The sequence below is a fragment of the Vibrio sp. L3-7 genome, from assembly GCF_963898195.1.
GTDB lineage: Bacteria > Pseudomonadota > Gammaproteobacteria > Enterobacterales > Vibrionaceae > Vibrio > Vibrio echinoideorum.
Window position 1 is genome coordinate 230,686 of sequence record NZ_CAWQUW010000001.1, and the last position, 57,671, is coordinate 288,356.

The following is a 57,671-nucleotide window of genomic DNA, read 5'->3' on the forward strand; positions in this document are numbered from 1 at the left end:
CTGGTAAGAAGTTTGAATTTGACGTTGAGTGGGGCATCGACATGTCTTCTGAGCATGAGCGTTACCTAGCTGAAGAGCACTTCAAAGCGCCGGTTATCGTTAAGAACTACCCGAAAGACATCAAAGCTTTCTACATGCGCTTAAACGACGACGGCAAAACAGTTGCAGCAATGGACGTACTTGCACCAGGCATCGGTGAAATCATCGGTGGTGCACAACGTGAAGAGCGTCTAGACGTTCTTGACGAGCGTATGATTGGCATGGGTATCGACCCAGAACACATGAGCTGGTACCGCGACCTACGTAAATACGGCACCGTGCCACACGCAGGCTTCGGTCTTGGCTTCGAGCGTCTAGTATCTTACGTAACAGGTATGGGCAACGTTCGTGACGTGATTCCATTCCCACGTACGCCACGCTCTGCTAACTTCTAATCTCAGCTTTCTTCTTTCATAGAAGTCAGTATAGATAGATAATTAAATAGATAAAAACCTCCGTATATACGGAGGTTTTTTTATACACGCTTATTTATAAGGGCATATTCATAAGCGCCATTGATAAGCACCTACTGATAAAAGCTTAACAGCTCAATCTACTCGACAGTACGAACCAAAAAGTGATCTAAAAGTATCTTCTCGCCCGTCTGTTCTAGCGGCTTAAATTCAATCACCATCTGATCACCCTTTTGCTCAAAAGCATTCACTTTAAAGAACAAACTATCCTTATCCGCCTTAATGTTATGAGCAACCTGACGACCATTTACAAACACATCAAAAGCGGGCGCTTTTGGGTTTGCAGGAATGACAGTTTCAAAAGTGTACGTTTCACCTTCTTGCGCATAAGCTGTGTTGTAAATGCCGCCATCCTTCGTCCAATAGGTTCCATTAAAATCGATATTCTCAGCTTTCCAATGGCTGTAATAAGCGTGAAGGTTTTCAATATCGTTCTGGGTCGTTGGCGCCCATCTTACGTCATCAAGATTTACTGGCTTCGTGTAACTAAAACCATGCGCTCTCATATCGCTTTTTAGAGAGTCTAACCTCCCTAAAACATCATCGAATGTATCTTGCCAACCAAGCTCGCCATAATATTGAAGGCCTATCTCCCCAATAATGTAAAACTCGCCTTCTCTCTCAATCGTAATACCAGACCCCGAATCCCCATGGATAATCAGCCATTGAAGATTGCTTTGAGGCATTATCACCGGGTCATACTTATATTCAGCTAACCATTTCTTATCTGTGTCATTGTACTTAACAAATTTTTTGCCACCATTACGTCCGTTATAGTTACCAAAGCCAACACTGTTTACTTCATAGACTTCTGAATGGTTAAACATCCCTTTCTCTGGTAACTTCGCGGGCTTAATACCGGTGATTGGCGTGTCTAAGCGCACCAGAGCAAAATCATAAATACCATCGGTGAATTCATATTCGCCCCACTCTCCATCAGGGTCGGTGGTCGCACGTGATGTATGAATAACGTTGTACTTACCGTTCTCATCTTTTTCATAAGAAGAACAAGTTACCGCATTCTCATAACCTTCGCTTTTAGACCCGGATACATGGTTAGCAGTGATCACCCAATATGGGTCAATCAACGTTGCCGAGCCGGCATTCATGTGACATGCAAAATCGAATTGAGTTTGTAGAGCGAACGTTTTGTGTTGAGTGACCGAACGATCCATTTTTCCGAGACCCGCGTGCGCAGAAAAGGTCGCTACAATTGCTGATGCTAGAATGATTCTTTTCATGTTACTCAACCTCTCTCAACTGGATAGCCTCAATAGCGTGATAGCCTTGTCTCGATTCAAAATCAAACTGCCTATATTCGCGTGAATATGAGATTTCAACGATGTCATCTGGAGATTGGGTTTCAAAGGTGACGATGTTTTTTACACTGGTCATGTGAAAGGAAATATCATTTTTGATAGTGTTACATTGCTTTTTAATACACGCCGTCACATTGGCAGAAGACAGCCAGTTGTGTGTGTACAGTTCAACAGAAAAACGCCCTTGTTTCCTCGGTTTAACATGAAAATCAAAACCACCAGTACCTTGAATTAGACCAGCAAAAGATAGTTCCTGTTTATAATCGTTAGAGTCACCGCCTTGCCAGTAATAACGATTGCCAAAGGCGTTTTTACTATCTGAATTAATGATCTGCTTTAATTCACCACTGACGGTTACATCGCTTATCAGATCAGTATTTTCTTTCTCAACTCTTTGATGATCACCATACAAAAATGCCCAATCCAATCCATTTAGATCCACCTCTCTTGCGTAACGATACTTTCCCTCATCAAGCTCATAGCCGATAAATTCACTGGAAATAGACAATCTATTAGTGCCAACTTCCGAAAAATTGCTTAGTCGATTCAAATCAACATGGAGTTCGCTTGCTGAAGCATTGGTGGCTAACAAAGCCAACATGCACAGGTTTGTTTTTGTATATTTCAATCTCATCATCCCGCATTTCAATTAGTCATAACCAATTGTAATAAGTGGGGAATTTAAACCTGTAAGGTACTGTAAGCCTTTATTTGAATCACTTTATCGTATAGCGACCAATAATTGACATGAATGCATGGCGATAAAAGGTGGGCTCTGGTTATTTCCTAGCACAACCAATAAGCCAAGTTTTTGACTAAAGGTGATGCATATTCCAAATAATCACCATTTTGCGCTTACAAAGACTTACAAAGCCTGTGGCATTAAGGTATGAGATAGTCTTCAGAGCTAAGCTTTAATGCAGCTATTCAAAAATTCAGGCCATTTAAAACGAAAAAGCCCTGCCAAATTCTGGCAGGGCTTAAAATAGTTCGACTGAATAATCCGCTTAATCGACATCTTGATCGATTGCGTATTTGATGGCGAAACCACAGATTGCCATCATAACGAATGGGATCGCTGCCGTTGTATATTCAGCCCAAGCCATATCTGCGAATGCTTTTGCCAATAATACATGGCCGATAATAAGCAGAAGTGCGCACACAATAGCCACGATAATTAGCTTAACCTCGTTTCCCATAGTCACTCTCAACATAACGGTATCTCCAAAATTTGGTCTACCGTTATTGAAGCACAACTCTTTGATCAATAAGGCGTACAGTTACAGCGGAATCAGTCCGTACAGTTGAAATCATTCGCTGTTTTATGAGTGACTTAGCCTTTTGGACGGTTATATCGCTACATCTTTATCTAGCGCTATACCTATATACCGCTAGATCAACCGCAAGCTAGGCGATGAGTCATAAACAGCTTATTGATGAGTAAGCTTATGCGCCAGTTTTCCAAGCAGGATAAGCGCTTGTTCTTTCTCTTGCGTCAGTTCATAAGAGAAATTCAGTCTAATGGCGTTATCCACTCTGCCATGTTCACTAAACAGATCGCCTGAAGCGACGCTGATCCCCTGAGCAATCGCCAATTGATGGAATTTTTGGCTATCAAAACTCTCGGTAAAACGAATCCAAACAAAATAACCACCAATGGGCTGTTCAATTTGGATAGAGTGCGGGAAATACTGCTTGATCACGCTGATAAAATCTTCTTTTCTCATCAACAAGTTTTTACGCAATTTACGAAGATGATTGTCATAGCTTTCATGCGTTAGAAAGTGTGCGACACCAAGCTGAACAGGCGCACTGCTTGATAATGTAGAAAGGAGCTGAAGCTTTTGAATGGCATCGTTGAAACGAGTATTAACAACCCACCCCACACGATAACCTGGGCATAAACTTTTTGAATACGAACCACAAAGCAGAACAGAATCGGTCTTATCGAAGGCTTTTAGTGGCTTAGGCTTATAGCCTTCGAAGTAGAGGTCACCATACACGTCATCCTCAATAATGTAGGTTTCGTGTTGTTCTGCAATCTCTACCACACGACGCTTCGCATCTTCAGACAAACTTGTTCCCGTCGGGTTTTGAAAGGTTGTCATCAACCAACACGCTTTCACGTTTTGAGTTTTCAACGCGTGTTCAAACTGTTGGAGATTCAACCCATTAACAGGGCATACATCCACTTCAATAGGGTTAAGCCCTAACCTCTCAACGGCCTGCAATGCACCATAAAATGCGGGGGACTCAATAACAACATTGTCACCTGATTTGGTAACCGTTTGCAGACTCAAGTTGAGCGCTTCCATTGCGCCCGAAGTAATCACGATGTCTTGATGATTCACCGTAATACCTTGCTGTAAATAACGCTGCGCAATTTGCCTTCTCAGTGACTCACTGCCCGGAGGTAAATTATTAATGACACTCGCGCCAGTCATTTTTCTGCCAGCACTCGCGAGATTTCGGGTCAAGGTAGGTAAAGGGAACAGATCAGGGTCTGGGAATGCTGAGCCAAAAGGAATCACACCTTCTGCGGAACTCGACTTCAAAAAGTCAAACAAACGGTCGTTAATCGCTTTCTTCTCACGCGCTGACGGCAATTGGTGCTCCACACCATCTATTCTGGGCGCGACAAAATAGCCCGATTGAGGCTTAGCGATGATCCAGCCTTCACTTTCTAACAATTGATAGGCTTGTAGAACAGTACTATTACTGACGTTGTAATTTCGACAACTCATGCGCACAGAAGGGATCTTCTCCCCGGATCGCCAAGTGTTGTTGGCAATCTGAGTTCGAATGTCCTTTGCAAGCTCTTCATAACGCGCCATCTAATTGTACTACCTAGATAAATTTATAAGCCGGAGATTTTATCACTAACGTTAACAACTATTGCTGCTATCCATATGATTACCCCTGATTTCTATAATTGTGTGAATTGGTTCACAGATAACTTTGTAAGCTTTGCTAAGTTTGTACTCAAGGCGGGAGCCAAGTTCGCTCTGTGCCTCTATAATTTGATGTAACCCAAAAAACATGCGAGATAACAATGAAAAAAATAGAAGCAGACCAACTAAGTTATAAAGGAGAGTCAAACGGTGTTCATAGTTGGACAACACCAAGTGGGCAGCCATACTACTGGCACCCAGATTGGCTACATATCGCTGAAGATGCGACAGGTTCACATCCAAAGCAGAAAATCGACATCGACCAAGATAAAGCTCCAACTCAGAAACACGCGGTATCTGCAATTCTTAAGCACCTAAACCAGTGGGCAACCGACAAACTGGCGTCTCATCCTGATATTGAAACAAGCTCTATTGAAGCTGAAATCAATCTAAAAAAATAATACGCAATGAGGCGTATCGGCTTTGACTGTTTTCACGAACGAGCAAGCCAAGATCGATCACTGAATAGCCTCGAATCTCTATCGGGGCTATTCACATATACGCATAGTAATGCTGCAATAATCCCCACTTAGTTAACAAATCACTTACACACACCAATTTCTTGTATCATTCAGCGAAAGCTATCGATAGAATTTCTGGTCCTATTTACGCAAGTCATTCAAGTTATGTATATTTCAAAGCAAGCAATGCGTCTTGCAAAGTAAAATATGCGTACTTAAAACTCGTGAATCTAGTAAGAATTATACAGACCAGAAACGAAACTGAACAAAGGCTTATCGATGGATACATCAAACTATAATCAATCGCTAACAACCCAGCTATATGCCATCGCTGGTGTGCTTTTTGGCACCTATGGCAGTCGGGTATGCCCTATGCTCGACACCTTAACGACGTTAGAAATTTTCACTCAAGTGAGTGTCGTTTTTGCCTTAGTCTGGTTTGCGCGCCATTACCTATTAGCCCGCCATGCTTTAGTTAAACAAGGTCGGTTTGCGCAGCTCGACACCTTGTTGTTTTTTGCTGCTAGTGTCCCTTTTGCGCTTTATTACAACTTAAATTACGACTTCACCATCGATAGCAATTTAAAAGTGCTCTTTGGAATGACGTTATTTGGCTTCTTTACTGGAAGCATTCTTCAGTTGAAAGCTAAGCTTGCGCAAATGGACAAAATGGAACTGTCTGGGCAGTTTGACTTCCAACTGATTGGTGAACGAAGTTCATTAGTTAAACAAATGGTCGGTTTAGTCATCGTACTTCTGATCACGCTGACCACAATGCTGACTATGGTTGCCGTTAAAGATATCTTTTGGTTAGAACATAACCCAGCTCGCTTACTGGACGGCACAGGTAAAGTCAGCGTGATTAAAGAGTTCATCTACCTTGCGCTGGTGCTTGGTGGATACGCAATAACCATCATGACATTATGGAGCAAGTTGATTAAACGCATTCTCCTGAGCCAAGAACACGCGTTGAACAAAGTAACTAAAGGCGAGCAAGGCGTGCGTTTGCCTATTTTTGGTTATAACGAATTGGGTTCTATGGCGTCAATGACCAACACCATGTTAGACAGCCTTGAAACCGCACAAAACGAAGTAAAAACCACACGTGACGTAGCGATTGTTAGCTTGTCGGCCCTTGCTGAATCTCGAGATAATGAAACGGGTGCCCACATTCTGAGAACTCAAGAATATGTTAAGGTACTCGCACAAGAACTCAGCAAATCTGAAACGCACTCTGCTTTGTTAACACCAAATTATATCGAGTTGCTTTATAAGTCGGCTCCCCTGCATGACGTCGGCAAGGTGGGTATCCCTGACAATGTTTTATTAAAGCCGGGGAAATTAACCGACGAAGAATTTGAAATAATGAAGGGCCACCCGGCAATTGGCGCTGAAGCCTTGTCTATTGCAGAAAAGCAGTTGGGAAGCTGCTCTTTCTTACAAGTCGCGAAAGAAATATCACTGACTCACCATGAAAAATGGAATGGCAGCGGTTACCCCAATCAACTGTCTGGAGAAGCGATCCCTTTGTCTGGTCGATTAATGGCATTAGCGGATGTCTATGACGCGCTAATATCGAAACGAGTTTATAAGCCAGCCTTTACTCATGAGCAAGCCAAGCAGATCATCTTAGAGGGCAATGGGACGCATTTTGACCCGCAAGTTGTACTCGCGTTTCTTGCCGTTGAATCGCAATTTGTAGAGATTGCCGCGATCTACAAAGATGGCAAAAATGTTCAGAGCGAACTTGAGCGAGAAAGCTTCATTGCTCAACCTGCATAATCCTGTCAAAAAGCACTAACTTCTTACGCCCTATAGGTTAATCCGTAGGGTGTTTTGTTATCAAATACCCTCTCTAGTCAATTAATCTGATTGAAATGGATTTTTTTTGGTCTTTCTGTTCACTTCGTATTGTCTTAAAAATTTCATACAGGTATAACTACCAATAGATACTATCCCCTCTCAATTGACATGGATGAAGATTATGTTTGAAAAAGTGCTAGCTGCTCCCGCCGATCCTATCCTCGGCCTTACTGAAGAGTTTAAAAAAGACTCTCGCGCAGAAAAAATCAACCTTGGTGTTGGTATTTACAAAAATGAAGATGGTCAAACGCCTGTTCTTAAAACAGTAAAGAAAGCAGAAGCTTCACTTCTTGAAAACGAAAAAACCAAATCTTACCTAACAATTGAAGGTACAGCTGAATACGGCCTAGCGGTTCAGAAACTTCTTTTCGGTTCAGACGCAGAGATCGTAACGTCTCAACGCGCTAAAACAGCACAAGCTCCCGGTGGTACAGGTGCACTTCGCGTAGCAGGTGAATTCATCAAGCGCCAACTAGGCGACGCAAAAATCTGGATCAGTAACCCAACTTGGGCTAACCACAACGGCGTTTTCGCTGCTGCGGGTATCGAGACAGCTCAATACAGCTACTACAATGCTGAAACAAAAGACAAAGACTTCGCAGGCATGGTTTCTGACCTAGAGAAAGCTTCTGAAGGCGATATCGTTCTTCTTCACGGCTGCTGTCACAACCCAACAGGTATCGACCCAACAACTGACGAGTGGGAAGTGCTGGCTAAACTGGTTGCTGAGAAGAAACTGCTTCCTTTATTCGATTTTGCTTACCAAGGTTTTGCAAAAGGCGTTGAAGAAGATGCAGCTGGCCTGCGTATTTTTGCTCAGTACAACAAAGAAATTCTTGTAGCGAGCTCGTTCTCTAAAAACTTTGGTTTATACAACGAGCGTGTGGGTGCATTCACTCTAGTTGCAGAATCTGCAGACGTAGCTACCACAGCATTTTCTCAAGTTAAGAGCATCATCCGCTCTATCTACTCTAACCCACCAGCGCACGGTAGTGCTGTAGTAACTCACATCCTTGGTGATGCTGATCTACGTGCTGAATGGGAAGCGGAAGTGGCAGAAATGCGTGACCGTATCCAAGAGATGCGTGAGCTATTCGTAACAACACTGAAATCTGAAGGTGTTGATGCAGACTTCACATTCATCGAGCGCCAAAACGGCATGTTCTCGTTCTCTGGCCTAAGCAAAGAGCAAGTAACCCGCCTGAAAGACGAATTCGCTATCTACATTGTTGGTTCTGGCCGTATCAGTGTTGCTGGCATGACTAAGTCAAACATGGGCCCTCTATGTAAAGGTCTTGCTGCGGTTCTTTAATCGTAAAGCGAAACCTGTACGTGCAGACCGATAGATATGCAAAAGCCAGCGAATAAGCTGGCTTTTTTGTATTTAAAATTATGATCTCAGTTGCTTTGATAAGTTGACAAGATTATTGATAAGTTAACAAGTTAGTACTCTAAGAAAAACTCCACCCCTAGCTCGTTAGTACGCTCACTACGAATCTTACCTTCTCCATCTCGGTGTTGATAAGAACCACCAATCGCAAACTTGTTGGTCACTAGATAGCGTAAACCTAGGTGATAGATCTCTTCGTCAAACAGGTCACTTCGGTTAACTTGCACACTGCCATTAGCAATCCAACGTTTCGCAAAACCATAGTTGAGTTCAGCTTTTAGACCTTGGATAAACTCCGTATCTGAAGATTCAGTTTGATTCGTATCATTGTCTTCAACCTTACCTTTAGTAATACCAAGCAAGTAGGAAGCAACGAGATCGAGATCTTTTCGGATACTATAACGGTAACCAGCACCTGTCATTAAAGTATCAATACGAGTGGTAGTTTCATCTGGATGAATGAAGCGTGCGCTGTAGTCACCCAATAACAACCAATCATCAGTCATCGTATAACTAACACCCAACCCGTACGATGATGCATTATTATTACTACCCGCATCTTCATTCAAACTACCCGAATGAGCGGTCGCGTATATGTGGTCATAATCCAGAATGTTTACATCTCCAGACACTGCCCATGAGTTCGAAGAAAACACTGCAATTACTGATACTAAACTTAGCTTCCACATCGACATTCATATCATCCTTTAAAAACGCTCTCCAATTTATTAAAAGGTTAGTCTATCCATAAGACTTTAAAAAGGTTTTAGCTCACAGATTGATTTGTCACGGAAAATTATTATCAAATGTTGTACCATGAAATCATACAAACTAATGGATGATCATTATGGATGCTGAGTTATTAGAGATTCAGAACTTTCTGGCACAATACCCACCTTTCACGGAGCTCCCTGAAGAGATCTTGATGAAAGTGACCAGTAGCGTGGAAATTTCTTATTACCGCCAAGATACACCTATCATTCACTTTGGTGACCAAATCCATGACCTCTATATAGTTCGAAGCGGTGAAGTAGAAGTCTACCGTCGTAAAGGCGAACTCTATAACCGCCTTGATGAAGGGCATTTGTTCGGCCAAATGGGCCTGTTGACCAACAACAAAGTTCGTTTCCCGGTCAAAGCGACCGAAGACACCCTACTCTATTGCATCCCTGAACCGATTTTCCAAGAACTCTACGACAACTACGACTCTTTTGCCGATTTCGTTGAAGTGGAAGATAACGCCCGCCTTCGTCAAGCCAACTCAGATAGTAACGATGCCAACGACTTATCAACATCGAAGGTTAAAACGCTGCTCACTAGCGAAGCTCCGATGATCGAGAAAACGCGTACGATTCAACAAGCCGCCACCATGATGGCTGAGGATAATGTGTCTTCTTTGCTGATCATCGACCCAGATATCGTTGAAGATGACGAAGACGACTCAACACCTGTTATTGGCATTATTACTGACCGTGATTTATGTACCCGAGTGCTCGCTGAAGGGCTCGATCCATCAGATGAAGTTTCTAGCGTAATGACGCCCGAGGTTATCTCACTCGACCATAATGCTTATGTATACGAAGCCATGATGACCATGCTTCGCTATAACGTACATCACCTACCAGTATTAAAAGATAAGAAGCCAATTGGCATTATCGAAGCAACTGATATCGTGCGTTACGAATCTCAAAACTCCTTGTTACTGGTAAGCAGTATCTTCCAACAACAGAGTATTGAAGATCTCAAAGTACTTTCTGAGCAAGTAAAAGACAGCTTCGTTCGCCTAGTAAACGAAGATGCCAACGCGCACATGGTTGGTACGGCGATGTCGGTAATTGGCCGTAGCTTTAAACAGCGTATTATCGAGCTTGGTGAAGAAAAATTGGGTAAAGCACCCATTCCCTATTGTTTCCTTGCGCTCGGTTCAATGGGGCGCGATGAGCAATTGCTCGTAACAGACCAAGATAATGCCATCATTCTCGACGATACCTACGACGAGAAAAAGCACGGTAAGTACTTTGAAGAGTTATCAACCTTCATTTGTGATGGTTTAGACCAGTGTGGCTACGTTTACTGTACTGGCGACATCATGGCGACTAACCCCACTTGGCGTATGACTCGTCGACAATGGGAAGAGTGCTTTGCTGATTGGATTGATGATCCAAACCCGAAAGCGCTATTGAATGCTTCGATCTTCTTTGATTTGGATGGCGTGTATGGCCGATTAAAATGGGCAGAACAATTAAACAGCTTTATCATAAGACGTGCTCGTAAGAACAACCGCTTCTTAGCGTGTCTTGCTCGAAATGCACTCAACCGCACACCACCATTAGGCTTTTTCAAAGACTTCGTTATGGAAAAAGATGGTCGCCATAACAACTCAATCAACCTTAAGCGACGTGGTACTGCGCCGCTTGCAGATCTGATTCGTGTACACTCTTTAGCGGTGGCTTCTCGCTCGAAAAATTCATTCGAACGTTTGGATGACATTATCGACGCCGGTATTTTGCCTAAAGGTAGAGCACAAGATCTCAAAGATGCAATGGAGTTCATCTCTCTGGTTCGGATCAGACACCAAGCACACGATGTCGACAACAATATTGAACCTGATAACAACATCGAACCCGAAAACCTTTCCGATTTTGAACGTCGTAACTTAAAGGACGCATTCCAAATTCTAAGCAATGCACAAAATTTCCTTAAGTTCCGTTATCAAGCTAGCAACAAGTTTAAGTAGTGATCATGAATAGACTCTTTAGCTCCCCTGCGGTTGATTGGCCTTTTAAATTTGCTCAAAAGCTAGAACGTTCGAAGGATGAACGTTTGAAGCAGTTCTATGGCGAACCGCTGCCCGATCCCGAAACGCCATTATCTGAAGTGACCTTTTTAGCCGTGGACTTTGAAACTACAGGCTTAAATCCGGTAAAAGATGGCATTATTACTATTGGCTTAGTGCCTTTTACACTCAATCGTATTTATCTACGACAAGCAAGGCATTGGACGCTAAGGCCTAAGCAAAAGCTGGAAGAAGAATCGGTGGTCATCCACGGTATCACGCACAATGACATCATTGATGCACCAGACTTAAATGAAGTGCTCGAAGAGATCTTAGGTGCAATGGCTGGCCATATTCCGGTAGTTCACTACCGCCGTATTGAACGTGATTTCTTAGACAATGCGTTAAAAGTAAGGCTAGGCGAAGGCATTGAATTTCCAGTATTAGATACACTAGAAATCGAATCTCAGATTCAGCATAAATTGGCTGGTGGCTTGTGGAACAAACTAAAAGGTAAGAAACCCGCGTCAGTAAGACTTGGGCAAAGCCGTCGTCGATACCACTTACCGGACTACACGCCACACCATGCGCTAGTGGATGCCATTGCAACCGCAGAACTACTCCAAGCGCAGATCGCCCATCACTATAGCGCTGATATGCCCTTGAAGGATTTCTGGCTGTAGTAATAGTAATAGTAATAGTAATCGTAATCGTAATCGTAATCGCGATGGCCGTATGAAAGATCGCAAACATAAAGAAGCCCACACTCCTAAAAATTGTGGGCTTTCTCGAGTATTACTCTGCTGTCGGACCAACCAATCGCATTTCCCAATCTTCAACCACTCCAGTTTCTAAGCGACGTTCGACAAGGTTGCCCCAAGATTCGACTAACGGTAGCCCAACCAGTTCGCTTAGCTCTTGTTTGTCGAGACAACCAGTGAAAACCGCGCCCATGATTCGAGCTAGAGGCCAATCAGGATAAGGTCTTTCGCACAAAATAATCTCATCACCAGTACCAATATCACCGTCTTCCAATACTCGGAAGTACCAACCTGTACGAAGAGTATCTTGTAACCTTCTTGCCATGTCATATTGCTCGAATCGTACATTCAACTTCCAACAAGGCATACGCCCTTGCGAGACTTCCAATAATGTTGAGCCAATACGAATCTTATCTTTCAAACAAATTGACGCTTCCGTCACGCCAGTTGAACTGAGGTTCTCACCAAATGCGCCTGCGGTTTGAAAGATCGCCTTATCGCCCAATTCGTGCTGCCAAACTGGGTAGTGTTCACTTGGATAAATATGAAGGGCTTTTTGAATACCACCATGAAAGCGAGGGTCACCTTGCTCGTCGTTGATAAAACCAAGCTCTGTAGCGTGTTGACGACCAGACACAACTTGTTTGTCAATGGCACTTTGTGCACCGTGTGCAAAGGCCACAGTCTTGCCTGCTAATACGTTATTCACTACGCCTAACTTTTTCATATCCCTTCCTCTTTAACTGAGATTTGTCTGCTTAACTTTATCGCTTGCTTAGCGCCTTGCCGCTTATATAACTTTATCGTTTGCACAGCCTTGTCACTTGCTTAACCTTGCCGTTTGTTTAGCTTTACGCGACCAAAAGCGAAGTTATCGCTGTCCCAATGACCTGAACACCGGAATCGAAGCCAATACCTCTATTCGTTTTTCTGTACTTTTTAGATAGCGAGTTTCACTGTCAGAATACAATACATGCCGCTGATAACCTTCTAAGTGAGGGAATTTAGCTAACACGGTTTTAAGTGATATTTCGCATGTTTCTAGGTTGATGTTATCAATGTCTATTTTGAATAAGAGTTGGTTTTCTTTGGATATTTCAACTTGATATCGCATACGTCTTCCCTCATGACTTCATTCACGTTACCGAGCATGATAGCCTAGCGAACTCATGTCAGAGTAGAGATATAAGGACAGTTAACAATGCCAACCCGCCAAATTAATTCTCACTCCGGTGTCATGACTTCAAATGAGATGATGGTTGCCAATTTTAATTCACCCGCGTTGGTGAAGACCATCGACATGCCTAAAGGGTACATCGACAAACTGCATCAACACACGTGGCATCAAGTTATCTTCCCCATCAAAGGGCTGTTGCAAACCAAAACCGATCACTATCAACACCTTGTGCCGCATACTTCTGCTCTGTTTGTGCCTGCCGGTATTCCACACGAATCTATCGCACTTAACCATACGACATTTGTCGGCATTTATCTCAACCCTGCCTTTGGCACAACTTATAAACCCGAAGTACGCACCATTGCGCTCACGCCGTTCTTAAATGAACTGTTACAAGAAATCCGCAGGCAATGTGAAGGACGACCTAATGACGAAGAAATATCGCGATTACTGGCGGTATTGCACGATCAAGTAATGAAAGACAACGTACAGACCTTTCAATTATTATTACCTGAAGATCGTCGCTTGAAACTGATATTCGAAGCGCTCACAGACACACCTGCTTTAGATTGGTCGCTGAACGAATGGGGAAAGAAAGTCGGAGCATCAGAGCGAACCTTATCGCGGTTATTCTCCAAAGAGTTCAATACATCGTTTCAGTTGTGGCGACAGCAAATACGGCTGATTTACTCGTTGTCTTTGTTGGATGAAGAAGCCTCTATTCAAAGCATTGCCGACAAAGTGGGTTATCAAAACGACTCTTCTTACATCAAAGCATTTAAAGCATATTTTGATGTTACTCCGCAGCAGTTTCGCGTTAATGGTCGACAAGGATAGTAAGCACGTATGGTGGTAGCGGCTTAGTAAGAACACTAGGTAAGAACGCTGAGTAAGAACAAGTAATGTGATCTTTTTTACTTCGTTATAGCCTGGCGTTACAAGAGTTAAAACCGAGATTGGGGCTGGGAAGTCAAACTCATCGGTTCAGCGAGATCAAAAAAGAGGAGCATTAGCTCCTCTTTCTAATCGTAAATATTGAATTCTGCTGATTAAGCGTATTTTTCTTCAAACTCTTTCATAAAGCTGACTAATGCTTGAACACCTTCGAGCGTCATTGCGTTGTACAGCGAAGCTCTCATTCCACCTACCGCTCGGTGGCCTTTCAATGATTTAAGACCAGCAGCATCAGCTAGTTCTAAGAACTTGCTATCCAATTCTGGCTTCGCCAGTTGGAACGGCACGTTCATTCTTGAGCGGTTTGCTGTGTGAACATCGTTTTTATAGAACGTAGAATCATCAATCGCATTATACAATAACGCCGCTTTTTCTTGATTGACGCGTTCTATAGCTTCAACACCACCTTCAGCTTTCAGCCACTTAAATACAAGGCCTGATAAATACCAAGCATACGTTGGTGGCGTATTAAACATTGAGTCTTTTTCAGCAAGCACTTTGTAGTTAAGAATGCTCGGCAACACATCGTTGGCAAGGTCTAGTAGATCATCACGCACGATGGCAATACAGATGCCCGCAGGACCAATGTTCTTTTGAGCGCCCGCGTAGATAACACCATACTGAGACACATCGATTTGACGAGATAAGATATTTGATGACATGTCAGCAACGATTGGCTTGTCAGTTTGCGGTAGCTCACTGATTTCAATGCCATCGATGGTTTCATTTGGACAGAAATGCACATACGCTGCTTCTGGGTCGATTTTCCAATCTTTAGCCGGAACAACCGCCGCTTTGCCATCAATAGACGTCTTCGCGTTAAATACATCGATTTCGCAATATTTGCTCGCTTCAGTCACTGCGCTTTCTGCCCAGTAACCCGCATCAATGTAAGTCGCTTTCTTTGCATTACCTAAAAGGTTTAGAGGCACAGCAGCGAATTGAGCACGAGCGCCCCCCTGACAAAAAAGAACTTTATAGTTGTCTGGGATATTCAGAAGATCACGTAGGTCTTGTTCAGACTCATCGGCAACTTTAATAAACTCTTTGCTGCGATGGCTGATTTCCATAACGGAAGTCCCTAAACCATTCCAGTCAATAAAATCAGCTTGTGCTTGTTTCATTACTGGTTTAGGTAGCGCCGCTGGGCCAGCACTAAAATTGAATACGTTATCTAATGTAAGTTCCATGGGGATAATTGCTCCTGCTAAATAATAACTAAGCAATTAATACCATGTTTTAACCAACATAAAAACAACAAAAGAGGTCTTAAGACCTCTTTTGTTTCGTACCGTACAAAATGTTTAACTTACCCCGTTAGAACACCTTATCAGTATTCAGTCTTATTCTTTTTATTGAACAAAAGCAGGCATTAGAAGCGCAATTAATGGAATTTCTTGTCCATTTTCAAACACTAGATTTCCATTCTTAATGTCAGCGCTGATTTCATAACCACTTTCCGTTTCTTTGATCATTTCCATTACCAGCAATTCATCGATGCCTTCACGAATGAATGGGTACTCCTCAACAAGCCCATTTGAGAAACTCGAGTGAATATTACCCGTCAGTGCAGGAACAATCATAGAAGGATTACTGCTGATGTTTTCAGTGCCTTCAGGTACGCTCACCAACCATTTAGAGTCGAATTCACCCTTGCCTAACTCTAACGACATATTATTCATTGAAAGGTCGAACCCTTTAGCAAACAGTATATCGATGAATGGGATGATCTCTGCAACGTCTTCTTGAGTCAAAACCGGGCTCGATTGATAGATCGCAAAGATTTTCTCGAACGACTCGCTATCCAGTTTTGCCATTTCGAAATCAACATTTAAGTTGTTCACTTGGCCCTCGTTGGTCTCGATATTAGCGATATCCAACTTAAGGTTACTACGCAAACGCTTAGTCGCTTCATCAAGGTGCGATTCAAAATCGTACTTTGAGTTTTCGATAGTCATGAATGGCTGCATTGTCGAATCTGAAACAAGGAAGCTATCGATAGTAAAGTTCTGTGAACCCAACCAATAACCTTTAGCTTGCTGACCAGAACCCACACCATTTAGGTTCGACAGTGTCACCTCTTCGCCTGTTTCAAAATCAATTTGAACAGAAGGAATAGTAAGCTTGTAATCGACTTGCCCTAATACCGTGGCATGGCCAGACAGATTCGATTTCGTGATAGATACCGAGGTACCATTGTCATCAGATCCTTGATAATTAAACTGACTTAACTCGAAGTTGAAATCGGTGTTACCGTTTAACTCAGTACTGGTAGTAAGAGTCAGAGGAAGAATATCTGTATTTTCAAACGTCGACAGTGCATTTAGGCTTAACAGACCATGGCTAACCGCGCTGTTGATAACAAACTCACTCGGAATCCCATCAAGCGCCAGTTGTTCTTTGAGATTTTCATCCGTCACAGTTAGACGTGTTTTGACATTAGAAGATAAGTAACCTCTATCGTATTCCACGATCTCAGCTTGAATGCTCGAATTGTTAAGGTTTGCCACACCATCAGTAATAGCATTCTGTCCAATTTGGCCAACCGCTAATGGCCAACAAAGTGCCAATGAGATTGCTCCGCCAATTGCACCAATTTTTCTTAACTGTTCCATGAGTTCTCTTTCTACACTAGTCTGTTTTTTTTAGTCTAACCCATCAGTAGCAAACAAGAAACATTGAGTTAAATCAGTCTATTGCTCGATACTTCGATTGCCTCAATAAATTAACGGCTAGCTCTCATCCTTATTCAGCGGTTCTTGCTAGGCTAGAGACGTCGCTACTATTAAGGTTGAGCCGTGAATCAATACGCTGTTATCTGTTTGGACAATAATCCGGTTAGCATTGAAAGAATACGTTCGGAGCTGGCTCCGTTAGGTTCTGTATTCGATATTTATACTGCCGAGAACATAGAAGACGCGCATCACGCATTAGAAGATATCCATGATCACCACCAAACCGTTGCTTTAGTGATCACTCATCATCATTCTGGATTTAATGGTGTGCAATTTCTTATTGAACTGGAACAGCTGCCCCATAGTAATACCGCAAGAACGATATTAGTCAGCGCTTCGTCAGACATTCAATCCATTCTGACCGCGGTGAATGAAGGCCGGCTCAATCACTGCCTAACCAAACCCGTTCAAGATCAAGTTCTCTTCAAATCGGCGCAAAAAGAGCTGACCTCTTTTGTTATCCAATACGACTCAGAAAACTTGTTATCTTACAGCGACGCGTTGGATCAACAGCGCTTATTCAGAGCACACATCGAGCAAAAGATTCATTCTTTTCAATCGGGTTTCATTCACGACTACCACCAGCTTTCTGACAATGCCCTTGCAGGACGCGTGGTCAGTGCCTTACAAGATGTCTTCTCTAAAGACGATAAAACCAAAGCCATTCGTGATTACTCACCGGAACATTTGCTTACTGTAGAAGGCGAAGACAATCGTTTCTTGTGGTTAATCATCGAAGGTGAAGCGGCACTCTACAAAAAAGATGAGCTAGGACAGCAACGAGAAGTAGTACGTCACTCAAAAGGTAACATTGTTGGCGGCATGTCATTCGTGACTGGCGAGCCTTCATTCTCAACGGCAATTACCCTAACCCAGACAAGAGTGATCAAGCTTGATAAAGATAGCTTTGCTCAGGTCATGCATTCAAACAGTACCCTGCTCCCACTCTTTACTAACCTGTTGCTTCGTCACTTTAACCGACGCTTGCAAAGAAGCATCACCAATAAGATTAAGCTCCAACAAACACTCGAGTCATTGGAATCCGCACATCAACAGTTAATCGAGAAAGAAAAGATGGCAATGTTGGGTCAGCTTGTCGCGGGCGTAGCGCACGAACTGAACAATCCAATTGCAGCTATTTTGAGAAGCATCGAAACCTTGTCTGAACATCTCGATCAGATACTCAATAACTCATCACTCCCTGACTCCAACAAAGGGACGGACGTATTAGCGCATTCGAAATTAGCGAAACCGCTATCAACAGCTCAAGAGAGACAGTTGGTGAAGCATCTTTCGTCGACCATTGATGATCGTGCTCTGGCAAAAAAAACAGTAAGGCTAAATCTGAGCCAAGACACTGCAATACTAAACACTTTAAAAGAGTCACCTGTCGCAGGCAGAGAACTGCTCAACGACTTAGAACATTACCACTATGTTGGAAACTCAATTCGCTCCATTCAAGTTTGCAGCAAACGCATTGCTGACATGGTGAAAAGCTTAAAAAGTTATGCCCGAGAAGATGAAGAAGTTCGCCACTACGCCGATATTCACGAAGGGCTTGAAGACACGCTCGTTATTTTTGAAAACAGACTTAAACATCATCAACTTGAAAAACATTACGACACCGACTTGCCACCTTTGTTGTGCCAGTCACTCGCATTGCAACAAGTGTGGACTAACCTTCTTTCCAATGCGCTCGATGCCCTTTCTGAGAAAGGGAAAGTTTCGATCACAACCTCTCAGGAAACAAGAGGTGGCGATGCTTTTCTGGTAGTGCAAATATCCGACACAGGTCAAGGTATCGATAAAGCACACATCAACACTATTTTCGACCCAAATTTCACGACTAAAAAAGAAGGTAACTTTGGTCTAGGGATTGGGCTATCCATCTCTCAACAAATTGTTTCAGCTCATCAAGGGTTTATTTTGGTGGAGTCTGAGGTAGGAAGCCATACTCACATGCAGGTTTGGCTCCCATTCAAACAAGAAGGAGCACCTCATGAATAAGTACCTAATTTTATGTGTCGACGATGAACCGGAAGTTCTTAACAGTGTCCTTCAAGACTTAGCGGTATTTGAAGAAAATTTTATCGTTGAAGGTGCAGAATCGGTAGATGAAGCCAAACAAGTGATTAAAGAGATGGGACAAGATGGCATTAAACTCGCCTTAATCTTGTGTGACCACATCATGCCAGATAAAACCGGGATTGATTTTCTCATTGAACTCAACCAGCACGATCACACTAAGCCAACGCGTAAACTCCTACTCACAGGGCAAGCTGGGTTAGAAGATACCGTGACGGCAATTAATAACGCAGCGCTGGATTTCTATATTTCTAAGCCTTGGAAAGGCGATCAGCTCAGAGACACGATTACTCAACAACTGACTGACTATGTCATTGCAAACGACAAGCAATTGCTAAACTGGACGGCGATCTTGGATACCGAACGTATACTGACCTCAATGGCAGACAAACGTACAAGCTTTGGTGAGTAGTTCTTACACCTTATTTAATTGCACTTAAGTTTTGTCTAATTACGCTTAGATTTTGTTAATTTCGACTTAGGTTTTGCTTAATTGCGCTTACATTTTGGCAAACTGTCTCTAAAACATGAGATCTCAGTTGCAGAGTAACCCTTGATTTGGTCATTTTTTAGTTAATTGACAAATGATTGGCATTTTTATGGATTACTTTTCCGTGAGTTAGATTAAACTGTCTCAATGTTTATGGTTTGCCTGATTTTTCTCAAACCAAAGGAATTAACACAAATAAAGGTTTACTGTCGTTATGCGCAAAATTCTACTTACTACCGCTATGCTATTGGCTTCTAGCCAAGCACTAGCTGTTGATGAACAACCACAAGTAATGAGCAACTTTAACTACGATTACTTTGAAGCACGTATCGGTGCTAGCCCAGTAACATTTGGTGGCGCGTTCAGTAAGTCAATTCACCCGAACGCTCACGCTATCGCACGTATCGATTCAGAATTTGAAGGCGATTACGATTCAGCGGTAGGTCTTGGTTTCCACGCTCCATTAAACAACTGGGCAGATTTAACAGGTGAAATGCTAGCGCGCATCGTACAGCCTGAAAACTCAAGCTCGACTGATATCGGTATGGAAATCAACGTTGGTGTTCGCCAATGGCTTGGTCCACAACTGGAAGTGGGTGGTAAAGGTGGTTACGTTTCAATCGATGATAATGATGATTGGACGGGCTCTGTTTACGCACGTTTCCACTCTACAGAGCTATTCTCTCTTGGTGCAGAAGCTCGTATCAACGACTTCTATGGTGATCAACTCATGTTCACGGCTCGTTTCAAGTACTAAAACTTAACGAGACCGCGCTCAATGAGCACTTAGTCTTTCAATAGATAGGACTAAAACAAAAACAAAAAAACCGAGGATATTCCTCGGTTTTTATTTATTAACAGTAATCTTAAGCATATAGGGACGACTTCTTTAGTGGCAGCTTTTTAGCAATTGCTGCTTGCGTGGTTCTTGTAATAGTTTCCAATGGATACCATCAATTGCACCTGCAAATTTCCAAAGTAGTTTTAGGTCAACGTCATTGCCGTACGCTTCACGAACCTTATTAAACACTTCAGGTGCGCCTAACTGCATAAACATTGAAACATCGTCTACACCAGCCTTCTTAACCATGCGTTCTAATGTAAGTTGCATGTTCGGAAGATCTCTCAATCTACGGCTAGCTGATGATTTTTTGAAGCTACGTTGCTGAATTGAATTATCGATCGAAGTACGAATAATGCTATCCAATTCGGGATGTTCACATGTAAACAGGTCAGTAATATCGTAATAGTTTACGGTTGCTGTTGTCTGTTTTTTTACATGACGATACTTTTCACAATCAAGACCCGTCAGTTTTTTATCTAATGAGTTTCCACCTCTAATGAATAAACAACTTTCACTCAACAAAGCGAACATAGCGTCATTTTGAAAGAGGCCAATACCCCCAAACATAGAACGTTTTTGATGCTCACCAAATTGATTCACGTAATTAATAAATGCTGTCTCGGTCATATCCGTTGATCCTTAATCAAATTACCCCGATTAGGTTGATCACCAGACAAGCAGCTTTTTATGCGAAAAATTTTTAATCTATCTTTATTATTTAGGTGAATATTATGTTTCGTCTCTCACCTTTGAAACAAATGATACTTTGAAAAGAAAAATAAGTCTGGACTTAGTTCACATCAATCAATTGTGTATTCCATGATTTCATGGTTGACGTCACAGTAAACTATCAAAAACAGCTAGAATTCTGACATTTGATGATACATCGGTTCAAGTTTTCGGAGCTTATGTGGCCCGATCAGTATTGCCTCGCAGCATCGTGGCTTGTAAAATGGTACGACATACATGTTTTTACTTTTTATATGAATCATTTATCGTTTTTCTGGCTACCACAAAATAAGGCTCTTTTGTTAAAGGGTTTAGAATCAGAGTTTGCCCAACTTGTTGGACATTCTATCTCAGCGGGAAAAATCACACTTCCTCCTATCCCTAACGTCGTGCTGAAAATTCAAAAGCTTTGCACCCTAGATTCAACTGGGATTGCTGAAGTTGCAGAGTGCTTACTGGAAGACCCTGGCCTTACCGCCATAGTAATTCGAGTTGCTAACTCTGTCGTTTTTAACAGGCGTAACATTACCTGTGTCGATATTATGACAGCGGTTTCTCGTCTCGGTATATTGAGAGTACGTGACATTGTTACGGCTCAAGCGATAGAACAGCTCAAGCATTCTGTAAATCTTAGCAACGAATGTAACCAACTACTGGTTCAGAGTGCTTCTGTTTCTAAAGAACTTGGTGCGACCATGGTACTGGTCACCAACGGCTTCAAAGAGCTATCTCCTATCGAATACCGCTATCTTGAGCATGAAAAGTCATTGCTTGTTGGGTTATTGGCTGACATTGGTTTATTTTGTTTGGTTAGCGAATATCACCTATACCTCGAAAACGGCAACTACTTAAACCACGATATCGCCCTGCAGATATTCCAAGGCCAATGTTCAGCTACGAGTAAGCTAGTTTTAAAACGTTGGGGCTTCGACAGCGACTTCATTGATGTATGTAGTAACACCATCAATAAACAAGAAGAACGCGAGGTGTCTTACCTTGATATCGCAAGAATCGCTAACCACCTACTGATGTTCAGAAATAAGGATGAGAACATCGATGAACACGAAGTTGAACTTAACGTGACAGGTGCAGAGGTGCTGTATAAATTAAGCAACTTGAGCAAACATGATTTTAATGCAAAGCTAAGCGACGTGATCAATACTAGTGGCTTCTAAGTCACTGTTAAGTGACAAGTAAATGTAATATGAAGTAAATGCAATGGGGAAAGCATGTTTACAGGGATGATCTTTATATTTGCACCACTCGTCGTGGGGTATCTTTTTTCTATTTCGAACGCTCAAACGCTAGAGTTCATCAACCGCTCTACGTCGCGGTTGATCTACGTAATTCTAGCGTTAATGGGGCTAAGCTTAGCCGCCCTCGATAACCTAGGCAGTAATCTGCAGACAATACTTCTTTACACCGTCACTTTCTTTGTCTGTTTGAGCGTTTGTAACCTAATGGCGTTACCTGCTATCGATAAGTTACTGCCACTCAAAACAGACAGCAGTAAAAAGAAACTTCCCCTTTCTTCTATGGCGATGGAGTCTGCCAAACTAATCCTAGTGGTGGGTTCAGGCCTTATCGCTGGTTTAGTGCTGCCTATCAGTCTTGGTTGGGTCGATACTGCAAGCGAATGGATTTTGTTTGTACTTCTGTTCTTTATTGGTATTCAACTGCGTAATAGCGGATTAACACTTCGACAAATTTTGCTGAACAAACACGGCATGGTCATCGCAATCACGATTATCATCACCTCAATGCTAGGTGGCGTTATCGCGGCTTACATTCTGGATATACCTCTGTTCAAAGCCTTGGCAATGTCTTCTGGGTTTGGTTGGTATTCTCTGGCAGGTATCTTGATGGGTGACGCCTTTGGTCCGGTTTATGGCGGCGCTTCTTTCATGCTTGAGCTGTTAAGAGAGTTGGTTGCCTTAGTACTGATTCCAGTGCTGATTCGCAGCTATCCATGCACCTCTATTGGCTATGCTGGTGCTACAGCGATGGACTTCACCCTACCGGTCATTCAAACCACAGGCGGCGTTCGATGCGTTCCTATCGCGATTGTCAGTGGCTTTATATTAAGCCTGCTTGTCCCTATTTTGATGCTGTTCTTTGTATCTCTTGCTAACTAGATCGCAGGAATAGCGATTATTTTAGATTAGAATGCATCTCGAATACCAATGCCCAAGATACCGATACAGTTACCGAAATAAAAAGACACTAAGTGTCATTGCTCAACAAATAATGATCACGGTACTCTGTAACGACTAAGTTCTAAAAAGAATAAACTTACAAAAGGAACCACTATGAAACGCCTTTGCGTCGCATTACTGCTAGCTTCAACTTCTACTTTCTCTTTTGCAGCAGATTCAATGTCTGAAACAAACCAATGCCAAGCAAAAAAATATGACGCGTACATCGACGCTTCTTTGAATTGGTACGCTGACCTTGCTGCTTTAACTTCGGAACAATACCCAGAGTTAACAGAAGTAAGTGAATGGTTCCTGGAAGGCCGTAAGCACCACTTCGAGCTTAATCGTGCCGCGGTAAACTACTACTTAGTAAACGATTCAAGCAAAGTAGCAACTGAACAGCCTGTTGAAGGTTGGTTGCAACTAGAACAACACGACATTAAGACGCTTTCAACGCGTGATGATGAGCTTGGAAAAATCGCTAAAACCACGTTCGACGACCGTCAATCAACGCCTCATGCTCAAAACTACGAGCTACGTTCAGCCTTTGCAGAATTGCTTAGCCACCCAAAGCAAATCGACACAGCATTACAACGCTACAATCAGTCGATTACTAAACTTGAAGCAATTAAGTGTAATTAACCCCTCATTTAGTATGCTTTTTTGAGAAGTTGGATTTCATAATTAAGACGGGACATTGTTCCCGTTTTCGTTTAGATTATCCCGCTCGCGTCAATATAAAAAAAAATAACTCGCTTGCTATGGTTACGGAACAAAAAACTGCAGATGTTAGCTTCGACAGTCTTCTACGTATATTTACAGTACCAGAAGGCCCAGATTCAACACTCACTCAAATTGAAGACAAACTTTCACGAAACCTGAATCAATTCTTACGTGAACATATTGTGGCTGAAGAAAAGCCACTACGTGAAATTGAGAAAGATTTTTCAAATGCTCATATTCCCGAGCAGCCTGAGTTTGTTTCTGAACACACTGAACATCTCCTCGATACTCTCGTGTCTCATTCGGTACATACGTCGTCGCCAAGTTTTATTGGTCACATGACGTCTGCTCTGCCGTATTTCTTGATGCCGCTGTCTAAAATCATGATTGCGTTGAATCAGAATCTAGTAAAAATCGAGACCTCAAAAGCTTTTACTCCCCTAGAACGTCAAGTTTTGGGTATGCTTCACCGCTTGATTTATCAAGACAACGACCAGTTTTATTCGCGTTGGATGCACAGTGCAAACCACTCTTTAGGTGCGTTTTGTTCTGGTGGAACCATTGCGAACATCACCGCACTTTGGGTGGCACGCAACAATGCACTGAAAGCACAAGGTTCGTTCAAAGGTGTCGAGAAGGAAGGCTTATTCAAAGCCATGAAGCACTATGATTACGAAGGCTTAGCCATCTTAGTCTCTGAACGTGGTCACTACTCTCTAAAAAAAGCCGCAGATGTGCTCGGTATTGGCCAAGAAGGCCTAGTGTCTGTTAAGACAGATAACAACAACCGTATTTGTACTGACGACTTAAGAATCAAGATCGAGCAGCTCAAGCAGAATAAGATTAAGCCTTTTGCTGTTATTGGTGTGGCTGGTACAACAGAGACTGGTAATATCGACCCATTAAGGGATATTGCAGAAGTATGCGCTGAGTCTGATTGCCACTTCCATGTGGATGCAGCTTGGGGCGGCGCGACGCTGATGTCGAACAATCACCGTCACCTACTTGATGGCATTGAGCTCGCCGATTCAGTTACGATTGATGCGCATAAACAACTCTATATCCCGATGGGTGCTGGTATGGTTCTGTTCAAGAAACCAGACGCGATGACAGCCATCGAACATCACGCTCAATATATTTTACGTAAGGGCTCTAAAGATCTGGGCAGCCACACTTTAGAAGGCTCTCGTTCAGGCATGGCCATGCTTGTTTACGCTTCGATGCACATCATTAGCCGTCCTGGTTATGAACTGTTGATCGACCAGAGCATCAACAAAGCACGCTATTTTGCCGACCTGATTAAACAACAAAGCGATTTTGAGTTGGTATCAGAGCCTGAACTTTGTCTACTGACTTACCGCTATGTTCCTGAATCGGTTAAAGCCGCTCTGCAGAAAGCGAATGCGAAAGATCGTGTAGACCTGAATGAGTTATTGAATGAGCTCACTAAGTTCATTCAGAAAAAGCAGCGTGAAACGGGTCGATCTTTTGTTTCAAGAACTCGCTTGAACCCTGAAGATTGGGCACACCAACCGATCATCGTTTTCCGTGTCGTATTAGCCAATCCATTAACCGGCAATGACATTCTTTCTTCCGTACTTGAAGAGCAGCGTGAAATCTCTACACTAGCACCTAATTTGATGAGAAAAATCATCAATCTGGTAGAGCAAATCAACGCCTAGCCATTCAATTTTAGTTGCATCAAATTGAAAATTTCTTTCTTTTTGATGTAACTAAGCTGTCAGTTCATACTCAATTTGCATTCTTTTTATTCAAAATCTCTTCCAGTTCTGTAGTTTTCTAAAATTTTGTTGAGGTTTGTCATATTCTTAAGCATTCATGCCGGGTTTTTGTATTAGTAAATAGTATGTTGGGTTTATACTGACTCTATGGTGCTAGTTAGCTTGATATCTATTTGACGCAGCGGTATTTACAGACCAAAAATATTTTGAGTATTGTTTTACTGATATTTGTTTCAGCCATACCCCCTGGTAAAAAGATATTAACTAGCAAGTTGTTCTCTATACCCTTGTGAACACTATGAATACATTAGAAAAAATACAAAAGAACCTGGAAAATTTCAGCAAGTCTGAGCGTAAGGTAGCCGAAGTAATCATGGCTTCCCCTCAAACTGCAATTCATTCTAGCATTGCTACCTTAGCTAAAATGGCTGACGTAAGTGAGCCTACAGTTAACCGCTTCTGTCGTCGTTTAGACACAAAGGGCTTCCCTGACTTCAAACTTCACCTAGCACAAAGCTTGGCGAACGGTACACCTTATGTGAATCGTAATGTTGAGGAAGATGATGGCCCAGATGCTTACACGCATAAGATTTTCGAATCGACTATGGCTTGTTTAGACGTTGCTAAAAACAGTCTAGATGCGATGCAAGTAAACCGTGCGGTTGACTTGTTGACTCAAGCTAAACGCATTTCGTTCTTCGGTTTAGGTGCCTCTTCAGCGGTAGCGAAAGATGCTCAAAACAAGTTTATTCGTTTTAATATCCCTATCACTTGTTTCGAAGACATTGTGATGCAACGAATGAGCTGCATTAACTGCAGTGATAACGATGTTATTGTTCTTATCTCTCACACTGGCCGTACCAAAAGCCAAGTTGAGATTGCGAACTTAGCTCGTGAGAATGGTGCAACCGTTATCGCAATTACCGCGAAGGACTCTCCATTAGACAAAGCAAGCTCTCTGTCTATTTCATTGGATGTACCTGAAGACACTGACGTTTACATGCCAATGGCAAGCCGTGTGGTTCAAATGACGGTTATTGACGTGTTAGCGACAGGCTTTACTCTTCGCCGCGGTTCTGGTTTCAGAGAGAATCTAAAGCGCGTAAAAGAGTCACTTCGCGATTCACGTTACGAGAAATACTCTCAGTTCTAACCTGCAAAGACATGAACTGAAAGCACATGACCTGAAACAAGCTGAATTAAAAAACGGAGCCTAGTGCTCCGTTTTTATTTGTCTGTTTAAAAATAGTTAATACAGAGAACAGATTAGAGCCCGCTAGATAGTCCAGCTATTACCCTTCTCTACCACACTGTTCTCTGAGGCATAAGAGTTGATAATGGTAAAACTCGACTCGGCAGCAGGTTCTTGCACAACTTGATTCATTGAAGCTCCCTCATGATCCCCCTCTCCACAACTGCACTCCTCGCAAACCTGCTTCAGAATATGTACAAGCCTCTCTTGATTCAACGGTAAAGGGTTTCCTTTAATAGCCACTGATTTGAGCGCATCGGCAGACACCTCATCAAACTGAGCTTCGCAGACACCAAACTCAAGTAAGCTTGGTAGCTTGAGTGTATCCAACACTTCAGATAACCAAGCAATCGCCTCTTCTTCTTTTGCTTCTGCGTTACCTGTCACTATCTGTGCGATTCGCTGATAACGCGCTAATATGCCGTTTCTTTGCTGCTCTTTCGCTACTGCTATGTTTTCTAACATCACAAATGGCGCCAAGCGCGCTGTAATCACACTGTGCGGCGCAGGAATCTTACCTCCTAACGCCGAAGCTAGCCCGTGCGCAGCGCCGAGCTTAGCGTTGGTTATCGCCATTCCTCCAAGCATAGAAGCGAAGGCAAGATCAGAACGCGCTTGAGGTTCATCATAGATACACGCCTGAATGACAGAGCCACTGAGCTTGCGCAACCCTTCTTCACAGATCATATCGGTTAGCGGGTTGGGTTCGCCACACACATAAGCTTCCATTAAATGAGTAAATGCATCCATCGCACCACGCCCCGATAAATAAAGGTTGGTACCATGAGTCAATGTTGGGTCGACAATCGCAACATCTGCCAACATGTCTGGGCTTCTAAGGCTTATCTTGACTTGGTCTTGACCAGATTTAAGCACTGCGTTCTTGGTTACTTCAGCGCCTGTACTAGCTGTCGTAGGAATCGCTATAAATGGAATAGGTTTGGTCTTCAAAGGGACATTACGACCAACCACTTCGACATAATCGTATAGATTGCCTTGGTTTGGTAGAATGGCAGCTAACGCTTTACCCATATCAATAGCACTGCCCCCTCCCATCGCTACCACCATATCGGGCTTAAATCGCCGCGCAGAAATGACCGCTTCCTCTACCATTTTGATATTAGGTTCACCTGAAACAGCAATGTGTTGATAACGCATGCTTTGTGCATCGAAATAATCAGTGACTAACGAAGTACGTTCTAACGTATTGCCTGTAACCAATAACACGCTGTAGCCGTATTGATTAAAGAGAGACAATGAAGCCTTTAATGCCCCATCACCAAAGATGATCTTTGTAGATGTCATAAATTGAAACATGGTGCCTCCTGCGCCTATGTATGACGAAACAAAACTGCGAACTCTTGGTATATATGACGTTTGTATTTCAAACAGAACCACGATGTTGACGTAGTAACATCAGCGTAGATTACAGAGTATGGTTCCATATCTAGTTCTAAGATGCCGCGTTCTGCACCTGATTTTCTTGACGGGGTGCAACTTGTCGCATTAAAAGCAGATTAAAGTCGTATTCTTAGGGGTAATTCACACTCTTATATTAAGGGTATTCGCTGTCGACATTCACAAGAAAACGACCGTGTTCTTTTTTATGAACATTATTTGCACTGATAGGCAAAACCTATGGTATTAAGAGGCAATTCCATCTTTATTTCCCTAGGGCATTAGGGCATAGTTGGTTTCAAGAATTTTTGAGCCATATTCAATTAAGAATAGTTGACGTATTTTAGGTTAACGAGCCTCATCCCGTATTTAGGAGAAATGAAATGTTTGTAGTTATTTTTGGTCGCCCTGCTTGCCCATTCTGTGTTCGTGCAAAAGAGCATGCTGAAACTCTTAAAGCTAAGCGTGATGACTTCAACTACCGTTATGTTGATATTCACGCTGAAGGCATCAGCAAAGCTGACCTAGAGAAAACAGTTGGCAAGCCTGTAGATACAGTGCCACAAATCTTCATCGACCAAGACCACATTGGCGGTTGTACAGAATTTGAAGCATACGCAAAAGAAAACCTAGGTCTTTTCGACTAAGCTAAGGTTTCTCTTACGGGAACCAAGGCTAAAGCCTTAAACAGCTAACCAATTCTAGAGTTAGTCTGTACTATTTATGTGAAGCCCGCTCATTGTAGCGGGCTTTTTTTATGACCAGTTTTCGTACGGAATAAGAATAAGGTCAAAATCAAGTAAAATAACAAAATATCGCTTATAATTTATTTATATTTAGATACAATTCACCTCACAAACTTACCCTGTGTTTCACGCCAATTATTGAGCGACCACTGTGAATATCGACGTTGTTTTTCTGTTAGAACAAAACCCCATTCTCCTCATCTTTGTTGTGTTATCGATTGGATTAGCCATTGGTAAAATTCGTTTCGGTAGCCTCCAACTCGGCAATTCAATCGGTGTTCTGATTACTTCCCTAGTCATGGGACATCTTGGTTTTTCCTTTAACGCAGATGCGCTCACCATTGGTTTCATGCTGTTCATCTACTGTGTGGGCATTGAAGCTGGACCAAACTTCTTTGGTATCTTCTTTAGAGACGGTAAGCACTATCTCATTCTTAGTCTTGTCGTCCTTTCCACGGCAATAGCCCTGACATATTTCAGCAGCCACTACCTCGGGTTAGGCTTTGGCTTATCTGCAGGCATGATGGCAGGCGCCTTAACGGCAACGCCAATACTGGTAGGTGCTCAAGATGCTCTGAACTCCGGGCTTGCAGAATTACCAAGAAACATGGATTTAGGCCTGATCATCGAGAACCTCTCTGTTGGTTATGCGATGGCTTACTTAGTTGGCTTAATCAGTATGATTATGTTTGCTCGCCTTATTCCAAAGCTTCAGAAAGTAAACTTACACGATTCAGCTGAGCAAATCGCTCAAGAACGTGGCCTAGGTGCTTCTGGGCAACGTAAAGTTTACCTCCCAATCATCCGTGCTTATCGTGTAGGACAGGAACTTATCTCTTGGACCGATGGTAAGAATTTACGTGAGTTAGGTATTTATCGCCAAACCGGTTGCTACATCGAACGTATTCGTCGTAACGGTATTCTTGCCCACCCCGATGGTGACGCGATTCTGCAAGAAGGCGATGAGATTGCATTGGTAGGCTTCCCTGACAGCCATGCTCGTCTCGACCCGAGCTTCCGTAATGGTAAAGAAGTTTTCGATCGTAACCTTCTCGACTTACGCATCGTTGAAGAAGAGATCGTCGTTAAAAGTGACAATATCGCAGGCAAGCGCCTTTCAGATCTAAACCTTTCTGAGTACGGCTGTTTCCTTAACCGCGTAGTAAGAGCTCAAATTGAAATGCCGATGGACTTAAACATCGTATTGTCTAAAGGTGACGTTTTACAGGTCAGTGGTGAAAAGAGTCGTGTTCACGGTTTAGCTGAGAAAATTGGTTTCATCTCAATTCACAGCCAAATGGCAGACTTGATGGCTTTTTGTAGCTTCTTCATTTTGGGCATCTTGTTTGGCTTAATCACCATGACGTTTGGCCAGGTTTCTTTTGGCTTGGGCAATGCAGTTGGCCTGCTACTGTCAGGTATCATGCTAGGCTTCTTAAGAGCAAACCACCCTACTTTCGGTTATGTTCCTCAGGGTGCACTAAACATGGTCAAAGACCTCGGTTTGATGTTTTTCATGGTTGGTATTGGCTTAAGTGCCGGTGGCAAGATAGTTGAACATTTATCCCAAGTGGGCCCACAAGTAATCGGTATTGCTCTGGTTGTGAGTGTACTGCCTGTATTCTTCGCCTACTTAGTTGGTGCTTACGTTCTGAAAATGAACCGTGCTCTGCTGTTTGGTGCCATCATTGGTGCGCGAACCTGTGCTCCGGCCATGGACATCGTAAATGACCATGCTCGTTCAACGATCCCAGCGTTGGGTTATGCTGGTACCTACGCTATAGCCAATATATTGATGACCTTAGCGGGTACTTTCATCATTATTATTAGCTAACCTCTTAGGCGTTAAGAGCGCCTTAGCTTAGGAATTTTTAGTGCACTAATTCATCTTGGGGTTAGTGCATTTTTATTGCCGGTAACCTTTTACTATTTCCCCGGTCTCTCGATTTGAGCCCTCTCGTATATCAACCTTCAAACTTTCTCTTTCGCTCTCTTAGTATTTCGTATTCCTCATGTTGCTACTCGCCTCTTTTAGATCCCTTCGCATCTCGCTAATCGAATCCCGTATCTGCACTTAATCTCTTTTCCCAAACTGCAGGCAAAAAAATAGGCACTCAATGAGCGCCTATTCGTTTAGATTTGATCATTTGAATTAGATGTCAGCTACATCAAACTCAACAGCTGGATTAACATCAGCTTCGTAATCAACACCTTCAATGCCAAAACCGAATAACTTCAAGAATTCTTCTTTGTACTCAACGTAGTCAGTCAGTTCTTTTAGGTTCTCAGTTGTGATTTGAGGCCATAGGTTGCGACAGTGTTCTTGGATGTCTTCGCGAAGTTCTAGGTCATCTAGACGTAGACGGTTCACTTCATCCACTTCTGCTGCGCTGCCGTCTTCTTTATATAGACGTTGGCTGAACATACGGAAGATCTGTTCCATACAACCTTCATGAATGCCTTCTTCACGCATTTTCTTGAACACCATAGCGATGTAAAGAGGCATAACAGGAATAGCAGAACTTGCTTGAGTCACAACAGACTTAAGAACAGCAACGTTTGCTGTACCGCCAGTCTGGCCTAGTTTCTCGCTAAGTGCTGACGCTGCACGGTCTAGATCCATCTTAGCTTTGCCTAGCGCGCCATCCCAGTAGATTGGCCACGTTAGTTCAGTACCGATGTAGCTGTAAGCAACAGTCTTACAACCGTCAGCTAGAACACCCGCTTCAGAAAGTGCGTTGATCCAAAGTTCCCAATCTTCACCGCCCATTACAGTAACAGTGTCTTTGATCTCTTCGTCAGTAGCAGGCTCAACGCTGGCTTCAATGATCGCGTCTTTGTTCGTATCTACTGCTGTAGATGTGTACGTTTCACCGATAGGCTTTAGAGCTGAACGAATCACTTCGCCAGTCTCAGGCATTTTACGCACTGGAGATGCCAGTGAGTACACAACCATATCGATTTGACCTAGGTCTTCTTTGATCAGGTCAATAGTTTTCTGTTTAGCTTCGTTAGAGAAAGCATCGCCGTTAAGGCTTTTTGAATACAGGCCTTCTTCTTTAGCAAGCTTGTCGAACGCTGCTGAGTTGTAAAAGCCAGCTGTGCCAGTCTTTTTCTCAGTACCGGCTTTCTCGAAGAAAACACCGATAGTTGAAGCGCCGCCACCAAATGCAGCCGCAATACGTGAAGACAAGCCGTAGCCACTTGAAGAGCCAACAACTAGTACACGTTTAGGTGCATTTGCGATTGGGCCTTGAGCTTTTGTGTAAGCAATTTGTTCTTTTACATTAGCTTCACAACCGACTGGATGTGTTGTAGTACAGATGAATCCGCGAATTCGAGGTTTGATGATCATATTCAACTTCCTTAAAAAATCAGGTTAAGGATAAGAGTTTCGTACGCAAATGGCATCTAATTTCTGTAAAAATGTGGTGAAAATGCAAGTGGTTGGAGCACTCAGGTCATATTTGCTGACTAAGTCACCATTTGTTAACGCATCTATTGCGATTTCTACGACAAAAACAAAAAAAGGCACCTTATAAGGTGCCTTTTATCATTTCTTTATCTAAGCAACGCTATTTAGCTTAGGTTTTAACTCTTTTCGCGTCAAAGTTTCACTAAAGTCATGGCTGAAGTGATCAACTTGGATCGCAGCGTAACGCAGTTTATCCGCAGCTACGATTTGGTCTACTTCTTCTTGAGTCAACACATCAGCAGCAAGTGCTTGAGCCAGTTTATCGGCTAGCAAGCCTTTACGAGCGACTTTACCCTCTTTCACAGCTTTGAAGATCTTACGTTCCAGAGGCTTAATGCTGTACATCGCATTGAAAGCGTTCTCCATAAGACCAACACTATCATCCTCTTCCTTACCAATGTAGCAAAGGTGAGTCAGACGTTCACGGTGTGCTCCTGGAGTCATCAAGCTTTCTGCCAGTTGAACCGTTAGGTTATCACTTGGTTTCTCGAAGTGGTTACCTACAGGGAAAACTAAACCTTTCAGCACTTTTCCAACCATCTTGTTCGGGAAGTTACGGTACGCTTCTTGTAGTGACTTAGCCGCATTGTGGAAACAGTGTTGAACCGCGTAGTGTACGTAGTCTAGGTCAGCTTGTTGACGACCTTCATCCTCGTACTTCTTAAGCGCAGCCGAAGCCATGTATAGGTAACTTAGGCCATCGCCCAAACGTGCAGAGATAAGCTCTTTACGTTTCAGCTCACCACCTAGCGTAAGCATTGCGAAATCAGCACTTACCGCTAACGCACGGCTCAAACGAGTTAGGTCTTGGTAGTAAGGTTTCGTTGGGCCACTCATGTCGGCTTTAATAAATTTAGAGCCCGTTAGTGCTGCGCCAAACGCGCCAAACGTGTTCTTAGTTGCGTGTGAGATGTGCTTAAACAACAAGCTATCGAAGTCTTTTGCACCTTGCTTCTCATCTGGGTTCGCTGCCGCTTCCATTTCGCTCAATACGTATGGGTGACAACGTGTCGCACCTTGACCGAAGATCATCAGGTTACGAGTTAGGATGTTCGCACCTTCTACTGTGATAGCAACTGGAATACCTAGGTAAGGCGCAGCCAAGTAGTTCATTGGGCCATCTTGAATTGCACGACCTGAATGGATATCCATTGAGTCATTCAGAATAGTACGTGCCATTTCTGTCATGTGATATTTAGCGATAGCCGTTACGATACCTGGTTTCTCTTTCATATCTAGCGACGTAGTTGTCAACGTACGAGTTGCTTCTAACAGATACGTTAAACCACCAATACGACCTAAGCTCTCAGCAACACCTTCAAATTTACCAATCGACATGCCAAACTGCTTACGAACATAAGCGTACGCGCCGGTCGTTTTCGCTGTTAGGTGGCCCATCGCCGTGCCAAGTGCGGGTAATGAGATACCACGACCTGCAGACAGACATTCCACCAGCATACGCCAACCTTTACCTGCATAGTCAGCACCACCGATTAGCCACTCCATTGGAATGAACACATCGTGACCACGTGTAGGACCGTTCATAAATGCAAGGCCAAGTGGATCATGACGCTCACCAATCACAACACCTTCGTGATCAGCTGGGATAAGCGCACAAGTGATACCAATGTCTTCCTTATCGCCAAGCAGCTTTTCTGGATCGTGTAGTTTGAACGCCAAACCCAGAACAGTCGCGACAGGTGCAAGCGTAATGTATCGCTTGTTCCAATTCAGTTTGATACCTAGTGTTTCTTTGCCTTCATGCATTCCCATACAAACAGTACCAACATCAGGGATACCGCCCGCATCAGAACCCGCTTCAGGGCCTGTTAGCGCGAAACATGGAATGTCGGTACCGTCAGCAAGACGAGGTAACCAGTAATCTTTTTGATCTTGAGTACCGTAGTGAGACAGGAGCTCACCAGGGCCAAGAGAGTTTGGAACCATTACCGAAACCGCAGTACTGATGCTTCGAGTCGCAATCTTAGTTACGATGGTAGAGTTTGCGTGCGCTGAAAATTCACGACCACCGTACGATTTCGCAATAATTAGGGAAAAGAAACGCTCTTTGCGTAAGAAGTTCCACACTTCCTCAGGAAGATCTCGGTCTTCTTTTACAATTTTGTGGTCATCAAGCATAGCAAGCAAGGTTTCAAGTTCATTGTCCATGAACGATTGCTCTTCCGCTGTTAGCTGAGGTTTTGGATATTGATGCAGCTTAGTGAAATCTGGTTTACCAGAAAACAGCTCTCCGTCCCACCACACACTACCTGCTTCCATTGCTTCTTTCTCGGTGCTAGATAGTGGTGGTAGTACTTTTTTAAAGAGTTTAAAAGCTGGGTCACTTACCCATTTTTGTCTTAGAGAGCTCATAGTTCAGATCCTTTTGTTCACTATATTGGTTGTGAATGTTTCGCTTTTTATTGTTTTATTCTTCTGCTGACATGCCAGCGGCTAAATATGGAATAAGAATATCGACCACTGCTTTAGCATCTATTCGCTTGCCGTAATCATTCTCTGCGATTTCTACGAGAGCCTGACTGGAAGCCATGGTGAATACACAAGTCCCTAAGGTGAAGTGCAATCGCCAAAATAACTGTTCTTGAGTGAGGTTCGGGTTGGCTTTCATTACTGAGTTGGTAAATAAAGTCAGTACTTCGCTGTAGCGAGTTGTAATGAACCAACGCAAGTGCCCTTGTACATCGGTGTAACCACGCCCAATAAGTAACATGAATCGGCTAGTACCATTCGGCCTAACATCATTAAGCGCTCTTAGTGGCTGCCTTAAAGACTCAAACACATCATTCATAGAATACGTTTCGTTCAAGTTTAAGTTCACTAAAGCGTCTTGCAGCGCAGGCATAAATGCTTCTAAGTATCGATTGAGTACTGCACGAACCAGAGTTTTCTTATCGCCAAAGTGGTAGTTCACTGAAGCAAGATTGACATTAGCTTTACCCGTAATAGTGCGTAAAGAGGTGTCATTAAAACCATGCTCAGCAAATAAGCCTTCAGCAACATCTAAGATTTTTTCTTTGGTTGTACTTCTTGGTGCCATTTCAATCACTCGTATTAAACAACTGTTTGAAATATACCCTTAGCACATTTATTTAACAAGCAAGCAACATCACATTTTCACAAATTGGTCGTACCAGTTGATAAAACTAGACACTAACCGATTGAATAAATGTGTGTTTACGAAAAAAGGAAAAATTAATGAATTTTCTGGGAACTGAAATAGAAATGGAGGGTCATAAATTAAGTAGAAAACAGAGTATTTAGAAGTTTAACAGGCCGTCAAACTTGTTTCTCCCTGCTTTCTTAATTACTGCATTTTTCCTTATTAACTCCTATACTTGTATCCGCCCAAACCGTGTTGGTTTGGGCTTTTTTTTGCCTATATCTGTGCATTGCCTGCCTATTTAAGCCGTTAGAACATCAAAATTACCGATCTTTCTTTATGCGTCAACAATCGCAAATCAAGCTATTGAGTTAAAACACAATAAGAGCGACGGCTAATTTAGGCCCATTTGTAGATTTACCGTCATGTATACAGGTTGATTATCGTAAATACCAACTTAAGTAATTTTCTTCATTAAACTTCTCATTTTTCAAACAAATGGCCTAAGCTTCGTTTAACAAGGTTAACAAGGTTAACAATTTTTCACTAATTGCTCTTATCCATAGAGAAGACAGTTACAAGTAGAAGGAGAACTACTTTGAGATTGTTTAAGTTATCGATTTTAAGCTGCTGCTTAGCAGCTGCACCCGTCTTTGCTCAAACTTTAGAGCAGGCCGTTGCTATCACCTTGGCTACAAATCCTGAGATCAAAAGCATCTTCAATGACTATGTGAGCGTCAAAAAACGAAATGATGCAGCAGGTGGTGCTTACAGACCAAGTATCGACCTTGATGCTGGTATCGGTTACGAAGGTATAAACCCAGCGCCAAATAACGGCCCTGATACAGACCTAACGCGAAAAGAAGCGACAATATCCCTCACTCAGTTGTTGTGGGATGGTTCTTCAACGCTAAACGACATTGATCGTACTGCCGCAGAAGCAGAATCGGTTCGTTTACAATTAATAGCTGATGCCGAAGATAAAGCCTTAGAGATTACCCAAATTTACTTAGACGCAGTAAAAGCAACTGAAGTACTCGCCCTCTCGGAAAGTAACCTTGCCGTGCACAAAAAGATATATAAAGACATAAAAAAACGAGCAGTTTCGGGCATAGGCTCAACGGCTGATGTATCACAAGTAGAAGCTAGGATTGCAAAAGCTCATGGTAACTTATTGGCTGCGCAAAATAATTTAATCGATACGCACACCCAATTCCGAAGAATTGTTGGTCAACAACCTCTCGGCTTAGTTTATCCAAGAGCTGATATTTCTATGATTCCACTGTCATTATCAGACGCCCTTGTTGATGCTCTGGACCAACACCCAGTAATCAAAGTCGCAACTGCAGATGTCGATTCGGCGCACTTCCAGTACAAACAATCAAAAGGGGTTAACTACCCGACTTTCTCTATCGAGGCATCTCAATCATGGCGAGATGATGCAGGAGGCGATGAAGGTTCGAGCCAAGAAACGCTGGCAATGCTGAGAATGCGATACAACTTGTACAACGGCGGAACAGACAACGCGAATTCAGAAGCTGCTGCTTACCAACTCAATAAAGCAAAGGATCTGAGAGATCGAGCTTATCGTCAGGTAGAAGAAGGACTTCGCCTTTCTTGGAGTGCATTGGATCTAACACTGCAACAAAAGAACTTTTTATCCGACCACGTAGATTCAGCCTCAGAAACTGTTATCGCATATGAGAAACAATATCGAATAGGTAAACGTACGTTGCTTGATTTGCTCAACACAGAAAACGAATTGTTTGAAGCCCGTAAAGATTACTTAGATGCACATTACTCAGAACAATACGCTAAATATCGCGTAATGAATGCAACGGGTTCTTTATTGAATGCTCTACTGGTCGACATTCCAGAAGAGTGGACAACGGCCGTGGAGTATTAATGATGAAGATACCTTACTTATTACTTTCAACATTAACGATATCTTTATGTGCATGCTCTAGCCAACAAGAAGAGCCTTACATAGAAATACCTGAAGCTGAACAGATTTCTGATCTGCAAGATAACGACAAAGACGGTGTGGTGAATGCTCGAGACACATGCCCTGGCACACCAGAAGCATCGCTCGTCGATAATGATGGCTGCGGAGAAACCATTCGCTCGGAAGAAGTCAGACAACTGAAAATCCTCTTTGCAAATGACTCTTATGAAGTTAACCCCATCTTTTCAGATCAAATCAGTACGATGGCTGAATTCTTAGAAACATACAAAAGCGCGTCAATCGAGATTCAAGGCTACGCGAGTAAAGTGGGCGCTAACGATTACAACTTAGATTTGTCGAAGAAACGAGCCCATCGTGTTGAAGATGAACTGTTGTCAAATGGCATCGAACCTAGTCGAGTGAGAATTGTCGGTTATGGTGAAGAGCGACTAGAAAGTGATGGTGACGACCCAACATCACACGCTTTGAACCGTAAAGTAACGGCTACGGTTGTCGGGCTAAACCAAGAGATCGTTGAAGAATGGACCATATTTACCACGCTAGAAAAATAACGTGACATTGTCACCTTGTTTGTAAAAGGAGTTGTAGGTAGTGCGGGGAATATACAGGTAACGCGTTTAGGCCTGATGATATTAGAACTAATATTATCAGGTCATCAGACGATGAATATTAGCTAGGACATAAAATCAATAAAGCCGTGATAAGGTTACCTATCACGGCTTTTTTGTTCTTTGTTGTCACATGAATCGGGGGAACGATTCTGCGACTAAATTCTCGTTACTCAATGAGTAGGCTCGCAATTAAACGAGCCTACTCACGATTAAAGTTTTACTTCTTGTTGCTTCGTACTCGGTAGAGAAATACGTAGCAGGAAGTAACCCAGAATTGCAGCTGTTGTCGAACCCATCAGGATACCTAGTCGAGCAAACGTATCAAACTCTGCGTTCGTTGGACCAAATGCCAGTGAAGAGATAAAGATAGACATTGTAAAACCAATACCACACAACACAGATACTGCGAAGATGTTCATGAAGTTGACACCTTCAGGTAGCTTAGCGATACCCAGTTTCACCGCACCCCAGCTGAATGCAAAGATACCTAGAGGCTTACCAATCAATAGACCCATAGCGATACCTAGCGGTAACATGCCTGTTAGGCTTGAGATTGAGATACCTTCCAACGAAATACCTGCGTTTGCAAATGCAAAGACTGGCAAGATTGCGAATGCCACGTAAGGATGCAAAGCATGCTCTAGGTGTTTCAATGGAGAATAGTCACCTTTGTTACCTTTCAATGGGATAGCGAAGCCAATCACTACACCAGCCAATGTTGCGTGAACACCAGATTTCAACACTGCGAACCACAGAATTGCACCAACAATGAGATACACAGTCAGCTTAGTCACATGCTTGTTATTTAGCATGAACAGCACACCAGTTGCGATGAAGCCAACCGTTAGTGCAAGCGTTGATAGATCGCCTGAATAGAACAATGCAATGATAACAACAACACCAAGGTCATCGATGATTGCTAGAGCCAATAGGAATACTTTCAAGCTAACCGGTACACGGTTACCAAGAAGAGCCATGATACCCAACGCGAATGCGATATCAGTTGCCGCCGGGATAGCCCAGCCTTGAAGCGCTTCAGGGTTACCTGAATTAAACAGCACGTAAATAAGTGCAGGAGCTAGCATACCGCCAACAGCTGCAATAGCAGGGAAGATTGCTGTCTCTTTAGATTTTAATGCGCCTTCTAAAAGCTCACGCTTAACTTCTAAGCCGATTAGAAGGAAGAACACAGCCATTAGGCCATCGTTAATCCAGTGAGACACAGACATACCAAGAACGTAACTATGAAGTACCCCTTGGTACATTTCGTTCAATGGTGAGTTTGCTACAAACATTGCGATCGCCGCAGCGATGACTAGTATGATGCCGCCAGCAGATTCCATTTTAAAGAAGTCACGGATGACGTCGGTCATGATTTCGCCCTTATATTTATTATTTAAATAAACGAATAACAAAGAATAACCACGAGTGTATAGACAAGCCTAATCGATAGATAATCACTTCTTCGGATGTTTAACTTCGGTTTTTCCTACAAATACTAAACAATACGTCGTATATTCCATAATGTTGTTACGTAAGATGAATTAAGTATAGATGAGAACCTGGATGCTGTATGCAGAATTAATTTTAGAATCAAATTTGCGCAGATATAAAAAAGGCTATCAAATGATAGCCTTAGGTGTTTTTTAGTAGCCAGTTAGCTGCATAAAGCCTGTCGCTTCATGACTTCCGCTCGCCATTATGGGGCCTTCCCAATATGGTATGACAAATGGCAGCCACATATCTCTGCGTTTGATGCGCGTCGTAAGATTGATATTATGTTGTGGCACGTTGATTATCCATTGCAGTGGCATTCTTCTGCCATTCAGTAACGTTGTGTTCTGCAGAGGCTTGATAGAGATATCCGAATCCGTCAACTGATAAACTTTGCCAGAGCGGGTCGCCAACGTCCCGAAAACATAAGGTAACTGTTGATTGTGACGGTAGCGGTTAATACTTAACGCCGTGCCATCATCAAGGTTAAACACAAACCAATCCCAACCTTGTTGCCCTACTCCGAGTAAGCCACTTCCCCACTCTTTATGTACCCATGCCGTCCCTTCAACTTCCTTGGTAACACCGTCGAGATTCAACACACCAGTCAATGATAAAAAGGGAGCGCTGAAGTTATAAGACGCAACAGGCAGTAAATCGTGTTTTTTCTGATAACCATTGTCTCCATTCAACACATATGGCCCTTTCGCCACAGTGTCCAGCTCAAGACCAAACGTATCCGTTTTTACTTGGAGGCGACCGGGGAACGGGGTATTACCCAATGCACGCCAGTTCCAGTTATCAATCCAAATTCTAAACGGACGATTCGTCATCCCCGCTTGGCCAATTCCGCCACGCGCTAAACGCTGTTCTTTCCAGACTTTAGAGTCAGAAGAAATCACTACATTTGAAATATAGATTTGTGGACTTTGCCATCCCGGAGTTTCGCGCTCGTCTGTAGCTATACGAAAGAAGCTCCATTGAACCGAGTACTTCTTACCGTCATCCCCTTTTAGAGAAGCAAAGTAGTGCCACCATTCGTGTTGAAAATCAGGGTGGAATTGGAAGTCTCTCGGCAGAGAAACGGTTCTATCAGGCAGCACAGGTTCAAACACATTAAAATGCTCGCTGACCAGCACCGAGTTAACTTCATTTACGCCCTTTTCACCGACATCAACGAAATAGGAGTAATAAGCCCAGAGACCTAAAAGAGCACCAAAGAAACTAACTAATAAAACAGATGATATCAGTCGGTGTTTGAGTTTAATTGAACCGTTGCGTTGAAACATATTAAAGTGCATCCCTCAATGACTTCATCGGCGTGTTCCGAATCATTCTCATCACTGGTAAAGCACCAGCGAGCATTAATGCTGCCATTGCCCACGCAAATGTCACTAAATAATCCCATGGAATCACTTGTAACTCGAGAGACCAGCCAAAAGATTGCTTAATGACGATATCAACGATTAAGCTCGCCAAGGCTAAGCCAAGCGGAATGGCTATTAAAGAGGAAATAAGCCCAAATACAAATAATTGTAAACTGCCGGTGAGAATCAGTTCTTTGGCCGAAACGCCTAAACAACGTTGCAGTGAAATATGCCTTTGACGCGACACTTCACCCGCAACGGTAGCAAAGAAGATACCGAAAACCGCAATCACTAAGGTGATATTGCCCAACGTATCGGCAATAGCAAACGTTCGATCGAACACACGCATTGCTTGGCTGTGAATATTATTATTATCGAAAATACGTTCAGAGCCGAGCCTAAATACGCTCTCTAATCGGCTTCGTAAACCGATGGCATTCACATCATCTTTCAATGTTACGCCAAGTCCCACATTGCCCTTGCCGGCAAATCCATACAACCAGTTACGATGTGACATCATCACTTGATGATAAGGGTTGCCATAATCGTAATACACCCCAACAACTTGCCAACCGGAGCCTAGGCTGTCATAAAGATCAATATAGTCACCGGGGCGAATACCCAGTTTTAAAGACATGGATTCGCTGATCAATACACCTTTAGAGTGATGTAAATGATACCAATAGTTCGGAATACCTAACTTAATCGTTAGAGCTTCTAATTCACCTTCAGATGGGCCAGTACTCACAACCTGAATGCTGCCTACAGGAGAAGCGACGTCTTTTTCCCAACGCCACCAAACCGAATCAACCTCGGGTTGGTCCGACAGCCAATTGCTCATACGAGCAGCCGCATTGTTGGTTGGGTATATATAGAGATCAGCCGCCAAACGCTGCGTTAACCATTTATCGGTGGTATCCCTGAAGCTTCCGACCATGGTTTCAACACCAATATTAGCCGTTAACGCCAACATAAAGGCCATCGTCGCAACACCACGATAGCTCATACTTGAGGCTGCATCGGAGAAGAACCAACGAGCACGAACCCAACGTAATGAATAAGATAAACTGTTGAACAGTTTCCACATCAAGAACGGCGTAAACAGCGCCACACTCACCAGCATCAGCGCGATAATAGCAAACCCCGTCTCTTGGGTTTGAGGAGCTTGATACACCGCTACTGCAGCGACACAGAAACCACAACCTATCAATGCTTGCCAAGTAAACTCAGTGCCGGCAAAACGCATTAAGGACAATCGAGAGGTCAAACGAATAGGTTGGGATTTCAGTAAACGAACCAACGGCCAAGCGCACGCCAAGAATGCACCAAGCAATGCCATCAATAAGCTATAACCACTCCAACGCCAACTCCAGCTCAACGTTAAACCGACGTTAGCATCATAAAGATCGCCTAGGCTTGAAGACACTGCCGGTAACAATTGATTCGCTAACATCACGCCAAATATATTGCCGCATATCCAGCTTAATAAAACCAAGATAAGCAGCTCTAAACAAAGTGCCTTCGTAAGCTGCCAACCAGACACACCCGTTTGTCTTAGGATTCCAACTAATGGTTGACGCTGAATAAATGAAAGTGACATCGCTTGATAGAAGATAAACAAGCCCACCACAAACGACAGCATACCCATCGCGGTTAAGTTCAAGTGAAAAGCACTGGTGAGTGATTCAAGCTCCGCCTTTGAGCTGCGAGTAATCGTCAAACCATTTGGCAATATGTTCTTAAGACGCTCGAACTTCTCAGGAGGCATGTCTGAACAAGCAATAACCGAAAGCCCAGCGCTGCGTTTTAGCATTCTGAGCAATGAGATGTCCGCAATCAGGCGAGTACCATCAATAATATTGTTTTGATCGACAGCCACGGGGCCTAGATCAGAACCGTCTAATAGATGGATATAATCACCACTTTTCCACTCCATATGTTCAGCAAGGTCATCACTGACAAGGATCGGATACGGCGGCTTCATGAGATTTAAGGTGGTGAGATCTTTTAACGCAACACCCGGCTGTAGTTGAAGCATAGACACGGGGTCTAAGCCAATCAGCATGAAATTCGCGCCGTTTTCATCAGTGATACGGTGATGGTCAAAAGGAGAACACTGTTGAAAGCCTTCACGGCGAAGTTGGATATAAAAGCCTTGCGGAATTTTATTGGCGTTGTGTTTTGGTCGAATACGATAAGGGAGAGGATTCGAAAAGAGTTTTTCGCCATGCGCATAACTTTGCTTGGCGTGTTGGTTAATAGCGGTAACACCAACCAAAAGTGATACGCCAAGGGTTAAACCAAGCCATACCAATATAATCTGAAGTGGGTAACGTCGATAGTGACCGAGTAGTGCCTTAACTACGGGCCATAACATGCAGTTGCCCTCCTTGTAGACGGATACGACCATCCATATGTAACGCTACTTTTTCACTGTGCGTAACCAGTAACAAGGTACATTCTAGCTGACGGGTTAAAGAGGTCAGCAAACGCATCACCGCTTCCGCATTGCGTTCATCGAGGCTTCCCGTAGGCTCATCGGCCAACAAAATCTTCGGTTCCATATACAATGCACGAGCAATCGCCGCACGTTGCTGTTGACCACCAGAGGCCTCTTCAGGGTAACGTCCAAGTAAAGGCATAAGGTCTAAAGCCGACAGTATCTGTCTCCAGAGCCCTTTATCTTCAGGTAAACCCTTTAATTGGCGACAAAAACGAATGTTGTCGGCAATATTAAGCGTTGGAAGTAGGTTGAATTGCTGGAAAATGTGACCAATATTATTTCGACGATATGCGGTGCGATTACGTTCTGTCGAATCGTGCATATTGAAGTTTGGGAAAGCGATTTCACCAGAGTCTACCAAATCTAAACCCGCGATAAGATTCAATAATGTACTCTTTCCTGAACCGCTTTCTCCCATTAATGCGAGTTGGTCGCCTTGGTTTAATGTTAACTCAGCACCTTGCAAAACAGGGTGGAATTCTCCCCCGTCGACATAGCCTTTACATAGGTCTGACAGCTTTAACATTAAACAGCTCACATTAGATAGAATTTGGAAGGAGAATCTACACTAATTCCCTGTTAGGAGGAAGTATTTTGAAAGATAGATCACACGCCAGCGATAAAGTAGTGCGATCGATGCGCCCCACTTCAATTTCCTATTAAGTTTTTAATCCATTTTCTGGTTTTCATGCGATAGAGCGAACCGCCCCACTTAATGACCTCTTCAGTCAAGAACAGTAAATACACCCATTCTGGCGGGAATTTGAAATAAATAGCGGCAACCGCAGCCAAAGGTATACCAATCACCCACTGAGCAATTAGGTCTTGATAGAGGCAGAACTTAACATCGCCACCCGCTCTCAATACGCCAACAATCACTGTCATTGGGATTGAACGGATAACGATTCCGACACTTAAAATCAGAATAAACTTCTCGGAAAGAGCTCTGGTTTCTTCAGTCAACGCACTGAACGCATTCAATATTGGCATTTGCACAAAATAAAGGAATATCGCCACAACAATACTGGTCAGGAAACACAAAATAGTTAGGCCAAGAGCTTGATAATAGACTGCCTCATTATTCTTCGCGCCAAGTTGGTTGCCAACCAAGACAGAAGCCGCATTCGACATACCAATCAATAGGCTCAGCGAGATAGACTCAACTGGCGTCATCACCGAAAGCGCTGCTAACCCTTGTACACCCGATTGTCCCATGATTGCGTGATAAGCAAATAGGCCACCAGCCCATGCTAAGAAATTGAACGTCGTTGGCAGCGATAATTTCAAAAAACGAACCACTTTCTCGACGGTTGCCGCCGCTTGAATATCGCAGAATTTGAAGGCTAATAAATGCTTTGAAAAATAGAGGTAACCATACAAGGTCGCGACTTCAATAGCGCCACTCATTACTGTAGCAATCGCCGCGCCTTTTATGCCCAAAGCAGGAAAACCTAAATTACCGAAGATCAGCACCCAGTTTAAAAACACATTAGAAAGAATGCCGATTCCGCTAAAGAAAGTACTGAGCCCCGGCTTATGCATTGCTCTTAGACCAACAGCCATGCTGCTCACACACGATACCGCCAACATGCTAAATGAGGTGATAACGATGTATTCCATACCCAAATTAATGACTTCTTGAGAATCTGTGGTCACACCCATGATTTGCGCGGGAAAAGAGACAAAGAACACAATCGTAAGCAAGGCAAATAGTGTCGAAACCAACCAGGTCAGTGCGGTACTTTCTCTGACTCCTTGTTTGTCGCCCGCTCCCCAGTATTGTGCCGTCAACAACGCACCACCTGTGGTAACACCAACTAGCATAATAGTCGTCACAAACATCGCACGGCTTGCTACCCCTACCGCCGCAATGTCTGCTTCTCCAAGCTGACCTAACATCAACACATCCACTAAGCCTCGGCTTGAAAACATAATGCTCTGTAAAGTGATAGGCAAAGCAATCGCAATAAGCCTACGAACAAAGTCACCTCGGGTGTGATGAATAATGGAAGAGAGCAACATAGAGATACCTAAACGGAACGTATTGATGAATAAAGATAAATATCGCGCTATTATATCAATGTTCGGTTTTTAACCACAGATATAAATGGAGTAACAATGAAGAAAGTACTGGTTTTAGGCGCTTCTGGATATGTTGGTTCGCAGCTCCTCCCTTTACTGCTTGAGCAAGGGTATCTAGTCACTGCAGCAGCAAGGCATATCGATTATTTAAAGGCGCGAACCGAGCCTCACGATAACTTATCGCTTGAGTATCTTGATCTCGCAGATCAAGCCGCGACGCAGGCATTAGTACCCGATTTTGAACTGATATTCTTTCTAGTTCATGGGATGGCGGAAGGCCATGACTTCATTGATTACGAACTCAACTTAGCGCGTAACTTTATTTCGGCGCTTGGGCCAAAGAATCAACATGTTATCTATCTCAGTTCTCTTCAGCCTCAAACGGGCGATTCAGAACACCTTCAAGCCAGAAAAAAAACCGGACAGCTACTTCGAAAAGGGCCAGTTCCAGTAACCGAACTCCAAGCTGGTGTTATCATCGGCCCCGGCTCTGCGGCATTCGAGATCATGCGAGATTTCGTTTACAACCTACCAATCATGATTGCGCCAAAATGGGTAGACTCCAAAGCTAACCCTATTGCACTGCAGAACCTTAACCACTATTTACTGAAACTTGCACAAGACACGCCAAGCGAAAGCCAAACGTTTGAAGTTGGCGGGCCAGATATCGTCTCTTATCGAAATCAGTTTGCTCATATTGCGAAAACGGCCGACCGTCCGCTCAGGCTTTGGGCAACATCACTGCTAACACCTAAAATCGCGTCATATTGGCTAGGCGTCGTGACCTCCGTCCCTTCTAACATCGGTAGAGCGCTTCTCGCAGGCTTAAAGCATGACTTCATTGCCAGTTCTACCACTATCAGAGAGAAGTACCCTCAAAAACTCATATCGTTCGAGAGCATGGTTGAGCAAGCTATTCACGCTGAGGGAAACTTCGTCAAAAGTAATGTATGGGGGTTTGATAAAACCGCGTTCAAACGCTGGCAAGCTGGATATGGCTACTACCCAAAGAAAACCGGTGCAAGTATCACTTCAACAGCATCACTAGAATCACTATGGAATGTTGCACAGCAGATAGGAAGCCCCAAACAAGGTTACTTCTTTGCCAACACTTTATGGCGCACGCGTGAATGGTTAGATGTTCTATTTGGTGGCGGTATACCCGTTCGACAAATGCCAGAAGGACCAAACCTAAAAGTCGGTGACAAGATTGACTCGTGGAAGGTCATTCGTTGTGAGGAGAATCAGTTTTTATCTCTGCTTTTCGGAATGAAAGGCCCAGGCTTAGGTCGACTGGAAATTACGGTGTCTGACCACGGTGACTCTCGCGAACTGAACATTTCAGCTTGGTGGCACCCAAAAGGCTTCTTAGGACTCCTTTATTGGTTCGCAATGATGCCTGCGCATCTTTTCATCTTTAAAGGTATGGTTAAGGCGATAGAGAAGCAGGCTAAAGAGCAAATGCGAGATTCAGAGTAACAAGACGCGAAAAGAATAAAAGCAGAGGCGAGTGTCTAGATGCTAAGGGATTAAAGCAGATACAAAACAAAAAGAGCAGGCTCAAATGGCCTGCTCTTCTAATCCAAAATCTGCTATTAACCAATAATACTGATTGGAATCTCAGCCAGTTGGTTACCTTGGTTAGCAGGATACACGATATATTCACCGTGGTACTTCACCGCTGACTTATAGTCAGTGACTTTATGAAGCATGAAATCCGCTTCCATTGCTGCTTGAATAAACTCAGCGTGGTTACCACGAACAAACCAGTTCATCGGTTTAACCATCAACTCACCGTCGAAAGAGTCATCACACTGTTTGCCACAAAGTGCAAAAGAGTGTTCGCCATCCGTAAAGAATTGAATTTTTCCACCAGTGGTTAGCTCATCTTCGCTTGAAACGCTCCAACCCATCTCATACATCTTGTCCATAAAGGCTTCAACGTCACTGTCTTTCAACGCTTTTGGCTCTTCGCCTTCAGGGAAAAATTTACCGTAAAACGTAGAAATACGTTTAAAGATAAAGGTCAAATCAGAGTTATTGCCTTTTGAACGTCCCTGCTTCTGCCAACGCACCAAATCGGGAACAATCACACGATCATAAGACTGAGCTTTAATCGCTTTCGTCACCCAACGAACTAAATAAAGGTTATTCGCAATAGGCGCATCAATCGCTTTACCTGCCTTATGCAGAGCGTAAAGCTCGCCCAACGCGTCATTCACTAACTTCTGAATTTCAATATAGTATTTTGACATTATGCCTTCTTTCCTAATGTCCAATATAGTAATGCTGACATTACTGCACACGCAGCCATTACCATAGCCATAGACCCAGCACTGTCACTTGGCAGCATCGCAACGATAGCACCAACGACAGAACCAGTACCAAATCTTAATGTTCCAGCCAGAGAAGAGGCTGTACCTGCCATGTTTGGATAACCACTTAACAGTAGACCCATAGAGTTACTGCCGATAGTAGAGATGGTTCCAATAAATAACATCACAAATGGCACAATTCCCCAAAGCCCGAGATCCAATGCCCAACCGACGAGTAAACCTAAGCCAGCCAGCAATTGAATGATCAACGCTGCTCTCAACATAGTATGAGAACCGACTTTTTTAACGATTCGACCATTGACTGTTGTCATCAGAATCATCGCAACAATGTTCAGACCAAAAAGGTAACCAAACAAGTCAGGACGTACGCCATAGACATCAATGTAGACAAAAGAGCCTGCAGTCAAAAATGCGAACATCCCGGAAAACGAGAATGCACCCGAGAAAATCAGGCCCATAACGGTCGGGTTTTTACACAAACGAGCGTAATTGCGAATCGTCGTTTTAAAGCGCAATGGCTGACGGTTTTCGACAGGCAATGTCTCAGGAATCTTAATCAATACCGCTATAATCACGATCACTGCAAAAATAGCCAACACCCAAAAAATTGAACGCCAACCGAACCACAATGCTAAGTAACCACCAATCATAGGGGCGATTAATGGCGCAACCGTCATCACCAAAGTAACGAAAGACATCGTTCTTGCGAAGTCTTCACGGTCAAACATATCACGCACAACCGCTTGAATGATTACTGCGGCCGCTGCACCAGCAAAGCCTTGAGCAGTACGAACTAACGTGAGCGCTTCAATGCCATGAGTGGTAGCACTCACTACAGATGCGATCGCAAAGAGAAATACACCAATCAACAGAACAGGCTTGCGACCATAACTGTCGGCTAACGGGCCATGTAACAACTGACCTAAAGCAAAGCCTGCAGTGTACGCTGTGAGTGTGATTTGCACTTCACCTGCAGTTACACCTAGATCTCTGGCGATCGTTGGCATAGCAGGTAGGTACATATCGATTGCGAGAGGTGTTAAAGCACCAATAGCGCCCAGAACCAAAAATAGCATCCAACCTAACTGAGGCGTTTGGGGTTGTGAGCTTGGGGTCTGTGAGGTAGACGTTTGCATAACTCTCCGACTAAGTACTAGGTTTATGTGAGCACGAACATGCACGCAGCAATATACGAATACGCACAGTGATACACGAATATGCGCACACATACATGAACATATAGCAATAATGGCTGAAACTGTCCTAGTACCAGTCAAAATAATCAGCCGACGCTATCCTTGGTCGGCTACATCACTAGATAGGAATTACTTCCAGATAGAGTCAACTTCTTCTTGTGTTAGATAACGGTATTCACCTAACTCCAAAGATTCGTCCATCTCGATTTCACCGATACGCTCACGGTGTAGCGCTTCAACCTTATTACCAATTGCCGCAAACATGCGCTTAACTTGGTGGTATTTACCTTCGTGAATCGTTAGAAGCACTTCGCGCTCCGCACGTACTTCAAGGTGTGCTGGAAGTGTTAGGCCATCTTCGCTCTTAAGCTGGATACCTTCTTTGAACTTTTCAACATAATCGTCTTCAACAGGTTCAACCAACCACACACGGTATGTTTTTTCGCATTTGTGCTTTGGCGACGTGATACGGTGAGACCACTTACCATCGTCAGTCATTAAAACAAGACCGGTGGTATCAACGTCAAGGCGACCTGCAAAATGCAGCTTGTCCATTTTGATTTCATCAAGTAATTCAAACGCAGTGCGATTTGAGCTATCTTCATGCGAACAAACAAAGCCTTCTGGCTTATAAAGCATGATATAACGCAGGCCGTGAACATGCAGTTCATTGCCTTGCCATTCCACAACGCACTCTTCAGTTACCTTGAGTGAACCGCTTTTTTGAATGACATCATTAACTGTCACTGCTTTTGATTTTAATAAGTGTGTTGCTTCTCTTCGAGTGACGCCTAACGCATCGCACAGAAATTTATCTAAACGCATGAATACCTCAACTAATCTAAGTCGGGTATTATAGTCACCTTTGCTCAATTAGTTGAGCTATTTCACACTATTTGTTTTTCACCATACAAGACTCGATATGTATACACTCCGCCCGTACCAAGCCGACTCCGTAAAATCAGTGATTCATTACTTCAGAAAACACCAAACTCCTGCGGTTTTGGTACTGCCCACAGGCGCAGGAAAAAGCCTTGTGATTGCTGAACTGGCAAGGCTTGCTAAAGGTCGTGTTTTAGTGCTTGCTCACGTTAAAGAACTGGTAGAGCAAAACCATGAAAAATATGAAGGTTATGGCTTGAAAGGTTCGATTTTTTCCGCCGGTTTAGGCCGCAAAGAAACCGACCAACAAGTGGTGTTTGCATCGGTTCAATCTGTGGTTAGAAATCTCGACTCATTCTCTAATCAGTTTTCATTACTGGTTATCGATGAATGCCACCGCGTTCCCGATGAAAAGACCAGTAGCTATCAAAAAGTGATCACACACTTACGTGAGAATAATTCGGGTATTAAGGTGCTTGGGCTTACTGCAACACCATATCGCCTTGGTATGGGTTGGCTTTACCAATATCACACCCGTGGCCAAGTGCGTTCTGAAGAGCCGCGTTTTTTCAGAGACTGTATTTTTGAATTACCGATTCGCTACCTGCTCGACGAAGGTTTCCTCACACCAGCACGCATGATTGATGCTCCAGTTCTGAGCTATGACTTCTCGCAGTTAAAACCAGCAAGCACTGGTCGCTATAAAGAAGCAGAACTCGATATGGTGATCGAGCAATCGAAACGCGCCACGCCGCAAATTGTCGACCAGATCATTGAACTGGCCAAAGACAAGCTCGGCATCATGGTGTTCGCTGCGACCGTTAGACACGCACAAGAGATCCTTGGCTTATTGCCGGAAGGTGAATCATCCATCGTTATTGGAGATACACCAACACTCGAACGCGACCAAATCATCAGTGATTTCAAAGAGCGTAAAATCAAATTCTTGGTCAACGTATCAGTATTAACTACAGGCTTTGATGCCCCTCATGTCGATTTAATCGCGATTTTACGCCCGACAGAGTCCATCAGTTTGTACCAACAAATCGTTGGCCGTGGCTTACGCTTGTCTCCGGGCAAAAAAGAGTGTTTAGTGCTCGACTATGCAGGTAACAGTTACGACCTTTATCAACCTGAAGTGGGCGACCCAAAACCCGATTCCGACAGTGAAATCATCACCATTCCCTGCCCTGCTTGCGGCTTCAATAATAACTTTTGGGGCAAGCTAGACAGCAACGGATTTTTACTTGAGCACTTTGGCCGTAAATGCCAAGGCTACTTTACCGATGAAGACACAGGCGAACGTGAACACTGCAACTATCGTTTCCGCGCGAAGTATTGCGGTGAATGTGGCGCTGACAACGACATCGCCGCGCGTATTTGTCATGAGTGTGATGCCACCTTAGTCGATCCAGACAAAAAACTTAAAGAAGCGCTGAACCTGAAAGATGCCTTAGTGTTTGAATGCTTAGAGATGGACCTTAACGTTCTCAAAGACGATAAAGGTAAATCACAACTTAAAGTCACCTATCGTGGCGAAAACCAAGCGCAAGTGCATGAATTTTGGTCATTAACCACCAAGAAGCAAAAACAAAACTTCAAAGATCAATTTGTTCGTCCTCATCTTGCAGACAGGCATCGCCCTTTTGAAGAGGCTTCACCAACGAAAGTGGTCGCTCACCAACATCGATTCCGGCCGCCTCAATTCGTGATTGCACGTAAAGTCGGACGCTTTTGGAAAATGAGAGATAAAATATTCGAAGACGAGCTTCAACAGCGCTAACGTCTCACTTTTCGAGAACCTAAATCTCATTATTAATCAGGTTCACTTTCTGTTCAGAATCACTTTTTTATACTGAACGCTATCAACCTTCTCTAGGATTCGCTATGTTTAGTAAAGCTATGATTTCTTTGTTTTCTATAAGCTTAGGCTTATTGGTTTCTGCCAATGTCTGGGCTGACTCAGATCATAACGGTCATGACCTTGTACAAGATGTTCATAAAGCAGGAACTCGTATCGAATTTGAAGAAGATCAAGACGAAGTCTACGAAGCAGTACAAGAAGGCTATATTCGCCCTTTCTCAGAAATGTATGCGGCAGTTGAAAACGATCTGCATGGTCGAATCATTAAAGTAGAGCTTGAAGAAGATGACGACATTTGGGTTTACGAGCTCAAAATTAATCATCAGAACAACATTATTAAAGTCGAATACAACGCTGAAACGCTAGAAATGTTGATGATAAAAGGCCGAAACTTTAAAGACGCCATAAAAAACACCAACTAATAATTCATAACAATAAGAAGAGTAAAACATGAAAATTTTAGTCGTTGAAGACGAACCTCGTTTAGGCCAACAAATTATTGAAACACTTGAGGGAGCAGACTGGGTACCAGAGCTTTCTCAAGATGGTATTGACGCACTCTACCGTGCAACATCAGAAGAATGGGACGTGATTGTTCTCGACCTAGGCTTACCAAAGTTAGACGGCTTAACCGTATTGAAAGGTATTCGAGACGAAAACATCAATACACCGGTCGTAATTTTGAGCGCTAGAGATACGCTGACTCAGCGTGTAGAAGGTTTGAATGCAGGCGCTGACGATTACCTAACTAAGCCATTTGAGATGGTAGAACTGATTGCTCGAATCCGCGCTCAGTTGCGCCGTGCATCTGGCAGTGCCGCTCCTATTCAACAAATTGGCGACCTAAGCCTAGACACGCGCAGTTCAAAAGTACTGTGGCAAGGTCAAGCCGTTAGCCTAACTGCTCTAGAATATAAAGTGGTTGCGTATTTCATGCATAACCAAAACAAAGTTATCTCACGCACGGAGTTGGTTGAGCACATTTACAAACAAGATTTCGATCGCGACTCAAATACCGTAGAAGTGTTTATCGGACGTATCCGTAAAAAAATCGCACCAAAGATCATCAAAACCGTTCGTGGCCTCGGCTACCAACTGAATGCTGAATAGCTTTAGCGCCATCACAAATAGTAAGTGCAATCATCAATCAAGCGCATCTCAACCAAATACACACATCAATTAAGTGGATAGCCTGTTCTGATCATCGTAATGCTGATAAATCGCGACGAGCAAAGGCAGGCTAGAAATGTATGAATCTAAAAAAAAGAACACTTAAAAACATCAGCCTTAAAAGCCGCTTGCTCCTCGCTGCGGCTTTTTGGCTAGGTGCAATGATACTCGCTGCCGGTATCGGAATTCCAAAATTGGTTAACGATTATTTGGTCGATGACGTCAAACAGCAATTAAGCCTTACCATGGACGAGCTCACCGCCAATATTGAAACCAGTGATAGTGGCAACCTCATCATGTCCGAGCGACTTTCAGATCCAAGATTCAACCAGCCCTATAGTGGGATCTATTGGCGTGCCGCCACTCAAGATCAAACCATTCGTTCTCGTTCTCTATGGGATAAAGATCTCACCATCAAGCGATCACCTATCCACACATCGGTCAAAGGGCCACAAGATGAGAAGCTGATTTACATTGAGCAAGACATCTACTTACCTGAACTAAATGAGCCCGTTACCATCACCATTGGTCTTGATGAAGATCCACTCGAATCGACACTTCATCAACTAACAAGCCAAGTTTGGCTTATTTTGATGTTGTTGTTTGTGGGTGTTCTTCTGCTCATCGGTATTCAAGTCAGTTGGTCACTACTGCCGCTGAGTAAAATGCAGCGTGAATTAGCTATGTTAAGAAAAGGCGAACAACAAGGGTTAAGCGACAATTACCCGAAAGAGGTTTCGCCATTAGTCTCTGACCTTAATGCCCTACTCTTCCATTATCAAGAATTGTTGGAACGAGCTCGTAACCACGCAGGTAACCTTTCTCACGCATTAAAAACACCGTTATCTGTTCTGAAAAATGAAATAGAGATGCTTCCCGACAACGAGAAAAAACTCCTACAACAACCCATTCATCAGATTCAAAGCCAAATAGACTATCATCTTGGCCGTGCTCGTATGGCTGGCGCAATGAACATCCTTTCGGTGAAGTCATCGCCTTGTGAACGTGTCGAAGCTATCGCGATGGCTTTTGATAAAGTCTACGCCGCTAACGACGTCACCATGATCAATGAGCTGGACTCTGAGCTTGAAGTTGCCGTAGAAAAAACCGACCTCGATGAGATGGTCGGAAACCTGCTTGAAAACAGCTACAAATGGGCGAGCAGTATTATTCGGGTACACGCTAACGAGCTTGCAGACGGTAATATTGAATTGGTCATTGAAGATGACGGAAAAGGCATTCCAGAAGAGAAACTCGCGCAAGTCACCAAACGAGGCGTTCGACTTGACGAGACAACGCCAGGTACAGGTTTAGGGCTCAATATCGTGAACGAAATGGCCCACAGTTACCGAGGCAGTTTAACACTCGGCAAGAGCTCAATGGGTGGCTTGAAGGCATCTCTCATTCTGAAGGTTTCTCAAGCTTCTTAGGCTAAAGAAAACCTCTAGAGCATCTAAAGCATCTAAAGAAAAACAGGAGTTTGCCTATCATGTGCAAACTCCTGCTTTTTTCTCTGAATCACCTAGAGCTCAACATTAACTCATCGAATGCAGCCCTATCGTGTTGCCTTCAGTATCACTGACAACACTAATAAAACCATGTTGACCAATGGCCATTTTCGGCACCTGTAAGACACCACCATTCTCCGCAGCTAAGCTTGCTTCAGTCGCACAGTCCTCGCAAGAGAAGTAAACCATAGTACTGTTGCCACCCGCTTTGACACCAGACATAGAGCACAGCGCCCCTGTTGCGCCGTAACTGTCCATCTCACAAGGAAATACCCACATTTCAATGTCGATTCCAGTTTCATTATCCAACTTTTCAAGCGTCACTTTAAATACAGCCTCGTAAAAAGCTTTCGCTCTCGCCATATCATCAACATAGATTTCAAACCAACCAATCGGATTCATTTGCATAACGTTGTCCTTAGCTTTCGCCGCTTACTCGCCCTTAATTAGCATAGACAAAGAAAAACGAGTTATCTCTGGAAGTGACTTAAGAAGGAGTTTACTTGGAGTAAAAGTGAGCGCCGAAAAGTAGCAAAGCCTTGTTCGATTTAAACATCAAACAAGGCTCCTATTCATTGGCTGTTATAGGATGAGCAGACCAGAAAGAAGAGAAAAAAAGATAGGTAAGTAAATAGATAGGTAACGACTTTATTGAAGTCATCTCACTAGAACTATGGATAATGAGCCAAAACCAAAGCGATAGGTTTCGTTCAATCAACTTTGTACCACTCACCTATATGTCGTTCACTGCCACATTTAAAGCTGGAGATTCAGCGCCATATGTCGTCGCCCCAATCATCAAGATTTGACCATCAGTATAGTAATCGTGATTATCATTCAGAGCTTCCGCATTGGCGAGTGGCAGGTTTACTACTCCAATATTTGGGTAGGTCGACTTTATCTGTTCAGCAAACCTATCCCGTTCTTCATCAACATTAGGGTCAATTTTATGAAGTATGGTGACAATACCTGAGTACGGCGTCACTTTAAGCCCATCATCGTAGCTGATTGCCCCTAACCACTTAAGTTGATTGCTATTACTGTCTAGCCCTGCGTTCCACCAACGTATGTGGCTTCTTTTCATCAGATTCCCAGGCAATTGAAATGCCATGTCTTGAGGCTGATTTCGCCAATACAAGTCAGAAACCGGTGGAGTATTCGCCTTTAACAAAGCTAAATAATGTGTCCATTCAATCTCATTTCGAGAAAAAGTTTGATTCTCTATCCAGCCAAGCTGATGCATCAATTCACGGGGGGATTCCCCGACATACACAACATTGATCGCTTGTGCATCGTAAACCGGAGATAAGCCAGGGAACGCTTTATAAGTCACTTCTTCTAAATTAATAGAGACCATTTCAGCTGAAGCTTGTTGAGTTTTAAAATCATCGGCTTTCCAGAAAAAATGCGCGTAATTTGCGTAGCATAACCAAGCGACCAAAAGTGTACTGGTTTTTAGCGTGAGTCTACGCCACTTGAGCTTATATCCGATGGCGACAAAAGCAATAACAACAACTAAGCCAACTACTAGGCTTTGATGCTCAGTAAGAAATATCTTTACCGAACTCAATAATGGAAACTGTTCAACACCATGAGCCAGCAACATACCCCAAGCGATAAATTGCCCACCACCAAGCAACAAACCTATCGATGAAAACAGCGTAAAACTGCCCCACTTAACGCGATGAGAGCCCGCAATAAAAGGCACTACCCAGGCAATAGGCCCAAGAAGGCGTGCAACCACAATAATGTAACTGCCTTTCTTGGCGATTAAGTAACGACACCGTGCAATTAACCTTCTGGTTTTAGGGCGAAATTTTATGAGTTTCTTTTGTGCTGTTGCGCCCCATTTAGAACCAATAAAGTAACTCAGTTGATCGCCGATGAAACCACCTAGCATCACCAAAACCAACGCCATCCATGTACCTGAATACAGTTGAAAGCCCGCAGCGATAAAGAAGGGCTCTCCCGGTACAAATAGGTTTGGGCCAATAAGAGCATCACCCAATGCCCCCAGAAACAGCCCTAGTCCATCAAACATAACAACCTCAATACTTACTGTTCTTTGTAGTGACCAAACTTGTAGTTCATCTCGTTGTTGCGCATTTCGCCCTTAAAGAAACGTCTTACATTAGCTTTAAGGTAAGTTGAGCCTGTCTTCACAACGCCATCTTGGTCTAAGCGGCGTGGGTCAAAACCGAAGGTCATATTTAGGAATCTGAATCGCCATGTTTTACTCGCACGTTTTACGTAGTCACAGTCTTCACACAGTACGATCTCTTCATCAAAGCCGCCGATTTCATCATGTGCACGCTTGGTCGAAAAAATACACGCGCCAATCGCGGTCGGGAAAAAGAACTGAGTAGCAAATAGCCCTGCGTTAAACAACCCGTAGCCAAACTTGTGCACGAGTGGCAAACCTTTCGAGCTCATGTATACGCCTGCAACTTCAAGTTTCTTCTCGTCCAACTCATAAAGTGCTTTCGCAAGGAAGTTTCGAGGTAAGCTCACATCAGCATCCAAGAAAAGGATTCTGTTGTACTGAGCCAAAGAAGCACCTGTATTTCTGCCCAAGCTCACACCACGCGTTTCCATGTGGTGAACGGTTAAGTTTGGCAGTGCGCTTTCATAGGCTTGCGCCACTTCTCTTGTGTTATCTTCACTGTTTGAATCGACAACGATAACTTCAAATTCCTGATGGGTTTGCACGCTCAACTCTTCCATCAAGCGTCCAATGCGTTTCTCTTCGTTTAAAGTAATAACGATAATGCTAACCGGTTCCATATGTTCACCTATTTATTCTGCTGTTTAATTAACACTAAGATTAACTAACTGAGTCTTAACCAAGCCTTAGTTGAACATTCATTTTCCGTTCATTAACTTGATGATTTCTTGGTGGTATAAATAGACGAGAGCAACGATGCAAAGGGTATAGAAAGGGACAAATAAAGGTCAGTGAGTGTTTTATCTACAAACGAACCCATTATCTAAGT

At 43.3% G+C, this 57,671-nt stretch carries 49 protein-coding genes (1 of these 49 running past the window's edge); 24 read left to right on the plus strand and 25 right to left on the minus strand.

The window, feature by feature from the left end; all coding sequences use genetic code 11:
- On the plus strand, positions 1-434 hold the 3' end of the coding sequence (gene asnS, locus AACW75_RS01090) for an asparagine--tRNA ligase (RefSeq protein WP_017074603.1). It extends 967 nt beyond the left edge of the window; only the last 434 of its 1,401 coding nucleotides appear in the window; its start codon lies off the left edge, out of view; its stop codon occupies positions 432-434.
- Positions 435-592: 158 nt separating this feature from the next.
- Here asnS and AACW75_RS01095 read toward each other — a convergent pair whose 3' ends face one another.
- The 4 genes from AACW75_RS01095 to AACW75_RS01110 form a co-directional block, all read right to left on the minus strand.
- On the minus strand, positions 593-1,753 hold the full coding sequence (locus AACW75_RS01095; protein WP_237297364.1) for a trypsin-like serine peptidase: 1,161 nt from the start codon (positions 1,751-1,753) through the stop codon (positions 593-595).
- A 1-nt stretch (position 1,754) separates the two neighbouring features.
- Positions 1,755-2,432, minus strand: coding sequence for a hypothetical protein (locus AACW75_RS01100; protein WP_237297381.1), 678 nt, complete (start codon positions 2,430-2,432; stop codon positions 1,755-1,757).
- A 406-nt stretch (positions 2,433-2,838) separates the two neighbouring features.
- On the minus strand, positions 2,839-3,045 hold the full coding sequence (locus AACW75_RS01105; RefSeq protein ID WP_102553151.1) for a hypothetical protein: 207 nt from the start codon (positions 3,043-3,045) through the stop codon (positions 2,839-2,841).
- Positions 3,046-3,261: 216 nt separating this feature from the next.
- Positions 3,262-4,665 carry an aminotransferase-like domain-containing protein gene (locus tag AACW75_RS01110; RefSeq protein ID WP_237297365.1) on the minus strand — a complete coding sequence of 468 codons (1,404 nt, stop codon included), beginning with the start codon at positions 4,663-4,665 and terminating at the stop codon, positions 3,262-3,264.
- Positions 4,666-4,883: 218 nt separating this feature from the next.
- On the opposite strand from AACW75_RS01110, the gene AACW75_RS01115 reads away from it, so the two are divergent.
- The 3 genes from AACW75_RS01115 to AACW75_RS01125 all read left to right on the plus strand — a co-directional run bounded on the left by AACW75_RS01115 (position 4,884) and on the right by AACW75_RS01125 (position 8,418).
- Positions 4,884-5,183: a hypothetical protein gene (locus AACW75_RS01115; protein ID WP_017074608.1), complete on the plus strand. Its 300-nt coding sequence runs from the start codon at positions 4,884-4,886 to the stop codon at positions 5,181-5,183.
- Between the two features lie 339 nt (positions 5,184-5,522).
- A complete protein-coding gene (locus AACW75_RS01120) occupies positions 5,523-7,025 on the plus strand; it encodes an HD-GYP domain-containing protein (RefSeq protein WP_237297366.1) in 1,503 nt (500 codons plus the stop codon).
- A gap of 202 nt (positions 7,026-7,227) precedes the next feature.
- Positions 7,228-8,418 (plus strand): amino acid aminotransferase, encoded by a 1,191-nt coding sequence (locus tag AACW75_RS01125; RefSeq protein WP_237297367.1) that lies wholly within the window; start codon positions 7,228-7,230, stop codon positions 8,416-8,418.
- Positions 8,419-8,549: 131 nt separating this feature from the next.
- Here AACW75_RS01125 and AACW75_RS01130 read toward each other — a convergent pair whose 3' ends face one another.
- Positions 8,550-9,191, minus strand: a complete 642-nt coding sequence (locus AACW75_RS01130; protein ID WP_135455036.1) for an outer membrane beta-barrel protein — start codon at positions 9,189-9,191, stop codon at positions 8,550-8,552.
- Between the two features lie 152 nt (positions 9,192-9,343).
- Between AACW75_RS01130 and AACW75_RS01135 the strand changes: the two genes are divergently transcribed.
- The gene (locus AACW75_RS01135; RefSeq protein WP_017074611.1) at positions 9,344-11,233 is read left to right on the plus strand and encodes a DUF294 nucleotidyltransferase-like domain-containing protein; all 1,890 of its coding nucleotides are present in this window, start codon (positions 9,344-9,346) and stop codon (positions 11,231-11,233) included.
- A 5-nt stretch (positions 11,234-11,238) separates the two neighbouring features.
- Positions 11,239-11,955 (plus strand): 3'-5' exonuclease, encoded by a 717-nt coding sequence (locus AACW75_RS01140; RefSeq protein WP_017074612.1) that lies wholly within the window; start codon positions 11,239-11,241, stop codon positions 11,953-11,955.
- Positions 11,956-12,067: 112 nt separating this feature from the next.
- Here the strand turns inward: AACW75_RS01140 and AACW75_RS01145 are convergent, their stop codons facing one another.
- Complete coding sequence (locus tag AACW75_RS01145; protein ID WP_145568206.1) at positions 12,068-12,760, minus strand: MOSC domain-containing protein; 693 nt, start codon at positions 12,758-12,760, stop codon at positions 12,068-12,070.
- Positions 12,761-12,904: 144 nt separating this feature from the next.
- On the minus strand, positions 12,905-13,147 hold the full coding sequence (locus AACW75_RS01150) for a hypothetical protein (protein ID WP_102553144.1): 243 nt from the start codon (positions 13,145-13,147) through the stop codon (positions 12,905-12,907).
- Positions 13,148-13,234: 87 nt separating this feature from the next.
- Between AACW75_RS01150 and AACW75_RS01155 the strand changes: the two genes are divergently transcribed.
- A complete protein-coding gene (locus AACW75_RS01155) occupies positions 13,235-14,047 on the plus strand; it encodes an AraC family transcriptional regulator (RefSeq protein WP_135455043.1) in 813 nt (270 codons plus the stop codon).
- Positions 14,048-14,259: 212 nt separating this feature from the next.
- On the opposite strand, the gene serC is transcribed toward AACW75_RS01155, so the two are convergent.
- Together serC and AACW75_RS01165 are read right to left on the minus strand one after the other, a co-directional pair.
- Positions 14,260-15,354 carry a 3-phosphoserine/phosphohydroxythreonine transaminase gene (gene serC, locus AACW75_RS01160; RefSeq protein WP_135455045.1) on the minus strand — a complete coding sequence of 365 codons (1,095 nt, stop codon included), beginning with the start codon at positions 15,352-15,354 and terminating at the stop codon, positions 14,260-14,262.
- A gap of 162 nt (positions 15,355-15,516) precedes the next feature.
- Positions 15,517-16,779 (minus strand): DUF945 family protein, encoded by a 1,263-nt coding sequence (locus tag AACW75_RS01165; RefSeq protein ID WP_017074617.1) that lies wholly within the window; start codon positions 16,777-16,779, stop codon positions 15,517-15,519.
- A 183-nt stretch (positions 16,780-16,962) separates the two neighbouring features.
- On the opposite strand from AACW75_RS01165, the gene AACW75_RS01170 reads away from it, so the two are divergent.
- From AACW75_RS01170 to AACW75_RS01180, 3 genes are all read left to right on the plus strand, one after another.
- The gene (locus AACW75_RS01170; RefSeq protein WP_145568205.1) at positions 16,963-18,906 is read left to right on the plus strand and encodes an ATP-binding protein; all 1,944 of its coding nucleotides are present in this window, start codon (positions 16,963-16,965) and stop codon (positions 18,904-18,906) included.
- Positions 18,899-19,396, plus strand: coding sequence for a response regulator (locus AACW75_RS01175; protein WP_017074619.1), 498 nt, complete (start codon positions 18,899-18,901; stop codon positions 19,394-19,396). Before AACW75_RS01170 ends, AACW75_RS01175 begins: the two co-directional genes overlap by 8 nt.
- A gap of 292 nt (positions 19,397-19,688) precedes the next feature.
- Entirely contained in the window at positions 19,689-20,231 is a 543-nt protein-coding gene (locus AACW75_RS01180; protein ID WP_004734692.1) for a hypothetical protein, read from the plus strand.
- Between the two features lie 132 nt (positions 20,232-20,363).
- Here the strand turns inward: AACW75_RS01180 and AACW75_RS01185 are convergent, their stop codons facing one another.
- A complete protein-coding gene (locus AACW75_RS01185; protein ID WP_017074620.1) occupies positions 20,364-20,945 on the minus strand; it encodes a TfoX/Sxy family DNA transformation protein in 582 nt (193 codons plus the stop codon).
- Between the two features lie 356 nt (positions 20,946-21,301).
- Between AACW75_RS01185 and AACW75_RS01190 the strand changes: the two genes are divergently transcribed.
- From AACW75_RS01190 to AACW75_RS01210, 5 genes are all read left to right on the plus strand, one after another.
- Positions 21,302-22,222: an HDOD domain-containing protein gene (locus tag AACW75_RS01190; RefSeq protein WP_017074621.1), complete on the plus strand. Its 921-nt coding sequence runs from the start codon at positions 21,302-21,304 to the stop codon at positions 22,220-22,222.
- Between the two features lie 54 nt (positions 22,223-22,276).
- The gene (locus tag AACW75_RS01195) at positions 22,277-23,182 is read left to right on the plus strand and encodes a lysine exporter LysO family protein (protein WP_145568204.1); all 906 of its coding nucleotides are present in this window, start codon (positions 22,277-22,279) and stop codon (positions 23,180-23,182) included.
- 174 nt (positions 23,183-23,356) lie between these two features.
- Complete coding sequence (locus AACW75_RS01200; protein WP_017074623.1) at positions 23,357-23,884, plus strand: hypothetical protein; 528 nt, start codon at positions 23,357-23,359, stop codon at positions 23,882-23,884.
- Between the two features lie 119 nt (positions 23,885-24,003).
- Positions 24,004-25,647, plus strand: coding sequence for a pyridoxal-dependent aspartate 1-decarboxylase PanP (gene panP, locus AACW75_RS01205; RefSeq protein ID WP_145568203.1), 1,644 nt, complete (start codon positions 24,004-24,006; stop codon positions 25,645-25,647).
- 358 nt (positions 25,648-26,005) lie between these two features.
- Positions 26,006-26,860 (plus strand): MurR/RpiR family transcriptional regulator, encoded by an 855-nt coding sequence (locus AACW75_RS01210; RefSeq protein ID WP_004734686.1) that lies wholly within the window; start codon positions 26,006-26,008, stop codon positions 26,858-26,860.
- 123 nt (positions 26,861-26,983) lie between these two features.
- Here the strand turns inward: AACW75_RS01210 and AACW75_RS01215 are convergent, their stop codons facing one another.
- Entirely contained in the window at positions 26,984-28,276 is a 1,293-nt protein-coding gene (locus tag AACW75_RS01215; protein WP_145568202.1) for an iron-containing alcohol dehydrogenase, read from the minus strand.
- Between the two features lie 464 nt (positions 28,277-28,740).
- On the opposite strand from AACW75_RS01215, the gene AACW75_RS01220 reads away from it, so the two are divergent.
- Together AACW75_RS01220 and AACW75_RS01225 are read left to right on the plus strand one after the other, a co-directional pair.
- Positions 28,741-29,004: a GrxA family glutaredoxin gene (locus tag AACW75_RS01220; protein WP_009847069.1), complete on the plus strand. Its 264-nt coding sequence runs from the start codon at positions 28,741-28,743 to the stop codon at positions 29,002-29,004.
- Positions 29,005-29,254: 250 nt separating this feature from the next.
- Complete coding sequence (locus AACW75_RS01225; protein WP_017074626.1) at positions 29,255-30,937, plus strand: aspartate:alanine antiporter; 1,683 nt, start codon at positions 29,255-29,257, stop codon at positions 30,935-30,937.
- 318 nt (positions 30,938-31,255) lie between these two features.
- On the opposite strand, the gene fabV is transcribed toward AACW75_RS01225, so the two are convergent.
- The 3 genes from fabV to AACW75_RS01240 form a co-directional block, all read right to left on the minus strand.
- Positions 31,256-32,458, minus strand: a complete 1,203-nt coding sequence (fabV, locus tag AACW75_RS01230; RefSeq protein WP_029224999.1) for an enoyl-ACP reductase FabV — start codon at positions 32,456-32,458, stop codon at positions 31,256-31,258.
- A 210-nt stretch (positions 32,459-32,668) separates the two neighbouring features.
- Positions 32,669-34,951, minus strand: a complete 2,283-nt coding sequence (locus tag AACW75_RS01235; RefSeq protein WP_017074628.1) for an acyl-CoA dehydrogenase — start codon at positions 34,949-34,951, stop codon at positions 32,669-32,671.
- A 55-nt stretch (positions 34,952-35,006) separates the two neighbouring features.
- Positions 35,007-35,636, minus strand: coding sequence for a TetR/AcrR family transcriptional regulator (locus tag AACW75_RS01240; RefSeq protein WP_029225000.1), 630 nt, complete (start codon positions 35,634-35,636; stop codon positions 35,007-35,009).
- Between the two features lie 661 nt (positions 35,637-36,297).
- Between AACW75_RS01240 and AACW75_RS01245 the strand changes: the two genes are divergently transcribed.
- Positions 36,298-37,605 carry a TolC family outer membrane protein gene (locus AACW75_RS01245; RefSeq protein ID WP_145568201.1) on the plus strand — a complete coding sequence of 436 codons (1,308 nt, stop codon included), beginning with the start codon at positions 36,298-36,300 and terminating at the stop codon, positions 37,603-37,605.
- Positions 37,605-38,216, plus strand: coding sequence for an OmpA family protein (locus AACW75_RS01250; protein ID WP_135455058.1), 612 nt, complete (start codon positions 37,605-37,607; stop codon positions 38,214-38,216). Before AACW75_RS01245 ends, AACW75_RS01250 begins: the two co-directional genes overlap by 1 nt.
- 269 nt (positions 38,217-38,485) lie before the next feature.
- Here the strand turns inward: AACW75_RS01250 and nhaA are convergent, their stop codons facing one another.
- From nhaA to AACW75_RS01275, 5 genes are all read right to left on the minus strand, one after another.
- A complete protein-coding gene (gene nhaA / locus AACW75_RS01255; RefSeq protein ID WP_029225002.1) occupies positions 38,486-39,649 on the minus strand; it encodes a Na+/H+ antiporter NhaA in 1,164 nt (387 codons plus the stop codon).
- 273 nt (positions 39,650-39,922) lie between these two features.
- Complete coding sequence (locus AACW75_RS01260) at positions 39,923-41,071, minus strand: lipocalin-like domain-containing protein (protein ID WP_237297368.1); 1,149 nt, start codon at positions 41,069-41,071, stop codon at positions 39,923-39,925.
- Positions 41,061-43,514 (minus strand): ABC transporter permease, encoded by a 2,454-nt coding sequence (locus AACW75_RS01265; protein WP_145563799.1) that lies wholly within the window; start codon positions 43,512-43,514, stop codon positions 41,061-41,063. Before AACW75_RS01265 ends, AACW75_RS01260 begins: the two co-directional genes overlap by 11 nt.
- On the minus strand, positions 43,495-44,166 hold the full coding sequence (locus tag AACW75_RS01270; protein WP_020477143.1) for an ABC transporter ATP-binding protein: 672 nt from the start codon (positions 44,164-44,166) through the stop codon (positions 43,495-43,497). The genes AACW75_RS01265 and AACW75_RS01270 overlap by 20 nt, the downstream gene beginning before the upstream one ends.
- A 122-nt stretch (positions 44,167-44,288) precedes the next feature.
- Positions 44,289-45,662 carry an MATE family efflux transporter gene (locus AACW75_RS01275; protein WP_017074636.1) on the minus strand — a complete coding sequence of 458 codons (1,374 nt, stop codon included), beginning with the start codon at positions 45,660-45,662 and terminating at the stop codon, positions 44,289-44,291.
- A 96-nt stretch (positions 45,663-45,758) separates the two neighbouring features.
- Between AACW75_RS01275 and AACW75_RS01280 the strand changes: the two genes are divergently transcribed.
- Positions 45,759-47,201 carry a DUF2867 domain-containing protein gene (locus tag AACW75_RS01280; RefSeq protein WP_145568199.1) on the plus strand — a complete coding sequence of 481 codons (1,443 nt, stop codon included), beginning with the start codon at positions 45,759-45,761 and terminating at the stop codon, positions 47,199-47,201.
- A 116-nt stretch (positions 47,202-47,317) separates the two neighbouring features.
- Here AACW75_RS01280 and AACW75_RS01285 read toward each other — a convergent pair whose 3' ends face one another.
- From AACW75_RS01285 to rsuA, 3 genes are all read right to left on the minus strand, one after another.
- On the minus strand, positions 47,318-47,977 hold the full coding sequence (locus AACW75_RS01285) for a DUF2913 family protein (protein ID WP_145568198.1): 660 nt from the start codon (positions 47,975-47,977) through the stop codon (positions 47,318-47,320).
- Entirely contained in the window at positions 47,977-49,194 is a 1,218-nt protein-coding gene (locus AACW75_RS01290) for a Bcr/CflA family multidrug efflux MFS transporter (protein ID WP_145563794.1), read from the minus strand. Before AACW75_RS01290 ends, AACW75_RS01285 begins: the two co-directional genes overlap by 1 nt.
- A gap of 189 nt (positions 49,195-49,383) precedes the next feature.
- Positions 49,384-50,079 (minus strand): 16S rRNA pseudouridine(516) synthase RsuA, encoded by a 696-nt coding sequence (rsuA, locus tag AACW75_RS01295; protein WP_029225004.1) that lies wholly within the window; start codon positions 50,077-50,079, stop codon positions 49,384-49,386.
- 97 nt (positions 50,080-50,176) lie between these two features.
- Here rsuA and AACW75_RS01300 point away from each other — a divergent pair, with 97 nt between their 5' ends.
- The 4 genes from AACW75_RS01300 (at position 50,177) to AACW75_RS01315 (ending at position 54,600) form a co-directional block, all read left to right on the plus strand.
- Positions 50,177-51,919, plus strand: a complete 1,743-nt coding sequence (locus AACW75_RS01300; protein ID WP_004734668.1) for a DEAD/DEAH box helicase — start codon at positions 50,177-50,179, stop codon at positions 51,917-51,919.
- Positions 51,920-52,023: 104 nt separating this feature from the next.
- A complete protein-coding gene (locus AACW75_RS01305; protein WP_017074641.1) occupies positions 52,024-52,422 on the plus strand; it encodes a PepSY domain-containing protein in 399 nt (132 codons plus the stop codon).
- Between the two features lie 28 nt (positions 52,423-52,450).
- On the plus strand, positions 52,451-53,110 hold the full coding sequence (locus AACW75_RS01310; RefSeq protein WP_102552778.1) for a response regulator transcription factor: 660 nt from the start codon (positions 52,451-52,453) through the stop codon (positions 53,108-53,110).
- Positions 53,111-53,250: 140 nt separating this feature from the next.
- A complete protein-coding gene (locus AACW75_RS01315) occupies positions 53,251-54,600 on the plus strand; it encodes an ATP-binding protein (RefSeq protein ID WP_145568197.1) in 1,350 nt (449 codons plus the stop codon).
- A gap of 105 nt (positions 54,601-54,705) precedes the next feature.
- Here AACW75_RS01315 and AACW75_RS01320 read toward each other — a convergent pair whose 3' ends face one another.
- From AACW75_RS01320 to AACW75_RS01330, 3 genes are all read right to left on the minus strand, one after another.
- On the minus strand, positions 54,706-55,086 hold the full coding sequence (locus AACW75_RS01320) for a VOC family protein (RefSeq protein WP_102552780.1): 381 nt from the start codon (positions 55,084-55,086) through the stop codon (positions 54,706-54,708).
- A gap of 325 nt (positions 55,087-55,411) precedes the next feature.
- Entirely contained in the window at positions 55,412-56,719 is a 1,308-nt protein-coding gene (locus AACW75_RS01325; RefSeq protein ID WP_145568196.1) for an LssY C-terminal domain-containing protein, read from the minus strand.
- Positions 56,720-56,733: 14 nt separating this feature from the next.
- A complete protein-coding gene (locus AACW75_RS01330) occupies positions 56,734-57,462 on the minus strand; it encodes a glycosyltransferase family 2 protein (protein WP_135455076.1) in 729 nt (242 codons plus the stop codon).
- Positions 57,463-57,671 lie beyond the last annotated feature (209 nt).

Bases quoted from the DNA above. Each gene is read 5' to 3' on its own strand.
- panP (WP_145568203.1), top strand. From the start codon at position 24,004: ATGGTTACGGAACAAAAAACTGCAGATGTTAGCTTCGACAGTCTTCTA.
- AACW75_RS01285 (WP_145568198.1), bottom strand. From the start codon at position 47,977: ATGTCAAAATACTATATTGAAATTCAGAAGTTAGTGAATGACGCGTTG.
- AACW75_RS01315 (WP_145568197.1), top strand. From the start codon at position 53,251: ATGAATCTAAAAAAAAGAACACTTAAAAACATCAGCCTTAAAAGCCGC.
- AACW75_RS01185 (WP_017074620.1), bottom strand. From the start codon at position 20,945: ATGACCGAGACAGCATTTATTAATTACGTGAATCAATTTGGTGAGCAT.
- AACW75_RS01155 (WP_135455043.1), top strand. From the start codon at position 13,235: ATGCCAACCCGCCAAATTAATTCTCACTCCGGTGTCATGACTTCAAAT.
- AACW75_RS01105 (WP_102553151.1), bottom strand. From the start codon at position 3,045: ATGTTGAGAGTGACTATGGGAAACGAGGTTAAGCTAATTATCGTGGCT.
- AACW75_RS01235 (WP_017074628.1), bottom strand. From the start codon at position 34,951: ATGAGCTCTCTAAGACAAAAATGGGTAAGTGACCCAGCTTTTAAACTC.
- AACW75_RS01130 (WP_135455036.1), bottom strand. From the start codon at position 9,191: ATGTCGATGTGGAAGCTAAGTTTAGTATCAGTAATTGCAGTGTTTTCT.
- AACW75_RS01150 (WP_102553144.1), bottom strand. From the start codon at position 13,147: ATGCGATATCAAGTTGAAATATCCAAAGAAAACCAACTCTTATTCAAA.
- AACW75_RS01305 (WP_017074641.1), top strand. From the start codon at position 52,024: ATGTTTAGTAAAGCTATGATTTCTTTGTTTTCTATAAGCTTAGGCTTA.
- AACW75_RS01140 (WP_017074612.1), top strand. From the start codon at position 11,239: ATGAATAGACTCTTTAGCTCCCCTGCGGTTGATTGGCCTTTTAAATTT.
- AACW75_RS01275 (WP_017074636.1), bottom strand. From the start codon at position 45,662: ATGTTGCTCTCTTCCATTATTCATCACACCCGAGGTGACTTTGTTCGT.
- AACW75_RS01120 (WP_237297366.1), top strand. From the start codon at position 5,523: ATGGATACATCAAACTATAATCAATCGCTAACAACCCAGCTATATGCC.
- rsuA (WP_029225004.1), bottom strand. From the start codon at position 50,079: ATGCGTTTAGATAAATTTCTGTGCGATGCGTTAGGCGTCACTCGAAGA.
- AACW75_RS01190 (WP_017074621.1), top strand. From the start codon at position 21,302: ATGAATCATTTATCGTTTTTCTGGCTACCACAAAATAAGGCTCTTTTG.
- AACW75_RS01200 (WP_017074623.1), top strand. From the start codon at position 23,357: ATGAAACGCCTTTGCGTCGCATTACTGCTAGCTTCAACTTCTACTTTC.
- AACW75_RS01125 (WP_237297367.1), top strand. From the start codon at position 7,228: ATGTTTGAAAAAGTGCTAGCTGCTCCCGCCGATCCTATCCTCGGCCTT.
- AACW75_RS01330 (WP_135455076.1), bottom strand. From the start codon at position 57,462: ATGGAACCGGTTAGCATTATCGTTATTACTTTAAACGAAGAGAAACGC.
- AACW75_RS01265 (WP_145563799.1), bottom strand. From the start codon at position 43,514: ATGTTATGGCCCGTAGTTAAGGCACTACTCGGTCACTATCGACGTTAC.
- AACW75_RS01310 (WP_102552778.1), top strand. From the start codon at position 52,451: ATGAAAATTTTAGTCGTTGAAGACGAACCTCGTTTAGGCCAACAAATT.
- AACW75_RS01100 (WP_237297381.1), bottom strand. From the start codon at position 2,432: ATGTTGGCTTTGTTAGCCACCAATGCTTCAGCAAGCGAACTCCATGTT.
- serC (WP_135455045.1), bottom strand. From the start codon at position 15,354: ATGGAACTTACATTAGATAACGTATTCAATTTTAGTGCTGGCCCAGCG.
- AACW75_RS01270 (WP_020477143.1), bottom strand. From the start codon at position 44,166: ATGTTAAAGCTGTCAGACCTATGTAAAGGCTATGTCGACGGGGGAGAA.
- AACW75_RS01280 (WP_145568199.1), top strand. From the start codon at position 45,759: ATGAAGAAAGTACTGGTTTTAGGCGCTTCTGGATATGTTGGTTCGCAG.
- AACW75_RS01260 (WP_237297368.1), bottom strand. From the start codon at position 41,071: ATGCACTTTAATATGTTTCAACGCAACGGTTCAATTAAACTCAAACAC.
- AACW75_RS01325 (WP_145568196.1), bottom strand. From the start codon at position 56,719: ATGTTTGATGGACTAGGGCTGTTTCTGGGGGCATTGGGTGATGCTCTT.
- AACW75_RS01195 (WP_145568204.1), top strand. From the start codon at position 22,277: ATGTTTACAGGGATGATCTTTATATTTGCACCACTCGTCGTGGGGTAT.
- AACW75_RS01300 (WP_004734668.1), top strand. From the start codon at position 50,177: ATGTATACACTCCGCCCGTACCAAGCCGACTCCGTAAAATCAGTGATT.
- AACW75_RS01215 (WP_145568202.1), bottom strand. From the start codon at position 28,276: ATGTTTCAATTTATGACATCTACAAAGATCATCTTTGGTGATGGGGCA.
- AACW75_RS01175 (WP_017074619.1), top strand. From the start codon at position 18,899: ATGAATAAGTACCTAATTTTATGTGTCGACGATGAACCGGAAGTTCTT.
- AACW75_RS01165 (WP_017074617.1), bottom strand. From the start codon at position 16,779: ATGGAACAGTTAAGAAAAATTGGTGCAATTGGCGGAGCAATCTCATTG.
- AACW75_RS01180 (WP_004734692.1), top strand. From the start codon at position 19,689: ATGCGCAAAATTCTACTTACTACCGCTATGCTATTGGCTTCTAGCCAA.
- AACW75_RS01210 (WP_004734686.1), top strand. From the start codon at position 26,006: ATGAATACATTAGAAAAAATACAAAAGAACCTGGAAAATTTCAGCAAG.
- AACW75_RS01145 (WP_145568206.1), bottom strand. From the start codon at position 12,760: ATGAAAAAGTTAGGCGTAGTGAATAACGTATTAGCAGGCAAGACTGTG.
- AACW75_RS01110 (WP_237297365.1), bottom strand. From the start codon at position 4,665: ATGGCGCGTTATGAAGAGCTTGCAAAGGACATTCGAACTCAGATTGCC.
- fabV (WP_029224999.1), bottom strand. From the start codon at position 32,458: ATGATCATCAAACCTCGAATTCGCGGATTCATCTGTACTACAACACAT.
- AACW75_RS01320 (WP_102552780.1), bottom strand. From the start codon at position 55,086: ATGCAAATGAATCCGATTGGTTGGTTTGAAATCTATGTTGATGATATG.
- AACW75_RS01220 (WP_009847069.1), top strand. From the start codon at position 28,741: ATGTTTGTAGTTATTTTTGGTCGCCCTGCTTGCCCATTCTGTGTTCGT.
- AACW75_RS01240 (WP_029225000.1), bottom strand. From the start codon at position 35,636: ATGGCACCAAGAAGTACAACCAAAGAAAAAATCTTAGATGTTGCTGAA.
- AACW75_RS01250 (WP_135455058.1), top strand. From the start codon at position 37,605: ATGATGAAGATACCTTACTTATTACTTTCAACATTAACGATATCTTTA.
- AACW75_RS01115 (WP_017074608.1), top strand. From the start codon at position 4,884: ATGAAAAAAATAGAAGCAGACCAACTAAGTTATAAAGGAGAGTCAAAC.
- AACW75_RS01290 (WP_145563794.1), bottom strand. From the start codon at position 49,194: ATGCAAACGTCTACCTCACAGACCCCAAGCTCACAACCCCAAACGCCT.
- AACW75_RS01135 (WP_017074611.1), top strand. From the start codon at position 9,344: ATGGATGCTGAGTTATTAGAGATTCAGAACTTTCTGGCACAATACCCA.
- nhaA (WP_029225002.1), bottom strand. From the start codon at position 39,649: ATGACCGACGTCATCCGTGACTTCTTTAAAATGGAATCTGCTGGCGGC.
- AACW75_RS01095 (WP_237297364.1), bottom strand. From the start codon at position 1,753: ATGAAAAGAATCATTCTAGCATCAGCAATTGTAGCGACCTTTTCTGCG.